Origin of the sequence: Rhodococcus sp. USK10 (assembly GCF_019378875.1) — a bacterium.
Classification (GTDB): Bacteria; Actinomycetota; Actinomycetes; order Mycobacteriales; family Mycobacteriaceae; genus Rhodococcus_F; species Rhodococcus_F pseudokoreensis.
Genome location: NZ_CP076048.1, coordinates 4266709 through 4322677, shown reverse-complemented (window position 1 = coordinate 4322677; position 55969 = coordinate 4266709). Strand labels below are relative to the sequence as shown.

At 67.0% G+C, this 55969-nt stretch carries 58 protein-coding genes and 1 pseudogene (2 of these 59 running past the window's edge); 42 read left to right on the top strand and 17 right to left on the bottom strand.

What is annotated here, in order from left to right:
- The 7 genes and pseudogenes from I1A62_RS26850 to I1A62_RS46545 all read left to right on the top strand — a co-directional run.
- On the top strand, positions 1–556 hold the 3' portion of the coding sequence (locus I1A62_RS26850) for a hypothetical protein (protein ID WP_219455323.1). Its footprint begins 149 nt before the window's first position; 556 of the gene's 705 nt are visible here — the last part of the coding sequence; the start codon falls outside the window, past its left edge; the stop codon is at positions 554–556.
- A complete protein-coding gene (locus I1A62_RS26845; RefSeq protein ID WP_219455321.1) occupies positions 557–1204 on the top strand; it encodes a hypothetical protein in 648 nt (215 codons plus the stop codon).
- Between the two features lie 51 nt (positions 1205–1255).
- Positions 1256–1780, top strand: coding sequence for a hypothetical protein (locus tag I1A62_RS26840; RefSeq protein ID WP_219455319.1), 525 nt, complete (start codon positions 1256–1258; stop codon positions 1778–1780).
- Between the two features lie 113 nt (positions 1781–1893).
- The gene (locus I1A62_RS26835) at positions 1894–2136 is read left to right on the top strand and encodes a hypothetical protein (RefSeq protein ID WP_065493725.1); all 243 of its coding nucleotides are present in this window, start codon (positions 1894–1896) and stop codon (positions 2134–2136) included.
- 239 nt (positions 2137–2375) lie between these two features.
- Entirely contained in the window at positions 2376–3518 is a 1143-nt protein-coding gene (locus I1A62_RS26830; protein WP_219455317.1) for an RNA-guided endonuclease TnpB family protein, read from the top strand.
- Positions 3519–4051: 533 nt separating this feature from the next.
- A pseudogene (locus I1A62_RS26825) lies at positions 4052–5213 on the top strand (globin domain-containing protein).
- Between the two features lie 14 nt (positions 5214–5227).
- Positions 5228–5356: a hypothetical protein gene (locus I1A62_RS46545; RefSeq protein WP_257890548.1), complete on the top strand. Its 129-nt coding sequence runs from the start codon at positions 5228–5230 to the stop codon at positions 5354–5356.
- A gap of 23 nt (positions 5357–5379) precedes the next feature.
- On the opposite strand, the gene I1A62_RS26820 is transcribed toward I1A62_RS46545, so the two are convergent.
- Entirely contained in the window at positions 5380–6183 is an 804-nt protein-coding gene (locus tag I1A62_RS26820; RefSeq protein WP_219455315.1) for a sugar phosphate isomerase/epimerase, read from the bottom strand.
- Between the two features lies 1 nt (position 6184).
- The gene (locus tag I1A62_RS26815; protein ID WP_219455313.1) at positions 6185–7342 is read right to left on the bottom strand and encodes a dihydrodipicolinate synthase family protein; all 1158 of its coding nucleotides are present in this window, start codon (positions 7340–7342) and stop codon (positions 6185–6187) included.
- Between the two features lie 167 nt (positions 7343–7509).
- Between I1A62_RS26815 and I1A62_RS26810 the strand changes: the two genes are divergently transcribed.
- From I1A62_RS26810 to I1A62_RS26795, 4 genes are all read left to right on the top strand, one after another.
- The gene (locus I1A62_RS26810) at positions 7510–8268 is read left to right on the top strand and encodes an SDR family NAD(P)-dependent oxidoreductase (protein WP_219455311.1); all 759 of its coding nucleotides are present in this window, start codon (positions 7510–7512) and stop codon (positions 8266–8268) included.
- Complete coding sequence (locus I1A62_RS26805; protein ID WP_219455309.1) at positions 8265–9098, top strand: aldo/keto reductase; 834 nt, start codon at positions 8265–8267, stop codon at positions 9096–9098. The genes I1A62_RS26810 and I1A62_RS26805 overlap by 4 nt, the downstream gene beginning before the upstream one ends.
- An 87-nt stretch (positions 9099–9185) precedes the next feature.
- Entirely contained in the window at positions 9186–9830 is a 645-nt protein-coding gene (locus I1A62_RS26800; RefSeq protein ID WP_219455307.1) for a dihydrofolate reductase family protein, read from the top strand.
- 29 nt (positions 9831–9859) lie between these two features.
- Positions 9860–10489, top strand: a complete 630-nt coding sequence (locus I1A62_RS26795) for an alpha/beta fold hydrolase (RefSeq protein ID WP_192581870.1) — start codon at positions 9860–9862, stop codon at positions 10487–10489.
- Between the two features lie 19 nt (positions 10490–10508).
- On the opposite strand, the gene I1A62_RS26790 is transcribed toward I1A62_RS26795, so the two are convergent.
- On the bottom strand, positions 10509–11471 hold the full coding sequence (locus I1A62_RS26790) for an amidohydrolase family protein (protein WP_124392410.1): 963 nt from the start codon (positions 11469–11471) through the stop codon (positions 10509–10511).
- Positions 11472–11538: 67 nt separating this feature from the next.
- Complete coding sequence (locus I1A62_RS26785; RefSeq protein ID WP_124392411.1) at positions 11539–12165, bottom strand: TetR/AcrR family transcriptional regulator; 627 nt, start codon at positions 12163–12165, stop codon at positions 11539–11541.
- A 149-nt stretch (positions 12166–12314) separates the two neighbouring features.
- On the opposite strand from I1A62_RS26785, the gene I1A62_RS26780 reads away from it, so the two are divergent.
- The 4 genes from I1A62_RS26780 to I1A62_RS26765 are packed head-to-tail and all read left to right on the top strand — an operon-like array spanning position 12315 to position 16949.
- Complete coding sequence (locus I1A62_RS26780) at positions 12315–13901, top strand: bifunctional 3-(3-hydroxy-phenyl)propionate/3-hydroxycinnamic acid hydroxylase (RefSeq protein WP_219455306.1); 1587 nt, start codon at positions 12315–12317, stop codon at positions 13899–13901.
- A 4-nt stretch (positions 13902–13905) separates the two neighbouring features.
- Complete coding sequence (locus I1A62_RS26775) at positions 13906–14760, top strand: alpha/beta fold hydrolase (RefSeq protein WP_257890547.1); 855 nt, start codon at positions 13906–13908, stop codon at positions 14758–14760.
- Between the two features lie 16 nt (positions 14761–14776).
- Positions 14777–15793, top strand: a complete 1017-nt coding sequence (locus tag I1A62_RS26770) for a VOC family protein (RefSeq protein ID WP_124392413.1) — start codon at positions 14777–14779, stop codon at positions 15791–15793.
- A 40-nt stretch (positions 15794–15833) separates the two neighbouring features.
- The gene (locus I1A62_RS26765; RefSeq protein WP_219455304.1) at positions 15834–16949 is read left to right on the top strand and encodes an amidohydrolase family protein; all 1116 of its coding nucleotides are present in this window, start codon (positions 15834–15836) and stop codon (positions 16947–16949) included.
- 13 nt (positions 16950–16962) lie between these two features.
- Here the strand turns inward: I1A62_RS26765 and I1A62_RS26760 are convergent, their stop codons facing one another.
- Positions 16963–17757, bottom strand: coding sequence for an IclR family transcriptional regulator (locus I1A62_RS26760; RefSeq protein ID WP_219455302.1), 795 nt, complete (start codon positions 17755–17757; stop codon positions 16963–16965).
- 132 nt (positions 17758–17889) lie between these two features.
- On the opposite strand from I1A62_RS26760, the gene I1A62_RS26755 reads away from it, so the two are divergent.
- From I1A62_RS26755 to dmpG, 3 genes are read left to right on the top strand one after another with little or no spacing between them, the layout of a single operon-like run.
- The gene (locus I1A62_RS26755) at positions 17890–18699 is read left to right on the top strand and encodes a 2-keto-4-pentenoate hydratase (RefSeq protein ID WP_219455300.1); all 810 of its coding nucleotides are present in this window, start codon (positions 17890–17892) and stop codon (positions 18697–18699) included.
- Between the two features lies 1 nt (position 18700).
- The gene (locus I1A62_RS26750) at positions 18701–19669 is read left to right on the top strand and encodes an acetaldehyde dehydrogenase (acetylating) (protein ID WP_219455298.1); all 969 of its coding nucleotides are present in this window, start codon (positions 18701–18703) and stop codon (positions 19667–19669) included.
- The gene (gene dmpG, locus I1A62_RS26745; protein WP_219455296.1) at positions 19666–20697 is read left to right on the top strand and encodes a 4-hydroxy-2-oxovalerate aldolase; all 1032 of its coding nucleotides are present in this window, start codon (positions 19666–19668) and stop codon (positions 20695–20697) included. The genes I1A62_RS26750 and dmpG overlap by 4 nt, the downstream gene beginning before the upstream one ends.
- Before the next feature lie 146 nt (positions 20698–20843).
- Here the strand turns inward: dmpG and I1A62_RS26740 are convergent, their stop codons facing one another.
- Positions 20844–22301: a catalase gene (locus tag I1A62_RS26740; protein WP_219455294.1), complete on the bottom strand. Its 1458-nt coding sequence runs from the start codon at positions 22299–22301 to the stop codon at positions 20844–20846.
- A gap of 426 nt (positions 22302–22727) precedes the next feature.
- On the opposite strand from I1A62_RS26740, the gene I1A62_RS26735 reads away from it, so the two are divergent.
- The 13 genes from I1A62_RS26735 to I1A62_RS26675 all read left to right on the top strand — a co-directional run bounded on the left by I1A62_RS26735 (position 22728) and on the right by I1A62_RS26675 (position 36240).
- Entirely contained in the window at positions 22728–24362 is a 1635-nt protein-coding gene (locus I1A62_RS26735) for a methane monooxygenase (protein ID WP_072942602.1), read from the top strand.
- Between the two features lie 85 nt (positions 24363–24447).
- Positions 24448–25491, top strand: coding sequence for an FAD-binding oxidoreductase (locus tag I1A62_RS26730; RefSeq protein WP_219455292.1), 1044 nt, complete (start codon positions 24448–24450; stop codon positions 25489–25491).
- Between the two features lie 51 nt (positions 25492–25542).
- The gene (locus I1A62_RS26725; RefSeq protein ID WP_072942598.1) at positions 25543–26649 is read left to right on the top strand and encodes an aromatic/alkene monooxygenase hydroxylase subunit beta; all 1107 of its coding nucleotides are present in this window, start codon (positions 25543–25545) and stop codon (positions 26647–26649) included.
- Entirely contained in the window at positions 26646–26987 is a 342-nt protein-coding gene (gene mimD / locus I1A62_RS26720; RefSeq protein ID WP_179220255.1) for a propane 2-monooxygenase effector subunit MimD, read from the top strand. Before I1A62_RS26725 ends, mimD begins: the two co-directional genes overlap by 4 nt.
- A gap of 82 nt (positions 26988–27069) precedes the next feature.
- A complete protein-coding gene (locus I1A62_RS26715) occupies positions 27070–28122 on the top strand; it encodes an amidohydrolase family protein (RefSeq protein ID WP_219455291.1) in 1053 nt (350 codons plus the stop codon).
- Positions 28119–28862: an iron-sulfur cluster assembly protein gene (locus tag I1A62_RS26710; protein ID WP_219455289.1), complete on the top strand. Its 744-nt coding sequence runs from the start codon at positions 28119–28121 to the stop codon at positions 28860–28862. Before I1A62_RS26715 ends, I1A62_RS26710 begins: the two co-directional genes overlap by 4 nt.
- Complete coding sequence (locus tag I1A62_RS26705) at positions 28859–29884, top strand: NAD(P)-dependent alcohol dehydrogenase (RefSeq protein ID WP_219455288.1); 1026 nt, start codon at positions 28859–28861, stop codon at positions 29882–29884. Before I1A62_RS26710 ends, I1A62_RS26705 begins: the two co-directional genes overlap by 4 nt.
- A 46-nt stretch (positions 29885–29930) precedes the next feature.
- Positions 29931–31580 (top strand): chaperonin GroEL, encoded by a 1650-nt coding sequence (gene groL / locus I1A62_RS26700; protein ID WP_124394280.1) that lies wholly within the window; start codon positions 29931–29933, stop codon positions 31578–31580.
- A 112-nt stretch (positions 31581–31692) separates the two neighbouring features.
- Positions 31693–32019 (top strand): putative quinol monooxygenase, encoded by a 327-nt coding sequence (locus I1A62_RS26695; RefSeq protein ID WP_219455286.1) that lies wholly within the window; start codon positions 31693–31695, stop codon positions 32017–32019.
- A gap of 47 nt (positions 32020–32066) precedes the next feature.
- A complete protein-coding gene (locus I1A62_RS26690) occupies positions 32067–33437 on the top strand; it encodes an FAD-binding oxidoreductase (RefSeq protein WP_219455285.1) in 1371 nt (456 codons plus the stop codon).
- A 282-nt stretch (positions 33438–33719) separates the two neighbouring features.
- The gene (locus I1A62_RS26685) at positions 33720–35471 is read left to right on the top strand and encodes a sigma-54-dependent Fis family transcriptional regulator (protein ID WP_124394283.1); all 1752 of its coding nucleotides are present in this window, start codon (positions 33720–33722) and stop codon (positions 35469–35471) included.
- Positions 35472–35659: 188 nt separating this feature from the next.
- Positions 35660–35881, top strand: coding sequence for a hypothetical protein (locus tag I1A62_RS26680; protein WP_257890546.1), 222 nt, complete (start codon positions 35660–35662; stop codon positions 35879–35881).
- The gene (locus I1A62_RS26675; protein ID WP_219455282.1) at positions 35878–36240 is read left to right on the top strand and encodes a hypothetical protein; all 363 of its coding nucleotides are present in this window, start codon (positions 35878–35880) and stop codon (positions 36238–36240) included. The genes I1A62_RS26680 and I1A62_RS26675 overlap by 4 nt, the downstream gene beginning before the upstream one ends.
- Before the next feature lie 16 nt (positions 36241–36256).
- Here the strand turns inward: I1A62_RS26675 and I1A62_RS26670 are convergent, their stop codons facing one another.
- The 4 genes from I1A62_RS26670 to I1A62_RS26655 form a co-directional block, all read right to left on the bottom strand.
- Positions 36257–37072, bottom strand: a complete 816-nt coding sequence (locus tag I1A62_RS26670) for a DDE-type integrase/transposase/recombinase (RefSeq protein WP_219455280.1) — start codon at positions 37070–37072, stop codon at positions 36257–36259.
- 198 nt (positions 37073–37270) lie between these two features.
- Positions 37271–37735, bottom strand: a complete 465-nt coding sequence (locus I1A62_RS26665; protein WP_307720204.1) for a hypothetical protein — start codon at positions 37733–37735, stop codon at positions 37271–37273.
- Between the two features lie 67 nt (positions 37736–37802).
- Positions 37803–38714, bottom strand: coding sequence for a DMT family transporter (locus I1A62_RS26660; protein WP_219455278.1), 912 nt, complete (start codon positions 38712–38714; stop codon positions 37803–37805).
- A 36-nt stretch (positions 38715–38750) separates the two neighbouring features.
- Positions 38751–39380 carry a TetR/AcrR family transcriptional regulator gene (locus I1A62_RS26655; protein ID WP_124394286.1) on the bottom strand — a complete coding sequence of 210 codons (630 nt, stop codon included), beginning with the start codon at positions 39378–39380 and terminating at the stop codon, positions 38751–38753.
- 254 nt (positions 39381–39634) lie between these two features.
- On the opposite strand from I1A62_RS26655, the gene I1A62_RS26650 reads away from it, so the two are divergent.
- From I1A62_RS26650 to I1A62_RS26620, 7 genes are all read left to right on the top strand, one after another.
- The gene (locus I1A62_RS26650) at positions 39635–40468 is read left to right on the top strand and encodes an SDR family NAD(P)-dependent oxidoreductase (RefSeq protein ID WP_219455277.1); all 834 of its coding nucleotides are present in this window, start codon (positions 39635–39637) and stop codon (positions 40466–40468) included.
- Positions 40465–42537: an acetate--CoA ligase family protein gene (locus I1A62_RS26645; RefSeq protein ID WP_219455275.1), complete on the top strand. Its 2073-nt coding sequence runs from the start codon at positions 40465–40467 to the stop codon at positions 42535–42537. The genes I1A62_RS26650 and I1A62_RS26645 overlap by 4 nt, the downstream gene beginning before the upstream one ends.
- 19 nt (positions 42538–42556) lie before the next feature.
- Positions 42557–43756, top strand: a complete 1200-nt coding sequence (locus I1A62_RS26640) for an acyl-CoA dehydrogenase family protein (RefSeq protein WP_012690608.1) — start codon at positions 42557–42559, stop codon at positions 43754–43756.
- 4 nt (positions 43757–43760) lie between these two features.
- Complete coding sequence (locus I1A62_RS26635) at positions 43761–44489, top strand: enoyl-CoA hydratase/isomerase family protein (RefSeq protein ID WP_219455273.1); 729 nt, start codon at positions 43761–43763, stop codon at positions 44487–44489.
- A 74-nt stretch (positions 44490–44563) separates the two neighbouring features.
- Positions 44564–45979 carry an MFS transporter gene (locus I1A62_RS26630; RefSeq protein WP_219455271.1) on the top strand — a complete coding sequence of 472 codons (1416 nt, stop codon included), beginning with the start codon at positions 44564–44566 and terminating at the stop codon, positions 45977–45979.
- 161 nt (positions 45980–46140) lie between these two features.
- Complete coding sequence (locus I1A62_RS26625; protein WP_219455270.1) at positions 46141–46515, top strand: nuclear transport factor 2 family protein; 375 nt, start codon at positions 46141–46143, stop codon at positions 46513–46515.
- A gap of 70 nt (positions 46516–46585) precedes the next feature.
- Positions 46586–47686 carry a DUF6777 domain-containing protein gene (locus tag I1A62_RS26620; protein ID WP_124394290.1) on the top strand — a complete coding sequence of 367 codons (1101 nt, stop codon included), beginning with the start codon at positions 46586–46588 and terminating at the stop codon, positions 47684–47686.
- A gap of 13 nt (positions 47687–47699) precedes the next feature.
- Here I1A62_RS26620 and I1A62_RS26615 read toward each other — a convergent pair whose 3' ends face one another.
- On the bottom strand, positions 47700–48509 hold the full coding sequence (locus tag I1A62_RS26615) for a CPBP family intramembrane glutamic endopeptidase (protein WP_219455269.1): 810 nt from the start codon (positions 48507–48509) through the stop codon (positions 47700–47702).
- 185 nt (positions 48510–48694) lie between these two features.
- Between I1A62_RS26615 and I1A62_RS26610 the strand changes: the two genes are divergently transcribed.
- On the top strand, positions 48695–49837 hold the full coding sequence (locus I1A62_RS26610) for a TIGR03364 family FAD-dependent oxidoreductase (RefSeq protein ID WP_219455267.1): 1143 nt from the start codon (positions 48695–48697) through the stop codon (positions 49835–49837).
- Positions 49838–49881: 44 nt separating this feature from the next.
- Complete coding sequence (locus I1A62_RS26605; RefSeq protein ID WP_124394293.1) at positions 49882–50583, top strand: phosphonatase-like hydrolase; 702 nt, start codon at positions 49882–49884, stop codon at positions 50581–50583.
- An 8-nt stretch (positions 50584–50591) separates the two neighbouring features.
- Here the strand turns inward: I1A62_RS26605 and I1A62_RS26600 are convergent, their stop codons facing one another.
- Positions 50592–51347 carry a GntR family transcriptional regulator gene (locus I1A62_RS26600; protein WP_124394294.1) on the bottom strand — a complete coding sequence of 252 codons (756 nt, stop codon included), beginning with the start codon at positions 51345–51347 and terminating at the stop codon, positions 50592–50594.
- A gap of 122 nt (positions 51348–51469) precedes the next feature.
- Between I1A62_RS26600 and I1A62_RS26595 the strand changes: the two genes are divergently transcribed.
- Complete coding sequence (locus I1A62_RS26595) at positions 51470–52432, top strand: alpha/beta fold hydrolase (protein WP_124394295.1); 963 nt, start codon at positions 51470–51472, stop codon at positions 52430–52432.
- Here I1A62_RS26595 and I1A62_RS26590 read toward each other — a convergent pair.
- From I1A62_RS26590 to I1A62_RS26580, 3 genes are read right to left on the bottom strand one after another with little or no spacing between them, the layout of a single operon-like run.
- Entirely contained in the window at positions 52413–52628 is a 216-nt protein-coding gene (locus I1A62_RS26590; RefSeq protein ID WP_192582012.1) for a hypothetical protein, read from the bottom strand. The genes I1A62_RS26595 and I1A62_RS26590 overlap by 20 nt on opposite strands.
- Positions 52625–53470 (bottom strand): DUF692 domain-containing protein, encoded by an 846-nt coding sequence (locus I1A62_RS26585; RefSeq protein WP_219455266.1) that lies wholly within the window; start codon positions 53468–53470, stop codon positions 52625–52627. Before I1A62_RS26585 ends, I1A62_RS26590 begins: the two co-directional genes overlap by 4 nt.
- Positions 53467–54336: a TIGR04222 domain-containing membrane protein gene (locus tag I1A62_RS26580; RefSeq protein ID WP_219455264.1), complete on the bottom strand. Its 870-nt coding sequence runs from the start codon at positions 54334–54336 to the stop codon at positions 53467–53469. Before I1A62_RS26580 ends, I1A62_RS26585 begins: the two co-directional genes overlap by 4 nt.
- Positions 54337–54486: 150 nt before the next feature.
- On the opposite strand from I1A62_RS26580, the gene I1A62_RS26575 reads away from it, so the two are divergent.
- A complete protein-coding gene (locus tag I1A62_RS26575) occupies positions 54487–55137 on the top strand; it encodes a maleylpyruvate isomerase family mycothiol-dependent enzyme (RefSeq protein ID WP_219455263.1) in 651 nt (216 codons plus the stop codon).
- A gap of 3 nt (positions 55138–55140) precedes the next feature.
- Here I1A62_RS26575 and I1A62_RS26570 read toward each other — a convergent pair whose 3' ends face one another.
- Both I1A62_RS26570 and I1A62_RS26565 read right to left on the bottom strand, forming a co-directional pair.
- Positions 55141–55482, bottom strand: coding sequence for a hypothetical protein (locus tag I1A62_RS26570; RefSeq protein WP_087558615.1), 342 nt, complete (start codon positions 55480–55482; stop codon positions 55141–55143).
- A gap of 153 nt (positions 55483–55635) precedes the next feature.
- Positions 55636–55969 carry the final stretch of an SDR family oxidoreductase gene (locus tag I1A62_RS26565; RefSeq protein ID WP_219455261.1) on the bottom strand. The gene runs 335 nt beyond the window's last position, so 334 of the gene's 669 nt are visible here — the last part of the coding sequence; its start codon lies off the right edge, out of view; the stop codon is at positions 55636–55638.

The window sequence follows — 55969 nt, the reverse complement described above, 5'->3', positions numbered from 1 at the left end:
CTCGAACGGATTCACTGTGGCCACCGAATGGATGGGCCGGTTGGCCGCGGTCCTGGCGCTGATCCTGTTCGCCTTGGTCCTCATAGCCATCCACAAAGGCCAGCTCGTTCAGGACAGTGCCCGCACCATCGTGGACAACTTCCGGACGACAAACGGCTACTTCGCCGACCGCGCCGACTTGACTGCGCCGGCAACCGCCCGCAAGCAGCTCGACGAACTCGCGGGGGTACTCGCGGATCTCAACACCGCCACCGCTACCGATGTCGACCATCTCGCGGCGCTGCTGCCGGACGCGCGGGCATTGCTTGCTGCGGGGCAGGGTGACACCGCGATCGCCGGGCAGCTCGAGGGTGTCGCCACCACTCTGCAGGGATCGGCGGCGTCCTTGCACGAGATCTCCGGGGACGCCAACACCACGGTCTCCGCTGTCAACAACGAACTCACCACGGCCATCGACCTGGTCAACCAACTCAACGGTGAACTCACCCGCACGACCAACAAGCTGGCGCTCATTCCCGCCCAAGACGCCATCATTCCTGCACCGGGAGGCAACTGAATGATCACCAAGAAGGCATGGCTCGGGGTTGTCCTCGGTCTCGGCGTGGCACCCGCGGTGTTGCTGTGCGCCGTCAACGGGTTCCTTCCCGGTCTCGACGACGTCGTCGACCCTCTTGGTCGGCCATCTCAGCTCAGTCTCGAGGTCATCGACTCCGCCGGCCAGTTCGACACCCTCACCGGCATCCTCGTTCCCAAGCACGCCCAGCTCTCCGGAGACATCCAGACCCTGGGCCCGTTGGCCGACGACCTCGAGGGTCTCACCGACAAGGCCGGTGAACTCACCGGGCAGGCGAAAACTCTCAATTCCTCCACCGGTGATGTCAGTACGATCGCCGGTCCGCTTCCGGAGCTCGTCGCGAATGTGACCGGTCGGGCCAATCAGGCCGCCCCCACTGTCGCTGGACTGTCGACCGCAGTCGGGTCGGTGACCACCCAACTCGAGGCCGTCAACGACAGTTTGACCGTGGTCGGAGGCACTCTGAGCACGCTCGGCCCGAAGGCCAGCGCCATCGCCGCGACACTGGCGAACGTGGAGGAAGAAGCACGCCACGTCCAGGAGTTGGGTCCCGTGCTCGCGGTAGTCGGGCCTCCGGTCAACTCCCTCAACCTTCCAGCACTCGGTGTCGCAACCACTCCCACCCCGTAACGCTCGCCGCGGCCACCCGGCCGCACACGAGTGAAAGGCAGAACACAGACGATGTTTCGGCTCTCCTGGGCAATTGCCGCAGCCTTCACCATCGCGCTCCTGTGTGGCATCTTGATCGTCACACGCGACCTCGCCATCACCAACGACATCTTCAAAGACGGCGTGGTACAAGCGCAAACGGTGGACAAGACCACCAACGACGCACTGGCGGGAGCGAAGGAACTTCCCCCCGCCAACGCCGCCATCAACCAGGGCCTGCCGGAGGTGGTGGGAGTCCTCGATTCCCTGACCCGCGCCGACCACACACTGGGCGATCTCGGCACCCAGCTGGCCTCCCTCGGTGACGCCCTGTCGGCCGCCGACGCTCCCCTGGTCGGCATCATCGACGCCGGCGCCGCTGCGACGGACCAGGCCAATGCTGCCGCCGTTCCGGCAGAACAGATCGTGCAGACCCTGGCCGACGCCGACGGCAAGGTACAGACTCTGAGTCCGCTGCTGGATCAGTCCCTCGCTCTCGGGCAGGAAATCGACTCGAAGCTGCGGATCGCGCTGATCCTTCCTGTCATCGGGGAGTAACCGGGGCGGTAGCGACGGAATCTCGCTCGTGCTCGTCGGAGGAGCACGAGCGAGACCGCACCTCGTGCGGAGCACCTCATGTATCAACCATCCGAAGTACGACGGAGAACGACATGGACCCCTACGACCAGGCCCTGCTCGAGCACACCCTGAGGTGGTGCAACTACGGGGGCGGCGACGAGCACATTTTTCCCGAGTTCGGTCTCACTCCCGAGATGTTCTACCGTCGTGTCCTCACCGTGGTCGACAGCCGCAGCGAACTCGAGTTCCCCGCCAAGCAGTACCTCCGGGCGTACTGCTCCGAGAAGGTCACCAGTTCCGCTCGCCGCCGCAGGACCCACCCGTTCGGACTCTGACCGCGGGGCAGCCACCCGCCCTTCCCGGCCCCGGTCGTCTGGTACGTCAACACCGAGATCGGTGCCCGCAATCTCTCACCCGGAAACCAAGAAAATGGAGGTGGAAGTAATGGAAACCCTGCAGAGGAAGATGGCTGGGCACGGCATCTTGATCCGTGAGTCTTTCGGCGCAAACCCGGTCCTTCAGGTCCGGGATAGCCGATCTGGTTCTGTCGGACCGTGTGGCTAGTGTCTGGGTCATGGCGGGGAGGGTGGTGAAGCGGGCGTTCAAGTACCGCTTCTATCCGTCTGCGGTGCAGGCGGAACAGCTTGCTCGGACGTTCGGGTGCACCCGGTATGTCTACAACCGGGCGTTGGCCGAGCGGTCGCGGGCCTGGTCGCAGGAGCAGCGAAGGGTGACCTATGCGGATACCTCGAAGATGCTCACCGGATGGAAGCGGGACGCGGAGACGGAGTGGTTGGCGGAGCCGTCGAAGGGGCCGTTGCAGGAGTCGCTGCGGCAGTTGCAGGGTGCGTTCGAGAAGTTCTGGCGCGGGCAGTCCCGCTACCCGCAGTTCAAGAAGAAGGGTCGGTCGAGGGATTCGGCGACCTACTTCTCGAACTGCTTCACCTACCGGGGCGGGCAGATCCGGTTGGCCAAGCAGTCCGAACCCCTGGATATTCGGTGGTCGAGGCCGTTGCCGGAGGGGGTGACACCGTCGCAGGTGACGGTGTCGCGCAATGCGCGTGGTCAGTACCACATCTCGATCCTCGTCGAGGACACGATTCCCGAGCTCGAGCCGGTCGAGCGGGTGGTCGGGCTCGATGCCGGGATCACCAGCCTCTATACGCTTTCGACGGGGGAGAAGATCACTAACCCGCGCCACGAGGGCAGGGACCGTGAGCGGTTGGCGAAGGCGCAGCGGACGCTGGCCAGGAAGCAGAAGGGGTCCCGGAACCGGGCCAAGGCCCGACTGAAGGTCGCGAAGATTCATGGCCGGATCGCCGATCGGCGGCGCGACTATCTGCACACACTCTCCACTCGATTGGTGCGCGAAAATCAAGTGATCGCCATCGAGGATCTGAGTGTGCGGAACATGGTGAAGAATCGGTCGTTGTCTCGGGCGATCTCGGATGCGAGTTGGTCCGAGTTCCGGTCGATGCTCGAGTACAAGGCCGACTGGTACGGGCGGCGGGTGGTGGCGGTCGATCGGTTCTTTCCGTCGTCGAAGACCTGCTCGGTGTGCGGGGAGATCGCCGGGGCGATGCCGCTGGATGTGCGGGAGTGGGCGTGCCGGTGCGGCGCGGTTCATGATCGGGATGTGAATGCGGCGAGGAATATTTTGGCCGTCGGACTGGCGGTGGCAGCCTGCGGAGACGGTGTGAGACCGCCCCGCACCTAACGTGCGGGACGGCAGCTGTCGGTGAAACAGGAACCTCGGGACGTGAGTCTTGAGGGGAATCTCGGTCGTTCACGGCCGAGAGGACGTCAAGATCTTCTCCACACTGATCGCGGGCTCGTTCTGTGGGCGAAACTCCTCGGAGGATCGGCATGATGGTCATCGCGGCCGCATCGGTCATGCCGCACACCGGTTTGCCCGCCAAGACTGCGAGAAGTCTCGGATGGATCGTCGTCGCCGACGGTTGGGCAAACGTGCTGTTCTACTTCGCCTCGAACTTCACCGAGAACCGGTCGCTGAGCTTCGGCCCGAACAAGCACGGGAAGCAGAACATCTTCTCGACCATCGGACTGCTGCCCGCATACGTCTTCGGCGTACTCGTCACCGTCGCGATGCCGATCATCGGATGGAAGGCCTTCGAGAATCACCAGACGGCGAACAAGATCCTCGAAAAGATCCGAGACGCTACATCCGCGACCAACGGGTCGCGGGATGCACGAGTTCAGCATCCAACAAAGACTAAGGAAACGATTATCGTGGATCCTCTGACGACTTCACTGGTCAAATCGAGCTTCAAATCCATTGGTGCGACTCCCGGGGGCGAAAACGCATTCGCGCAATCCTTCTATGCCATTCTGTTCGCCGCCCGCCCCGAGATCCGCCAGTACTTTCCGGCGGCCATGGACACGCAACGCGACCGCCTGATGCGCGCTGTCGGGTACGTCGTCGAGCGGCTCGACTCACCGGAGACCGTACTGCCGTTGCTCGCGCAGCTCGGACGTGACCACCGCAAGTACGACATCTCCGATGACCATTACGAAGTCGTGGGCGAAGCACTGGTCACCGCACTGGCCGGCTTGGCCGGTCCTGAACTGTGGACCGATGAGACCGAACGCGCCTGGCGTAGTGCGGTCGAACTGATCGTCACCACGATGACGGAAGCCGCGCACGGCGAGCCTGGACCGCCGACGTGGGTGGGCACGGTGCTCAACCATCGCCGCGTCCTCGATGACCTGGCGATCGTACGACTTCAACTCGACCAGCCGATGCCTTATGCTCCAGGCCAATACGTCAGCGTACAGATACACAGCCGCCCGAAGATGTGGCGCTATTTCTCATTTGCGACACCACCCAACTCGGACCGAATCGTCGAGTTCCATGTGCGACGAGTATCCGGCGGCTGGGTGAGCCCGGCGATCATCGGAGAAACCCGCGTCGGCGACACCTGGTTGCTCGGCGCCCCGCTCGGTGGCCTGGGCGTGTCGCAGAACCCCGAGCGGAGTCGACTGATGGTCGCCGAGGGAACCGGGATAGCGCCATTGCGAGCACAACTGTTGGATATGGCCCGTCTCGGTGACAATCCACGAACTCATCTGTTCGTCGGGTGGTACCTACCCCTACGACCACTACGATCTTGACGTGCTGTGGGCACTGTCTCGGACGAGTCCGTGGCTCACCGTCGTCCCCGTCGCAGAGAACCGTGACAATCCGTGGTGGTTTCCGGGAATATCCACGGTTCCGGCGGGGATGCACGACCGAGTCACCGGCCAAATCGGACGCGTCGTCGCCGAGTACGCGGACTGGGCCGACCACGACATCCAAGTCGTCGGCGCACCGTCCATGATCCGCACCACCAAGTACCGGTTGATGGCCGCGGGCATCGATTCTCGCGACATTCACCACGACCCGCTGTATTGAAATAGTCCTGACTGATGCTCAGATACCTACTCGAGGCGGTGCTGGTCCTGGCCGGCGTCTCCCGAAATGGTGGCTATATCTGCCTCGACGATGCCGCCGCCAGTGGGTCGACCTCCGAATCCTCCGCGGCTCCGATCAACTGACGTCGACACCGACGCTCGGCCCTTCAGATGCGCGCGAGGCCTTCGGCCGCGGCCTCGGTGGCTACGAGGGCGGTCTCGGCCCACCACCGGTCGCTGAGGACTTCGACCTCCACGAGTCCCCGATAGCCGGCGCGCTCGCACTCGGCGACGAATTCGGTCATGTCGATGCAGCCCTCGCCGGGCATGCCGCGGCTGCTCAACTCACCGTGGATCGGGGTCACCCAGTCGGCGAGCTGGACGGAGAACAGCTTGTCGCCGGCCCGGGCGATCTGGTCTGGCAGCGCCGCGTCCCACCACACGTGGTACGAGTCGATCCCGATCCCCACCAGGTCGGAGTCGATGGACTGGACCAGGTCGTTCGCCTCCTGCAGCGACGTGATGACGGATCGGCTCGACGCCATCATCGGGTGCATCGGTTCGACGGCGAGCCGCACCCCGGCCGCTCGCGCGTAGGGCTCGAGTTCGGCGATGCCGTCGCGGACCTGTCTGCGGGCGTCGGCGAGGTCACCGTATGCGGCGCCACACACGAGGTAGAGGCAGTCCGCGTTCAGGGCGTGCGCTTGATCCACGGCAAGCCGATTGTCGTCCATGGTCTTTCGTCGCAGCAGCTCGGTCGGTTGAGGGAACATCCCGCCGCGGCAGACGCTGCTGACCCGCAGACCCGACTGCCGCAGCCGGGTGGCCGCCGCGGTCAGGTCCAGGTCCTCGAGCACGTCCCGCCACAGGCCGACGCCGCCGAACCCCCACTTCTCGGCGAGGTCGGCGACTTCCGTGAATCCCGATCCCTTGATCGTGACGGAGTTGAGGCTGCACCGCGAGAGGTCCATGTCAGCGGATCCCGTGCACCGCGAAGTACGCCGAGGCGCGTGCAGCGGTGAAATCGGGATCGGTGAACAGGCCGATCGCGTCGGCGGCGCGGACCAGTTCGGCGAGGTGCGTCAGGCTGCGGCCGGTTTCGAAGCCGCCGATCATCCGGAAATGGTCCTGCTTGCCGCCCAGGTACGCCAGCCACGCCACGCCGACCTTGTAGTACTGCGTCGGTGCGGCGAACAGTAGCCGGCTCAGGGTTTCGGTGGGGCCGAGGATGTTCCGGAAGCCCTGCTCGTCGCCGTCGTCGAGGCGGGCGAACGCGGCGGACGCGAACGGGCCGAGCGCGGCGAACGCCCCGAGGAGCGCGTCGCTGGTGTGGGTGCCGTCGCCGGCGATCAGGTCGACGTAGTTGTAGTCGTCGCCGGTGAACACCCGCACACCGTCGGGCATCCGAGGCCGTAGGGCGATCTCGAGCGCCGGGTCGAGCAGCGACACCTTGATGCCGCGCACCCGTTCGCGGTGAGCGGTGATGATCTGCAGGACGGTGTCCATCGCCGCGGTGGGATCGGAGAATCCCCAGTAGCCGTCGAGTGCAGGATCGAATACCGAACCCAGCCAATGCAATACGACCGGCCGGGTGGCGGCCGACAGCACCGCGTCGTAGACGGAGAGGTAGTCGTCGGGGCCGCTCGCCGCCCGGGCGAGGTGCCTGCTGGCCATCAGCACCACCTCGCCGCCGGCGGATTCGATCGCCTCGATCTGCTCGAGGTAGGCGTCGCGGATCTCCTCCAGCGTGGGCGAATCCGTCTTCAGTTGATCGGTGGCGACACCGACGACGACCCGGCCGCCGACCGACTTCGCGTCGTTGAGGGTGCGGACCGCGAGTTCGCGCGCGCCGGCCCAGTCGAGCCCCATACCGCGCTGCGCGGTGTCCATCGACTCGGCCACCCCGAGTCCCAGCGACCACAGGTCGTGGCGCAGTTGCAGGGTGGCGTCCCAGTCGATCTGGTCCGCGGAGTTCTCGGCGGACGCGCGTAGCTGATCGGCGACCACGTGCGAGGCCGCGTACACCGCCCTGCTGGTCGGCGCCGTGGACCGAGTGTTCAGCCGGGCGGGCTCGCCGAACGCGAGTGTGCGGGTGGAACCGTCGGAGGTGGGAAGGGCGATCGAGGCCATACAAACTCCTGAAATCGTTTTCTTGCCGAACTGAAACCCACCATATACGCTGATGAACATCGAGGTCCAGGTTAAATATGGACCAGATTTCGGAATGAAAGCATTTTCTAACGCGTTGCAGGGCCCCATGGTCACCTCGCCGCGCGGCATCGGAAGGGAGCCACGACGTGGGCGCAACAACACAGGTCCCGGGGGTGACGACGCTGAGCGGCAAGGCCGCCATCGTCACCGGCGCGGCCGGAGGAATCGGATCCGCCATCGCCAGGGCGCTCGCGGCGCAGGGCGTCGTGGTGGTGGGCGTCGACGCCGACCCGAAGATCACCGAGGTCATGGACGGGATCGGCGGGCACGGGCTGTGCGGGGATCTCACCGATCCGGCCTTCAGTGCGTCCGCCGTCGACCTCGCTCAGCAGGTGGCCGGGAGTCTCGACATTCTGATCAACGCGGCAGGCATCCAGCTGCGGACGCCCGCGATCGACGTGGAGGAGGACGGCTGGCAGCGGCTGGTCGACGTGAACCTGTCGGCCGTGTACCGGTTGACCCGGCAGGCGATGAAATCGCTGATCGCGTCGGGCGGCAGTGTCGTCAACATCGCCTCACTGTCCGCCGACCGCGCGGTGCCAGGCATCGTGCCCTACGGTGCGACCAAGGCGGCGCTCACTCAACTCGGCAAGGGACTGGCCGTCGAACTGGGGCCGCAGGGCGTGCGCGTGAACACGATCGCGCCGGGCTACATCGAAACCCCGATGACCGCCGAAGTTCTCGGCCAGGAGGAGTTCCGCGCCCAGAAGCTGAGCCGGATTCCATTGCAGCGGTTCGCCGACGGTGACGACGTCGCCGACGTCGTACTCTTCCTCGTCTCCGACGCCGCCCGCTACGTCACCGGCGTCGTGCTGCCCGTCGACGGCGGGTACTCGATCACATGACCGAGGCAACGACGATTCCGTCGGTCACCCTGAGCAACGGGGTCGTGATGCCCGCCATCGGATTCGGGGTGTTTCAGATCCCCGACGACGCCACGGACGCGACCGTCCGGCACGCACTGGCGGCCGGGTACCGGGCCTTCGACACCGCTCCGATGTACGGCAACGAGCGCTCCCTCGGCCGCGCCCTGACCGATTCCGGTGTGCCCCGCGAGGAACTGTTCGTGACCACCAAGGTCTCCAACGAAGACCAGGGTTACCAGTCGACCCTGGACGCCGTCGAGAAGAGCGTCGCCCGCCTCGGTCTGGATTACGTGGACCTGTGCCTGATCCACTGGCCGGCCCCCGCTCGTGGCACGTACCTGGACACGTGGCGGGCACTCGAACAGCTCCACGCTGCCGGCCTGGTCCGGGCGATCGGAGTCTCGAACTTCCAGGCCGATCACCTGGACCGGCTGCTCGAGGTCGCCGCCGTGCGTCCGATGGTGAACCAGATCGAAATACATCCACTCCTTCCCCAGCAGTCGATGGTGGAACTGCATCGGAGTCTGGGCATCCACACCCAGGCGTGGGCGCCGCTCGCCCGTGGCCGGTTGCAGGAGAATCCGGTACTCACCGAACTCGCACGCCGGCACGACGTGTCCCTCGCTCAGCTCGTGCTGCGGTGGCATCTGCAACGCGGCACCGTGCCCCTGCCGAAATCGTCTTCGCCGGAACGGATGCGCGCGAACATCGACGTGTTCGATTTCGCGCTCGATGCAGACGAGGTCGCGCAGATCTCCGCACTGGACCGGAACGAGAGAACGGGGCCCCACCCCGACGACGTCAACTGAACCAGGGCCCAGCCCTCGCGCTGACGAGATTGTCCCGCCCCGGAGTCCCTTCCTCGTTACCATCGTCGAGAGCGCAGGAGGAACCGAGTGAGTCAGCTGCTGAGAGTCCAGAACTTCAACGTGTCGCGAGACGGGTTCGGTGCGGGTGACGGCCAGAGCTTCGAGAGGCCGTTCGGTCACGCCGACCCTGGTGTCCTGTTCGCGTGGGCGGGTGCCACGGCGAGTTGGCACATGCGCACCGGCCCCGGCGGGAGCCGCGGCCTCGACGACTACTTGATCCGCGACTATGACTGCAATATCGGTGCCGAGATCATGGGCCGTAACAAGTTCAGTCCGCAACGCGGGCCCTGGAAGGATCACGAGTGGCGCGGCTGGTGGGGCGACGAACCCCCGTTCCACACCCCGGTATTCGTGCTGACCCACCACGTCCGCCCGTCGTTCACGCTCTCCGACACCACGTTCCACTTCGTCGACACCGATCCGGCCACGGTCCTCGAGCAGGCGCGGGAGGCGGCGCAGGGTAAGGACGTCCGGCTCGGCGGCGGGGCCACCACCATCCGTGAGTTCCTCGACGCCGACCTCGTCGACACCCTGCACGTGGTGGTTTCGCCGATCGAACTCGGATCCGGGGCGCGACTGTGGGAATCTCCGGACGAGCTGCTCGACCGGTTCCACTGCGACGTCGTGCCCAGCCCGAGCGGCGTCACCCACCACCTGTTCTGGCGAAAGTGACCTGCGGCGCACTTCGATAAGGTTGAGGAATGAGGGCCCTACTCGTCCTGATGTCGGCGCTGCTCGCGATGGTCGTCGCGGGTTGCTCCGGCAATGACGACCCGCCGTCGACGGGTGGTGACGCCACCGGCACCAGGATCGAGGTCGGCGGCGACGACGCGCTGCAGTGGGGCGACGGCCACTACGGGGTGGTGCTGGCCCACGGTGCCGTCTTCGACGCCGCCAGTTGGGAGGATCAGGCCACGGCGATCGCCGATCAGGGCGCCACTGTCATCGCCGTGGAGAACATCTCGCCGGAGTCGATCGCGGCCGCCGTCGCGAAACTCCACGACGACGGTCATGCGGACGTCGCGCTGATGGGCGGCAGCGCGGGCGCCGACGCGATCCTGCAACTGGCGTCGCAGCAGCCCGGCCTCCCCCACCAGTTGGTGTTGCTCTCCCCCAACAAGGTCGTCGACGGCCTCGGCGACGAGCCCAAGCTGTTCATCGCCAGTGAGGACGAACCCGTCGCCGACGTGTCGCAGCAATTAGCCGACAACTCACCGGGCCAGAACAACGACGTGATCCTCCTGCCCGGCTCCGACCACGGGCAGAACATCTTCGACGGCGAAAACGCCGACGCGGCCATGGGTGCGATCCTCGAGCGGCTGGCCGGCTGAGAATCGACGATCGACCAGCTCACCCGGGTTTGCCCGCATCCACTTCGGCGCCGAGTCGAGGGAACAGCGTGTCGGCGTTGAGGTGGTTGATTTCTGCCCGGGTGGCGTCGTCGAGGGTGGCGGTGCTGTCCAGGTGGCTGTTGAAGTATGCGCCCGCGGCGGCGGGTGCGAACGGCCAGTCGCTGCCGTAGAGAACATGGCCGGGGGCAGCGAAATTTAGCAGGCTCGGAAGGGCCGCGGGGCTGGCGGACAGTGCGGTGTCGTAGTAGAAGCCCGCGAAGTCCTGCAACGCCTCGAAGGGATCGCGCGCGCCGGTTGCGACCATCGCCAGCGAGATCCGGTGTGACGCGTACGGCAGGAACCCGCCGGCGTGGGCCAGGATGAACGAGATGTTCGGAAAGCGTCGTGGCACATCGTTTTTGACGAGGTTGAACGCGGCGCGGGTTGTGTCGAGCAGAAAGTCCATCGCGAACGAGGGGATGCCGTCGACGTCGGGTCCGGGGAGTTCGCCGGGGTGGACGAAGACCACGGCGCGGTGCCGGTCGAGGTCGGCCATGAGCGGATCGAAGGCCGGATCCCCGAGGTACCGGCCCCGGGAGTTGGCGATCAGCACCACCCCGTCGGCGCCGAGCGTGGTCAGGGCGTGTTCGGCCTCGGCGATCGCCCCGTCGACGTCGGGGAGCGTGAGGGTGGCGAAGAAACCGAACCGGTCCGGGCGATCCCGGACGACCTGCGCGGTGTAGTCGTTGACCACTCGGGCCATGATGCGTGCCTCGGCGTCGTCGCCGAGATGCACCCCGGGGGTCGAGACCGACAGGATCGCCCGAGAGATTCCGAAATCACGCATCACCTCGAGCGCGGCGTCGGCGCTCCACTCGGGGAGGTCGATACCGCCGGCGACACCGATCCCCTTCTTCGTCAGCCAGGCCGCGTACTCGGGCGGCAGGACGTGCTGGTGGACGTCGATGCGCTCCTCGTTCATGCCTGGACCTCCCGGCGGTATTCATCGAGAAGTGCTGCGGCTTCGGTGATCCGGGTTTCGCGGATGGTCAAGGTGTTCCTCCGGGCGTGCTCAGGCGAATTGCCGCGTCATATACGAGATGCGCGTGCAGTTCGAACAATCGGATGAGGTCGACGCTGTCGCCGCCGATCTCCTTGGCGACGAACAATCCGTCCGCCGCCGCCATCGTGTACGTGGTCAGCAGCCCGACCTCCTCGTCCGCCAGGTTCGGGAGGTATTCGTGGATCACGTCCGCGATACGCCGCTGCGCCTCGTCGCGGACTCCGAGGAAGACGGTGCGCGCCTTGGCCTCGGTGGGTCTGCGTTCGAGTGCGAGCATCAGGCCGAGGCGGATGAAGTCCGGTGAGTCGAGCAACGCCTTCGCGACCTGCATCGACATGGCCGCGAGCCGTTCGCGGGCGGTGTCCCCGTCCGGCATCACCCATGCCGTCAGCCAAGTGCCGAAGCTGCGCTCGATGACTGCCGCGATCAGGTCGTCCTTGTCCTTGAAGTGCCAGTAGATCGAACTCGCCGGCAGTCCGCACTTTTTGCTGACCAGCGCGATGCTGGTGCCGTCGTAGCCGCGTTCGCTGGCAACTTCCACAGCCGCGTCGAGGATCTTGCGGCGCGATTCCTCACCGTTGGCTCGGCGCTTGCGGGGCTTCGGGTCGGCCACTGCTCCTCCTCGGGTTGCGGAATCGACTGTTGACTCTCACCTCGACCAACTTTACTGTAGTGATCACTACGGGAACAACCCCCACTTTCGACTCCGGCCCGACGGTCGTTGTCAGTCGAGAGCCCCCACGCATCACGAAAGGTCTCGATGTGACCGAGTACCCGACTTATGACGTCGCCGTGATCGGCTACGGACCCACCGGCGTGACCGCAGCCAATCTCCTCGGCCGGATGGGCCTGAAAGTAGCAGTCATCGAACGCGATTCGGATATCTATGCGCGAGCGCGGGCGATCTCCACCGACGAGGAGGTGCTGCGGATCTGGCAGCAGGCCGGCTTGGCGGATCGCCTGTCGGCAGACATGCTCGCCGGCAGGCCGGTTGCCTTCGTCGACGCGGGAGGTCGCTCCTTCATAGATATCAAGCCGGTCTCCCGCGGGTCGGGGCACCCGCCGCAGCAGTTCCTCTACCAGCCGGCTGTGGAAGAAGTTCTCCGCGACGGGATGGGCCGCTACCCCAATGTCGAGGTGCTGCTCGAACATGAATGTCTGCGAGTGCTGCAGAGCGGCACCGATGTCGAACTCATGCTCGCCGACCTGCGGCAGGATGTGTTCAAGCGAATCCGCGCCTCCTACGTCATCGCAGCCGACGGCGGGTCCAGCCCCACCCGGACCCAACTGGGCATCGGCTACGAGGGCAGAACCTATGCCGAGCGCTGGGTCGTCATCGACACCGAGGTGATCAACGAATGGGACGGCCACGACCGGCTGCGGTTCCATTGCGATCCCGGCCGGCCGACGGTCGACTGCCCCACCCCACTCGGCCACCACCGCTGGGAGTTCCCCGTCCGCGAGGGCGAAGACGAGAAGCAACTGGTCACCGATGCGGCGATCTGGCGAGTGTTGCAGAATCAGGGGATCTCCTCCGACGAGGTGAAGATCCTGCGTGCCGTGGTGTACAGCCACCACGTCCGTTTCGCGGACCGGTGGCGAGCCGGCCGAGTCTTTCTCGCGGGCGACGCCGCCCACGCCATGCCCCCGTGGATCGGCCAGGGGATGTCGGCGGGTGTCCGCGATGCCGCGAACCTCTGCTGGAAGCTCGGTGCCGTGCTGTCCGGTTCGCTACCGGAGTCGGTGCTCGACTCCTATCAAACGGAGCGAATGCCGCACGTGCGCGAGGTGACGAAACGGGCCGTCAAGACCGGTCGGCTCATCACCGAACGCCGACCCCCTGTCGCTGCTCTGCGTAACCACTCCTTCCGCGCGGCGGCAAAGGTTCCCGGCTTCTCGAACCGGCTGCGCGACAAGCGGTGGATCCCCGATGCACGGTATCCGCGCGGTTTCCTGGCTACCTCGGGAACCGCGGCGCTGGGATGGCAGATTCCGCAGCCCTGGGTGCTCGACGCGACGGGGAACCGGGCACGCCTCGACGACGTGATCGGTGGGCAGTGGGTGATCGTGCATCGAGGCCGTGCGCAGGCCTGGGGCGCGTGGACTGCCGCGGGTGTCCCCTGCGTTGAGGTGATCCCGGCAGGGACTGCTGCCACGTCGAACACAGTGGTCGACACCGAGGGACTCCTGCTCGCCTGGATGCGGGAGAAGGACACCACCGTTCTCGCACTTCGGCCGGACGGCTTCGTCTACGCGGCCGCCGGCGACGGCCAGGCCCTGCCACCGCCGCCCGCCGGCCTGACGATCCGCCCCCTGAGCCACATTCGCCCACCACACCGTGAGGGATAGACCCATGAGCATCGACTCGATGACACGCACCATCCACCGGGTGAGCGGCAACGACATCTTCGTCGCCGAAACCGGCACCGGACCGGCCGTCGTGCTGCTGCACGGCGGCGGCCCCGGCGCCTCGGGGGTGTCGAACTACTCCCGCAACATCGACGCGCTCGCACAGCACTACCGTGTGATCGTCCCCGACCTGCCCGGATACGGCCGCTCCACCAAGGGCGTCGACCAGACCGACCCGTTCGGATACCTTGCCGATTCGATCCGCGGCCTACTCGACGAGATGGGAATCGACACCGCACACCTCGTCGGCAACTCCTACGGCGGCGCGTGCGCCCTGCGACTGACCCTCGACACCCCCGACCGGGTCGAGAAGATGATCCTCATGGGCCCCGGTGGCATCGGCACCACCCGGGGACTGCCCACCCCCGGCCTGCAGAGCCTCCTCTCGTACTACACCGGCACCGGACCCTCCCGCGACAAACTCGCCACCTTCGTCCGCGACTATCTCGTCTTCGACGGCAGCGCCGTACCAGACGACGTCATCGACAACCGCTACCAGTCGAGCATCGACCCGGAGGTAGTCGCGAATCCACCGTTACGCCGCCCATCCGGGCCATCTGCGCTGAAGATGTTGTGGCGCATGGACTTCACCCGCGACAAGCGCCTGTCCACCCTGCAGACCCCGACCCTGGTCCTGTGGGGCGCACGCGACAAGGTGAACAAACCCGGCGGCGGTCAGATGCTCGTCGACCGCATGCCGCACTGCGACCTGATCATCACCTCCGAGACCGGGCACTGGGTGCAATGGGAACGCGCCGACCTGTTCAACGACGTCACCCGCAGCTTCCTCGAATCCTGAGCACGAGAGGTCGACCATGCGCACCCCCCTCACCCCACCCTCGGTGTTCGGCAACGTCCACCTCGGCTACATCGTCGTCGAAACCGACAAGTTCGCCGACTGGCGCCGCTTCGGCAAGGACGCGATCGGCATGCACCTCGACGATCTCACCTCCGACGTGATGCGGTTCCGGCTCGACGCAAACGAATGCCGGTTCCTGCTGCAACGCGGTCCCGCCGAGGACGTCGTCGCGCTGGGCTGGCACCTCGACGACCACGCCACCGTCGATCAGATCGTCGCGCGGGTAACCGAACACGGCGTTCCCGTCGTCGAAGGCACCTCGGAAGAAGCAGCACTGCGCGGTGTCGAGCGACTGCTCCGGTTTCCCGGCCCCAACGGGCTGACCCAGGAGATCTACACCGTGGCCAGAACCGGGCCGATGCCCCTCGACATGCACAGCGCCGGCTTCGTCACCGGCGACGCCGGCATGGGCCACGTCGCGATCACCTCGAAGAAACCACACCAACTGCGCGGGTACTACAACACCGTCTTCGACGCCCGCCTCACCGACTACATCGACGAAACCATCAGCGGCGTCAAACTCAAGATCCGATTTTTGCGTGTCAACGAACGCCACCATTCCGTGGCGATCGCCGCTGTGCGGAAACTGCCCGTCAACCCGATCCGCACCCGCGTGCAGCACCTCAACATTCAGGTCGCCGAACTCGACGACATGACCAACTCCTACCAACGCGTGCGGGAACTCGGCTTCGACATGGCCCTCGGTGTCGGGCAGCACACCAACGACCGCGAACTGTCGTACTACGCGCGAACGCCCTCCGGATTCGAATGGGAGGTCGGGTGGAACCCCATCGTTGTCGACGAAAACACCTGGGAGCCCACCACACACCACGGCATCAGCATCTGGGGTCACACGCCCGTCGGGCAGACGGTGGTCGACAAACTCGCCCAATTCGCGGTCGCGGCCAGGTCGGTGGCTCGTCGCGAGGACACCGTGCCGGCCGTCAGCGGGCGCGGGATTCCCGACAACTGATCACCAACACAGCTGTGCCTCCTCGACCCGAAGGAACCCCGTGAACAATCACGCATCGCTGTCGCTCAGCCGCCGCAGTCTTCTCGGTGGCGTCGCGGCGACCGGCGCGGCAGCTGCCCTCTCTGCCCCCACCGCAGCCGCGCGGCCGCTCGCTCGTCGGCAAGGCCCGGCACCTACCGGTCGCTACCGCATCGACATGCACGCCCACTTCCTGCCACCCGAGTACCGGGCGGCGCTGCTGACGCACGGGCACCTCACCATCGGCGGCTATCCGACACCGGACTGGTCGCCGGAATCGGCGGTCGACTTCATGGACCGGTACGGTATTCAGGCTCAGGCGCTTTCGATCTCCGACCCCGGTGTCGAGTTCCTGGCCGGGGCGGACGCAACCGATATGGCACGATACTGCAACACGTATGCCGCCGACCTCTTCCGTTCACACCCCAACCGATTCGGCGGGCTCGCGGTCCTACCTGTGCACGACATCGGCTCGGCGATCCGCGAACTCGAGCACGCGCTCGACGTGCTGCACCTCGACGGCGTCGTGCTGCTGTCCGCCTACGACGGTGTCTACCTCGGCGACCCTCGCTTCGAACCGCTCATGCTTGCACTCGACGCACGATCCGCGTACGTCTTCGTCCATCCCGCCGCCATTCCCGCAGATGCCAAACCCGAACTCCCGCTTCCCGACTTCCTCGAGGAGTTCACCTTCGACACCACGCGTGCCGCCACCCTGCTCATCGCGGGCGGCGCCCTGGCCCGCTATCCGCGGATCCGATTCCAACTCGCCCACGCCGGCGGAGCGCTCCCGTTCCTCGCTCACCGCATCGGCATCGCGTCGCAGTTACCACTCGGAGACATGTGGCCGGACGGCATTCCCCGGCCGTCGTTCCTCGACGTTGGACGGCATGTCAACGATTTCTACTACGACACGGCGCTCAGTCCCGCGCCCTCCGCCATGCGCAGCGTGCTCGCGGTAGGGCGGAAGGAGCGCATCGTCTTCGGCAGTGACTGGCCGTTCAGTGCAACGACCCTGACCGGATCCGGTGACCCGCAACCCGAACTCGGTGACACGTTCGATTCCGCAGACCGCCTACGGATCGAACGTGACAACGCGTTGCGGGAACTACCGCGACTCGCGTCCGCTCTGGCGTGATGAAGCGGTCGCATCATCGACGGATACTTCGATCCCCGATCTCGGTCAGCGCGCGCGTGATGCTCAGTGCGGTGGTGTGCACGGCGGGCCCGACGCGCCGGATGTCGACCTTGCCGATCCACCCGGACGCCGAGACGGCGGCCACCGGCGGACCGTCGCCGACGCGGACGGCGCTGGCGACACACGCGACGCCGGGCGCCGACTCCTCGTGCTCGTAGGCGATGCCGGTCGACGCGATCCGCCTCAACTGACGCACCAGCGCCCCGGGCGCGGTGATGGTGCGCGGACCCACCCGCGACAGCCCGGCCGCGACCACGGCCTCGAACGCCGCGGGCGGTGATCCCGCGAGCAGAGCCTTGCCCACCCCCGTCGCGTGTGCGGGGAGACGCCCACCCACGCCGGACGGCAGCCACGGCGCATCCCGCCCCGGGAGGATCTCGACGTACACCACCTCGGCCCCGTCGAGGATCGCCAGGTGCACCGTCTGCCGCGTCGCTTCCCGCAGGTCGGCGAGGAACGGCAGCGCCACCTCACGGACCGAACGTCGCCGCGACGCCCGCTCCCCGAGTTCGAACAGCCGCAGTCCGAGCCCTACCTTGACGCCGCTGCGCTCGAGAAACCCGACGCCTTCCATCTCCTTCACCAACCGCGACACCGTCGCCTTCGGGATCCCGGTGCGCCGGGTCAGCTCGTTGACACCCAGCGCCGTGTCGGTGGGTCCGAACGCCGCGAGCAGATCCGATATCCGCCGGACCACGGACGTCGGCTCGTCACCCGCCGAAGAAGTGTTCCGTTCTACGGGACTCATTCGTTGAGTATCCCTATTCGGCCCGGCACAGTACAAGCAACGACGGACACCACGTCACAAGAACGACAGACTCCGAACCCATGACCGACCGGCCCGATCCCGGTGCCGAAATGCCACATTGCGAGGTAACTGATGGCCGCCCCCGTAGTTGATTCCCAACCGAATTCGTCGATCCAGACCGCCGCGGAGCGGCTCACGGCCGCAACCGCACGACCGTGTGCGCCCGTGCGGGACCTGCTCGGGACCACCGACATCGGCGCGGCGTATGCGGTGCAGCAACTGCTGACCGACCGGCGTCTCGCTGCCGGGGGAACGGTCACCGGCCGCAAGATCGGGTTGACCTCCCCCGCCGTACAGCAGCAGTTGGGAGTGGACCAACCGGACTTCGGGGTGCTGTTCGCCGACATGGACGTCACCGCCCTGCCCGAGGTGCCCAGTGCCCGGTTGCTGCAGCCGAAGGCCGAGGCCGAGATCGCGTTCGTGCTCGGCGCCGACCTGATCGACGGCGACCTCGACGACGCCCAGATCCGCGCCGCTGTGGCCCGCGCCGCCGCCGCGTTGGAGATCGTCGACTCCCGGATCGCGGACTGGGACATCACCATCACCGACACCGTCGCCGACAACGGCTCCTCCGGGTTATACGTCCTCGGCGAAACCTGGCTCACCCTGGACGAATTCGAACCCCGCGACGTCGTGATGCAGCTGCACTCAGGCGACGAACTGGTCTCCGAGGGCACCGGCGCCGCCTGCCTCGGCGACCCCCTCGCAGCCCTGGCCTGGCTCGCCCGCACCGCCCGCGACTACGGGCAACCGCTCCGCGCAGGGCAGGTCATCCTCTCCGGCGCCCTCGGCCCCATGGTCCCCACCCCACCCGGCACCACCGTCCGCGCCGAACTGTCCTCCCTCGGCACCGTGACCGCCACATTCTCGAAGGAACAGTGACATGACCGAAACTAAGACCAAGGTTGCGATCATCGGCTCCGGCAACATCGGCACCGACCTGATGATCAAGGTCCTGCGCAACTCCGACATCCTCGAGGTGGGCGCGATGGTCGGCATCGACCCGAACTCCGACGGCCTCGCCCGCGCCGCCCGCCTGAACGTCCCGACCACCGCCGACGGCGTCCAGGGCCTGATCGCCCTCGACAACTTCGCCGACATCGACATCGTCTTCGACGCCACCTCCGCCGGCGCCCACCGGGCCAACGCCGCCGCCCTCGCCCCCTACGGCAAGAAGCTGGTGGACCTCACCCCGGCCGCGATCGGCCCGTACGTGGTGCCGCCGGTCAACCTCGAGCAGCACCTCGACGGGGACGTCGACAACGTCAACATGGTCACCTGCGGCGGGCAGGCCACCATCCCCATGGTCGCCGCCATCTCCGCCGTCACCCCGGTCGCCTACGCCGAGATCGTCGCGTCCATCGCGTCGAAGTCCGCCGGCCCCGGCACCCGCGCCAACATCGACGAATTCACCGAAACCACGTCGCACGCCATCGAACAGGTCGGCGGCGCGGCCCGCGGCAAGGCGATCATCGTCCTCAACCCCGCCGAACCACCCCTGCTGATGCGCGACACCGTCCTCGCCCTCATCGGCGACGCCGACCACGACGCCATCCGCGCCTCGATCACCGAGATGGCCGCCCGCGTCGCCGAGTACGTCCCCGGGTACCGGCTCAAGCAGGACGTCCAGTTCACCCCGATCCCCGACGGCGAACCCGTCCACACCCTGCTCCCCGACGGCGCCGGACCGGTCACCACCAAGGTGTCGGTGTTCCTCGAAGTCGAGGGCGCCGCCCACTACCTGCCCGCCTACGCCGGCAACCTCGACATCATGACCTCCGCCGCACTGCGCACCGCGGAATCCATCGCCCGACGCATCCAGAACACGATCCCCGCGGAGGTCGCACCATGACCAAGCTCTACATCCAGGACGTCACCCTGCGTGACGGCATGCACGCCGTCCGGCACCGCATCACCCCCACCGACGTCGGCCGGATCGTCGCCGCTCTCGACGCCGCCGGGGTCGACGCCATCGAGGTCGCGCACGGCGACGGTCTCGCCGGCGGCTCCCTCAACTACGGGCCCGGCTCGAACACCGACTGGGAGTGGATCGAGGCCGCCGCCGACAACCTCACCCACGCCACCCTGACGACCCTGCTGCTGCCCGGTATCGGCACCATCGCCGAACTCGAACAGGCCCACAAGCTCGGGGTTCGATCGATTCGGATCGCCACCCACTGCACCGAGGCCGACGTCGCCGCCCAGCACATCACCAAGGCCCGCGATCTCGGCATGGACGTCTCCGGGTTCCTGATGATGAGCCACATGACCCCAGCCGACAACCTCGCGAAGCAGGCGAAGTTGATGGAATCGTATGGGGCGCACTGCGTGTACGTCACCGACTCCGGTGGCCGGCTCACCATGAACGGGGTCCGCGACCGGGTCCGCGCCTACCGCGACATCCTCGACCCCGGCACCCAGATCGGGATCCACGCCCACGAAAACCTGTCGCTGTCCGTCGCGAACAGCGTCGTCGCCGTCGAAGAAGGCGTCACCCGCGTCGACGCCTCCCTCGCCGGGCACGGCGCCGGCGCCGGCAACTGCCCGATCGAGGCGTTCATCGCCGTCGCCAACCTCCACGACTGGCAGCACGGGTCCGACCTGTTCGCGCTGCAGGACGCCGCCGACGACCTCGTCCGGCCCCTGCAGGACCGGCCCGTGCGCGTGGACCGGGAAACCCTCACCCTCGGCTACGCCGGCGTCTACTCCAGCTTCCTCCGGCACGCCGAAACCGCCGCTCGCCAGTACGGTCTCGACGTGCGCACCATCCTCCAAGAAGTCGGCAACCGCGGCCTCGTCGGCGGGCAGGAAGACATGATCACCGACATCGCCCTCGATGTGCTTCGCACCCGTGAGCACTTGTTAACGTCGGGCGGTTAACAAGTACTCACGGGCGCGGAGCGCATGGCGTGCCGCCCACCACCTCCGCCGCGTGGTGAACGGCACGCCCGCAGGCGACGCGCGGACCCTGTTCCCAGTCCAGAGTCGTGGCAGGCGCGCCGCCGGTCTGTTGGCAGGTGCTCGATCTACAAGGCGCCGAGCGCCTCACAGGCCTTGCGCACACCTTCGCCGTAGGCGGGATCGGCCTGGGTGCAGTTGGCGATGTGGCGTTCGATGACGGCAACCGATGCCCCGGTTATGGCGCGAGCGGTGTTCTCGAACAGCACGGTCTGCTGCTCGGCGTTCATGCTGCGGAAGAGGTTGCCGGGCTGTTCGAAGTAGTTGTCGTCGTCTGCCCGATAGTCGAACCGGTCGGCGACGGCACCCACTCCGAGCGGCGGCTCGGCGTAGCTGCGCTGGTCGGCGAACCGGCCGTGGGAATTGGGTTCGATACTTGGGATGCTGCCCTGGTTGCCGTCCACTCGCATGGCACCGTCACGATGGAAGGAATTGACGTGCGTCGCGCCTCTCGGGCAGTTGACCGGGATCTGGTGGTGGTTGACGCCGAGGCGGTAGCGGGCGGCGTCGCCGTACGAGAACAGTCGGCCTTGGAGCATGCGGTCCGGGGAGAATCCGATGCCGGGAACGATGTTCGCCGGGGAGAACGCCGCCTGTTCGACGTCGGCGTGGTAGTTCTCCGGGTTGCGGTTCAGTTCGAGTTCACCGACCTCGATGAGGGGGTAGTCGTTCTTCGACCACACCTTGGTGAGGTCGAAGGGATGGTAGCGGTACGTCTGGGCGTCGGCTTCGGGCATGATCTGAACGGAGAGTGTCCACTTCGGGTAGTTGCCCTCCTCGATCGCGTTGAAGAGGTCGCGCTGCGCCGACTCGCGGTCGTCGGCGACGACGACGGCGGCTTCTTCGTCGGTGAGGTTCTTGATGCCCTGCTGGGTGCGGAAATGGAATTTCACCCAGGAGCGTTCCCCGGCGTCGTTGACGAACGAGTAGGTGTGTGAGCCGAATCCGTGCATGTGCCGGTAGCCGTCGGGGATGCCGCGGTCGGACATCACGATGGTGATCTGGTGCAGGGCCTCGGGGAGATTGGTCCAGAAGTCCCAGTTGTTCTGCGCAGAGCGAAGGTTGGACTTCGGGTCGCGCTTGACCGCGTGGTTGAGGTCGGGGAACTTGAGGGGGTCGCGGAAGAAGAAGACGGGGGTGTTGTTGCCGACGACGTCCCAGTTGCCCTGTGCGGTGTAGAAGCGGACGGCGAATCCGCGGATGTCGCGTTCGGCGTCGGCGGCGCCGCGCTCGCCCGCGACGGTGGAGAATCGCAGGAAGATTTCGGTCTGTTTGCCGACTTCGGAGAAGACGTCGGCACTGGTGTGCGCGGTGATGTCGTGGGTGACGCGGAAGGTGCCGAAGGCGGCGGACCCTTTGGCGTGCATCCGGCGTTCGGGGATGACTTCGCGGTCGAAGTGCGCGAGTTTCTCGAGGAACCAGACGTCCTGCAAGAGCATCGGACCGCGTGCGCCGGCGGTGAGACTGTTCTGGTTGTCGGGTACCGGTGCACCGGCGACGGTGGTGAGTCCGTTGGGGTTGGTCATCGATTTCTCCTGTCTGTCACCCGGGCTGGTCGGGTGAATGCGGTTCGGCGAGAGCATCCCTCAGGATCGAGCGCGATGGTGTCTCAATTTGACATCCCACGGCCGTCAAAAGTCACGTTCAACGGATCTTTCCGGACGGTCTGACCAGGTCGTGCAAACTCGTGTTACGCAACCCCTCGGATCCGGCGCTGACGCCGATCGCGGCACCGCGGTGCTGGTGCCGCAGGGAGCTGTACCGGCCCCGCCCACCCGTGAGTACTTGTTAACCACGGGCGGTTAATAAGTACTCACGGGCGCGGAGCGCACGCCTGGATGTGACAGTCGTCTCACACTGAGACGGTCGAGAGCTGGGTCACACGGTTGAATCAATCGCACAACGTCCCCCACAGCCGGCACCCGGCCGGCTCTTGATCCAGGAGGCGCACATTGAGTAGGCAAAGCCTGACAAAGGCCCACGCGAAGATCACCGAACTGTCCTGGGATCCGACATTCGCAACCCCGGCCACCCGGTTCGGCACCGACTACACCTTCGAGAAGGCTCCGAAGAAGGATCCTCTCAAGCAGATCATGCGGTCCTACTTCCCGATGGAGGAGGAGAAGGACAACCGTGTGTACGGCGCCATGGACGGTGCCATCCGCGGCAACATGTTCCGCCAGGTGCAGCAACGGTGGCTCGAATGGCAGAAGCTGTTCCTGTCGATCATTCCGTTCCCCGAGATCTCGGCCGCTCGAGCGATGCCGATGGCCATCGACGCCGTGCCCAACCCGGAGATCCACAACGGGCTCGCGGTGCAGATGATCGACGAGGTTCGTCACTCGACGATTCAGATGAACCTCAAGAAGCTGTACATGAACAACTACATCGACCCGGCCGGGTTCGACATGACGGAGAAGGCGTTCGCGAACAATTACGCGGGTACCATTGGCCGGCAGTTCGGCGAAGGATTCATCACCGGTGACGCGATCACCTCGGCCAACATCTATCTGACCGTGGTCGCCGAGACCGCGTTCACGAACACCCTGTTCGTCGCCATGCCCGACGAAGCCGCCGCCAACGGTGACTACCTGTTGCCGACCGTCTTCCACTCGGTACAGTCCGACGAGTCGCGGCACATCTCCAACGGCTACTCGATCCTGCTGATGGCCCTCGCCGACGAGCGGAATCGCCCACTGCTCGAACGCGATCTGCGGTACGCATGGTGGAACAACCACTGCGTCGTCGACGCCGCAATCGGCACGTTCATCGAATACGGCACCAAGGACCGCCGCAAGGACCGCGAGAGCTACGCCGAGATGTGGCGTCGCTGGATCTACGACGACTACTACCGCAGCTATCTCATCCCGCTCGAGAAGTACGGTCTGACGATTCCGCACGACTTGGTCGAAGAGGCGTGGAAGCGCATCACGGACAAGGGTTACGTCCACGAGGTGGCCCGGTTCTTCGCCACCGGTTGGCCGGTCAACTACTGGCGGATCGATGCCATGACCGACAAGGACTTCGAGTGGTTCGAGCACAAGTACCCGGGCTGGTACTCGAAGTACGGCAAGTGGTGGGAGGAGTACAACCGGCTCGCCTACCCCGGTCGCAACAAGCCGATCGCGTTCGAAGAGGTCGGGTACCAGTATCCGCACCGGTGCTGGACCTGCATGGTGCCCGCGCTCATCCGCGAAGACATGGTCGTCGAGAAGGTGGACAACCAGTGGCGGACCTACTGCTCGGAGACCTGCTACTGGACCGACGCCGTCGCATTCCGTGAGGAATACCAGGGTAAGCCGACCCCGAACATGGGACGACTCACCGGCTTCCGTGAATGGGAGACCCTGCATCACGGTAAGGACCTCGCGGACATCGTCTCCGATCTCGGTTACGTCCGCGACGACGGCAAGACCCTCGTCGGTCAGCCGCACCTCGATCTGGACGACCCGAAGAAGCTGTGGACCCTCGACGACGTGCGGGGCAACACCTTCCAGAGCCCGAACGTGCTCTTGAACCAGATGTCCGACGCCGAACGCGACGCTCACATCGCCGCCTATCGCGCAGGCAGCACCGTTCCTGCCTGATCCAGGCTCGGTGGGTGGCGCCGCGGCCACTTCCGGCGCCACCCACCGCTTCACCATTCACTTCACAAGCCCAGGAGAATCCCCCGTGGCCGACAAGCACCGTATCAACTTCGAGCCCGTCGACATCGAGATGGAAGTCGGCGAAGACGAGTACATCCTCGACGCCGCATTCCGGCAAGGCATCCACCTGATGCACGGCTGCCGCGAGGGGCGGTGCTCGGCCTGCAAGTCGTTCGTCCTGGACGGCGATATTCAGATGGAGAACTACTCGACATTTGCGTGCAACGAATCCGAGGTCGACGAGGGGATGGTATTGCTCTGCCGCTCAACCGCTTACAGCGACTGCACGATCGAGCTGCTCAACTTCGACGAGGACGAACTCCTCGGCGGTGTCCCCATCCAGGATGTACGCACCCAGGTGACCGGGATCGAGTCGATGACCAAGGACATCGTCTCGCTGCGATTGCAGCCCGTCGAACCCGCCGCCTACGAGTTCAGGCCCGGCCAGTACGCGGACCTGAAGATTCCGGGGACCGAGGAACATCGGTCCTTCTCGATGGCAACGACACAGTCGACACCCGGCCATATCGAATTCCTCATCAAGAAGTATCCGGGCGGAAAGTTCGCCGGGCTGCTCGACAATGCCATCTCGGTCGGCGACGAGATCAGCTTGACCGGTCCCTACGGGTCGTTCACCCTCAAGGAAGGTCATGTCCTGCCGATCGTGTTGATCGGCGGCGGAGCCGGAATGGCCCCCGTCCTCTCACTCCTGCGGCACATGAGCGAGACGGGCAGTACCCGCTCGGTGCACTTCTACTACGGTGCGCGGACGCCCGCCGACCTGTTCTACGTCGACGAGATTCTCCGGCTCGGAGAAGGACTCACGGATTTCACGTTCGTGGCCTGCCTGTCGGAATCGATGGTCCCGCAGCCGGCGGGGTCGATCGTCGTCGAAGAAGGCAATGTCACCGACGTCGTGAGCCGCCGCGAACCGGACATCGGCAGGACCGAGGTCTACCTCTGTGGACCACCACCGATGGTCGACGCGGCGCTCGCCCTGCTCGAGGCCACCGGCACCCCGAGCGATCAGATCTTCTACGACAAGTTCACCAGCCCCGCCTTCGAGTAGCCCACCACAGGAAATCACAGCCCTCTTTCACCGACAGAACTGAGAAACGAGATGACCGCAACCTCCGAGCCCAAGCAGCGGAGCTTTCCGAAGATCGAGTTCACCGACTCCGAAGCCGGTGCGCTGGAGTTCCCCAGCTCCCGCAGCCGTACGTTCAATTACTACACGCCGGCCAAGAAGCGGTCGACGATGTACGAGGACGTGACCGTCGACGTCCAACCCGACCCGGACCGCCACCTCTCCCAGGGCTGGATCTACGGATTCGGTAACGGACCGGGCGGATATCCCCAGGACTGGACCGTCGCGAAGTCGTCGAACTGGCATGCCTTCCTCGACCCGAACGAGGAGTGGGACCAGACGATCTTCCGCAACAACTCCAAGGTCGTCCACCAGGTCGAACTGTGCCTCTCCAACGCCAAACGCGCCCGCGTCTACGACGCCTGGAACACCCCCTGGTTGACGTTCATCTCCCGCAATCTCGGCGCGTGGATGCATGCCGAGAACGGTTTGGCGTTGCATGTCTTCACGTCCATCCAGCGGTCCGGGCCGACCAACATGATCAACACGGCCGTCGCGGTGAACGCCGCCCACAAGATGCGCTTCGCCCAGGACCTGGCGCTGTTCAACCTGGACCTGTCCGAGGCCACCGAGGATTTCGACGGCGACGCGCACAAGGCCGTATGGCAGTCGGCGCCCGAGTGGCAGCCCACCCGGGAGGTCGTCGAGCGGCTCACCGCCGTGCCGGATTGGTGTGAGCTGCTGTTCGGCTCCAACATCGTCTTCGAACAGCTGGTCGGTTCGCTGTTCCGCACCGAACTGGTCATGCAGATCGCCGCAGGCAACGGCGACTACATCACCCCCACGATCGTCGGCACCGGTGAGCACGACTACGACCGCGACCTCGCGTACACCCGCAACCTGTTCCGGTTGCTCACCCGCGACCCCGAGCACGGCGAGTCGAACAAGGAACTGTTCGGCACGTGGCTGGCCACCTGGGTGCCCCGCTGCCTCGATGCCGCCCGCGCGCTGCAACCGATCTGGTCGCAGCCCGCCGACAAGGCCGTCACCTTCGCCGACAGCCTCGACGCCGCCACGGCGAAGTTCCGTTCCCTGCTCGAGGAGATCGGGCTCGACATCCCGAAGGAGTTGGACCAGTGACCATGCAATTCGGATCGTCCACCGAGTTCTCCAACATGTGCGGTGTCACGTTGATGAACACCCCGATCGGCCGGGTCGTCGCGGAGGTGATGGGCGCGAAGGACGGTGTGGAGCTGACCGAGTACCCGTCGATGATCCGCGTCGACGGCCAGAAGCTGCTCGACTTCGACTACGACGAACTGACCGACGCCCTGGGGCAGGATTTCGACGGCTCGATCTTCGAGGAGATCAGCTCCACCCACTACGGGCGCATGGTCCACCTCGACGAGAAGACCCTGCTGTTCGCAAGCCCCGAGGATGCCGCCGAGTACATCGGATTCGACCTCACGGAGAACTAGCCAGCAGCTGTCCGGGGCCACCGCGATAGGTGGCCCCGGACAACCCCCAGCCCACCCGGAACCAGGACCAAGCGAGGACGCGATGTATCAGAAGGACGGTCAGAAGTATTTCATCGTCGATGGGCACGTGCACATCTGGGACGGCCGCGAGTCGAACCAGAAGAACGTGCACGGCAAGCAGTTCATCGACTGCTTCTACGACTACCACAAGAACCTCAGCCCCGAAGAGGTCGTGTGGGACTACGACACCTACACGTACTACGGCAGCGAACGCTTCGAGCGCGACCTCTTCGTGGACGGATACGTCGACCACGCGATCTTCCAGGCCACCCTGCTGAGCGACTTCTACCACAACGGATTCGGGCAGACGGACGAAGCGCTCGCCCTGGTCGCCAAGAATCCGGGCAAGCTCACCTACAACCACGCCTACGACCCGCGCCACGAGGAGGCCGGCCTCGAACAGCTCCGCAAGGACGCGGACCGGATGAACCTGCAGGGCGTCAAGCTCTACACCGCCGAATGGCACGGCGACTCCCGCGGCTACAAACTCGACGAACCGTGGTCGCGGCGCTATCTCGAAGAGTGCATCAAGCTGGGGATCAAGAACATTCACGTTCACAAGGGCCCGACGATCCGTCCCCTCGACCGCGACGCGTTCGACGTTTCCGATGTCGACAAGGTCGCCACCGACTACCTGGACCTGCAATTCGTCGTCGAGCACGTGGGTCTGCCGCGGCTCGAGGACTTCTGCTGGATCGCCACCCAGGAGTCGAACGTGTACGGCGGTCTGGCAGTGGCGTTGCCGTTCATCCACACCCGGCCCCGCTATTTCGCCCAGATCATCGGCGAACTGCTCTACTGGATCGGCGAGGACAAGATCCTGTTCGGCAGCGACTACGCGCTGTGGACACCGAAGTGGCTGATCGAGAAGTTCGTCGACTTCCAGATCCCCGAGGACATGCAGAGCGAGTACGCCCCGATCACCGTGGAGCAGAAGCAGAAGATCCTCGGCCTCAACGCGGCAGCGCTGTACGACATCGACGTTCCCGCCGACCTGCAACTGGCCGAGCCGGCCGGACAGGAAGGTGTGGAGGTCGCTGCCGGGGCGCGCGAGCCGGAATCCGTGCCGTCATGACCGCCGTCGTCGTCTGCACCGAACACGACGTCCTGATGGCCCTGTCGACGGTGACCGACCCGGAACTGGACGAACCCATCACCGATCTCGGGTTCGTCCGGTCGGTCACCCTCGACGACGACGGGGTCACCGTGCATCTCCGGCTGCCCACCGCGTTCTGCTCGCCGAACTTCGCCTACCTCATGGCTTCCGATTCCCTCGACGCACTACGCCTGATCGAGGACATCGGTGAGGTGCGGGTGCTGCTCGACGACCATCACGACAGCGACAAGATCAATGCCGGCCTCGCCGCCGACGCCGGATACGTCGGGACGTTCGGCTCCGAGGCGGAGGACAGTCTGCACGAGTTGCGTCGAACGTTCCGGTCCAAGGCGCACGCCGCCGCGATGGAACGCTGCGTCGAGGCGCACCTGAAGACCACCGACCTGGGTGTGAACGAGATCTACCGGCTCACCCTCAGCGACCTCGCCTCGGGAAAGTCCAAGGCCGCGTTGCTGCGTCGCCGGATCGGCATCGGGTTGAGCATCTGCCCGGCCAGTCGGGTGTTCGTCGACGACGACGGCAAGCGGATCCCCCCGGAGTCGGTGCCGATGCGGCTGCGCTTCGCCAAATCGGTGCGTATCTCGATGGAAGGCAACGCCCACTTCTGCCGCGGCCTGCTCGCCACCCGCTACGCCGACAGCGAATCCGTCGGCGCCACACCGCGAATCACCAACCTCAGAACCAGGAGCCCGCGATGAAGGCCGTGCAAGTGGTGGGATACCACACCAAACTGCAGCTCACCGACATTCCCGAACCCGCGGTCGAGGGCCCCCTCGACGTCGTCGTGCGCATCGGCGGCGCGGGCGTGTGCCGCACCGACCTGCACATCCTCGAGGGGCAGTGGGAGGAGAAGACCGGTGTCGCGTTGCCGTACACGATCGGCCACGAGAACGCCGGCTGGGTGCACGCCGTGGGCGATGCGGTCACCAACGTCGCGGTCGGCGACAAGGTGATCCTCCACCCCCTGATCACGTGCGGGCTGTGCCGGGCGTGCCGATTCGGTGACGACGTCCACTGCGAGAACAGCCAGTTCCCGGGCATCGACGTCAACGGCGGCTACGCCGAATATCTGCGCACCACCGCCCGCAGCGTCGTGAAGATCGACGACTCGCTCGAACCGGCCGACGTCGCCGCACTCGCCGACGCCGGCCTGACCGCGTACCACGCGGTCGCCAAGGCCGCGAAGACGACCCGCCCCGGGGACGTGTGTGTGGTGATCGGGGCAGGCGGCCTGGGCCACATCGGCATCCAGGTCCTCAAGGCCATCTCCGGCGTCACCGTGGTCGTGCTCGACCGCAACCCCGCAGCCGTCGAACTGGCCGTGAAGATCGGCGCCGACCACGGCATCGTCGCCGACGGCACCCACATCCAGCAGGTACTCGACCTGACCGGCGGACACGGCGCCGAGGCTGTCGTCGACTTCGTCGGCGAAGGCGGCGCCACCCGGGAAGGCATTGCGATGCTGCGCCGCGCCGGGAACTACTACGTCGTCGGATACGGCGAGAACATCGACGTTCCGACCATCGATGTGATCTCCACCGAGATCAACTTCATCGGAAATCTCGTCGGCTCCTACAACGATCTTCAGGAGCTCATGACCCTTGCCGCCCAGGGCAAGGTCACGTTGCACACCACCCGGTACCGGCTCGAGGACTTCCAGCAGGCCCTGGACGATCTCGATGCCGGGCAGGTCCGCGGTCGGGCGATTCTCGTCCCCTGACACGCCGCATACTCCGCACAAGAAGAGCACGAAAGGACCATCAGCCATGGCAAAAGAGCTGCGGTACAACACGGACGCCCGAGCCCGACTCGAGCAGGGCGTCAACGCCCTCGCCGACGCGGTCAAGGTGACCCTCGGCCCCAAGGGACGCAACGCGGTGCTCGAGAAACTCACCGGACCGCCGACAATCACCAACGACGGCGTGACCATCGCCCGCGAGATCCAGCTCCGCGAGCCGTTCGCGAACATGGGAGCCCAGCTGGTGAAGGAGGTGGCGATGAAGACCAACGGTGTCGTCGGCGACGGCACCACCACCGCAACCGTGCTCGCCCAGGCCATGGTCCGTGAGGGTCTGCGCTCCGTCGAGGCCGGAGCCAACCCCATGCGGGTGCGCCGCGGTATCGAACGGGCCGTGTCCGTGGTCGTCGACTCCCTCCGCGAGCAGGCCTCGCAGATCGGGGGCCAGAGCGATCTGCAACGCATCGCGACGCTCGCCGCCAGCGACGACGACGTGATCGGACACGCCATCTCGAAGGCCGTCGACTACGTCGGCAAGTCCGGAGTCGTCACCACCGAGGAGAGCGACACCCTCGGGTTGTCCGTCGACATCGTGGACGGCATCGAGTTCGACCACGGCTACACCTCGGGGTACATGGTCACAGACCCGGAGCGGATGGAAGCGGTCCACGCCGATCCGCTGATCCTGCTGACCAACAAGAAGATCACCCAGGTCCAGGAGATCATGCCGGCCGTCGAGGTCGCCAAGCGCGCCGACCGGCCGCTGGTGGTGCTCGCCGAGGAGGTCGACGGGCCGGCCCTGCAACTGCTGGTCGGCGGCAACATGCACAAGACGATGCAGTCGGTGGTCGTCCGGGCCCCCGGTTTCGGGCACCGCCGGGTCGCCGAGCTCGAAGACCTCGCGGTGGCGCTCGGTGGGCACGTGATCGCCAAGGACACCGGCATCGAACTGTCCGAGGTCAGCATGGAGCATCTCGGTTCGTGTGACCGGATCACGGTGACCGAGAACGAGACCACGATCGTCGGCGGGCACGGCGACCAGCGCCTGCTCGACGCCCGCATCGCCCAACTGGAGTCCCAGCTCGAGCGCGCGAAGATCGAGGCAGACCAGGAAAGCCTCGAACTGCGCATCGCCCGGCTCACCGGGCGGGTCGCCGTCATCCGCGTCGGCGGTGCGACCAGTGTCGAACTCAAGGAGCGGATGCTGCGCGTCGAGGACGCCCTGGCCGCCACCCGCGCGGCGGTGGAGGCGGGCATCGTCTCCGGCGGGGGCACCGCGCTGGCACAGTCACACCGGGCACTCGCCGGCCTCGACCTGTCCGGAGACGAGGCCATCGGGTGCGACGTCGTACGGCGTGCCCTCGCCGAACCGCTGCGCTGGATCGCGATCAACGCCGGATTCGACGGCGACGAAGTCGTCGAGGTGGTCGCCGGTCTCCCGCTCGGGCACGGGTTCAACGCGCTCACCGGTGAATACGGAGACATGTTCGACGACGGGGTGATCGACCCGTTCAAGGTCACCCGCGCCGCACTCGAAAGTGCGGCCTCGATCGCGGCACTGCTGATCACCACCGAAACCGCTGTGGTGGAGGAGATCATCGGCAATCCCGGCGCCATCATGGCGCCCGGCTTCGGCGATCTCGCCGAAGGCATGGTCCGCCCGTCGAACATCTACTGACGCAGTCGAGCGGGTCACCGCCACGACCGTCTGACGAGGCGGTGACCCGCTCTCCCTGCTCGCGCAAACCCACCCCCCCGGCGTCCGTATGCCTGAAAGAAAGTGAAGCATAGTGATTTTCATCGTGGTGAAGTTCAAGGTCCTCGACAAGTATCAGAACGACTGGCTGCTCGTTACCAAGGAGTTCACCGACGCGACCCGATCCGAACCGGGCAATCTGTGGTTCGAGTGGCATCGCAGCGCCGACGACCCCGCCGAGTTCGTATTGATCGAGGCTTTCCGGGACGGGCAGGCCGGTTCCGACCACGTCGCCGCCGACCACTTCCGGAAGGGACTGGACGTGATGCGTCCCGCGCTGAGTGAGACACCGCGCATCATCCACACCGACCTACCCGGCACCGACTGGTCCCGCATGGGCGAACTGGAAATCGCCTCGTAATCGATCCGGGCGGCACATCACATCAGGTCGGCAGGGAAGGACAAGGTATGACGGTCGTGTCGAGCGGCCCCGTCGCGGATCTGGTCGCGGAACTGGGCGATGCCGCGGTAATCGACAGCGACACCATGATCGCCTACACCCGCGATCAGGCGTTGCTCTGCCCGTCCGGGCGTCCGCTCGCCGTCGTCCGCGCCCGGACCGTCGATCATGTCGTCGCGACTCTGAAAACCGCGCACCGACATGGCATTCCGGTCGTGACGAGAGGTGCGGGCACCGGTCTGGCCGGCGGAGCCAACGCGATCGACGGCTGCATCGTGCTGAGTACCGAGAAACTCGACCGCATACTCGCCGTCGACGAACAGTCCCGCACCGCCACGGTCGAGGCGGGAGTGATCAACGGTGACCTCGCGACCGCGGTGGCAGCGCGCGGACTGTGGTACGTCCCCGACCCCGGCAGTCGCGCCATCTCCACGATCGGCGGGAACCTCGCAACCGACGCCGGCGGCGCCTGCTGTGCAAAGTACGGGGTCACCGGCGACCACGTCGCCCGGATCAAGGCGGTCCTCGCGGACGGCCGGATCATCCACACCGGGGCCGTCACCCGCAAGAATGTGGCCGGTTTGAACCTGACTCGACTGCTGGTCGGGTCCGAGGGCGCCCTGGCGGTGATCGTCGAGGCGACCGTGCGGCTGCGCCGGGCCCCGGCCCACACGGCCACCGTCGTCGCCGCGTTCTCCGATACCGTCCAGGCCGTCGACGCGGTGCTGGCGGTTCAGGCGGTGGCCGACCCGAGCCTGGTCGAACTCATGGACCGCACCACCATCGCGGCCGTCAACGACATGACCCACATGGGTCTCGACGAGACGGCCGGCGCGCTGCTGCTGATCCAGTGCGACGGTGACGCCGCCGAGGCCGAAGCCCAGCGCAGCGCGGACGCCTGCCGCGCCGCCGCAGCCACCGAGTTGTACGTGAGCACCGACGCTGCCGAAGGTGACGCCCTCATGCAGGCGCGCCGTGTGGCGCTGACCGCCCTGGAACGCCGCGGCAGCACCTTGCTCGACGACCTGGCCGTGCCGGTTCCCCGGCTACCGCACATGCTCGATGCCATTGCCCGGATCGCCGACCGCCACCGCCTGCTCATCGGCACGTTCGGGCACGCCGCCGACGGGAACCTCCACCCCACGATCGTCTTCGACGCGGCCGACCCCGACGCCGCCGACCGGGCCCATCGGGCCTTCGACGAGATGGTGACCCGATGTCTGGCGCTGGGCGGATCGATCACGGGCGAGCACGGCGTCGGCGGCCTCAAACGCCGCTACCTCGAACCCATGATCGGCTCGGTGGAGAGATCCCTGATGACAGGGATCAAGGCGGCGTTCGACCCGACCGGAATTCTGAACCCGGGCCGCGCGATATGACGGCGACGACCCTGCATCCGCCCCACCCTGCGACGAAAGGCCCCGACCATGACAGCGCACCCCGGACGGCGGCGCGGCCGTCCCCGCACTGAACCCGGCCCTCCTGCGGTTCCAGGCACCCTCACGCCGGCAGATCTCGCCAGCGTCCTCGAAGTACTGACCGGTATCCGGGCGACGGTCGAACACCCCCCGACGGACCGTCTCATATTGAGACGCGTCTCACATCGAGACGACGTACGCTCAGGTTCATAGACCTGTGGAGAAACGGGGCGTAAACACGGCATGACCACCAAGGACCTGCAGAAGGCGCGAGAGCTGTTTCTCGCCGACAACGATCTCGACAGCTCCGTTCGCCAACCCATCTCGTTCTCCTGGCAACGATCGAAGTCGCTCAAGGTGAGCCCTGATCAACTCGACCTCCCGTTCGTCCGGGAGCCGAATCTGGACTGTCCGCTCGTCGCGGCTGCGGAACCCGTGTTGCGACAGCTCGCGGACGGCCTGGTCGACGAACCGGTCAGCGTGATCCTGACGTCCGCTGACGGCGTGATCCTGACCAGGATCACCGCCAGCCGGCAACTCAATCGCACCCTCGACGACGTGCAGCTGATACCCGGGTACAGCTACTCGGAAGAATTCGCAGGCACCAACGGCATCGGCACGACCCTGGAAACCCGCCAGCCCACCCTCGTGACGGGCGCCGAACACTATGCCGACTGCCTCGGGCAACTGGCCTGCGCGGGTGTCCCGATCACCCATCCGATGTCCGGCACACTCGTGGGGGCACTCGATCTGACCGGCTGGGTTGAGGACGGGGGCCCGCTGCTGGCCACCCTCGCCAAATCCGCCACGGCTCAGATCGAAGGCCGTCTCCTGGCGCAGGCCAGTGCCGACCAGACGTCGTTGCTCAACGCGTATCTCAAGGCGTGTCGCCGATCGCCGCAGACCGGGGTGCTGGCGCTCGGAGACGACGTCGTCCTCGTCAACCGGCGACTGCGCGTGGCGCTGGACGCCCAGGATCAGGCAGCGTTACTCGAACACGCCGTCGACCTGAGCAGCGTCAACGCCACCCATCGGCATATCGTCGCCCTGCCCAGCGGTCAGACGGCCAGGTTGTCCTCGATCGAGGACTTCGGGCTCGGAGCCCGCAGGCCGATGGCCTTGTTCTACGTGCATCTCCACGATGTCCCCACGTCATCTCTAGCCCCTGCACCGGCGAGCACCGGCGTGTTGCCCGGCATCACCGGCACCAGCGCGTCCTGGCGCCGCACCTGTCAGCAGATCGCTCGCTGCGCACGCGAGCAGCAGTGGGTCATCGTGTCGGGCGAGCCCGGAAGTGGCCGCGGATCCGCTCTCAAAGCTGTTGCCGTCGAACATATTCCCATCCGCACCCGGATCTTCACGGCCGCCGAACTCTCCGACGACAGCACCGCGCTGCCGGCCCTCGAGCAGGAACTCGACCAGGAACGATTCAGCGTGATCCTGCGCGACATCGACCTGCTCGGCGAGTCACAGCAGCGGGTTGTCGCCGACCTGATCCAAGGGCGCGAACACGCCGGATGGATCGGCGCGACCATCGGCGGCACCGGTCACAACACCGATCTCGATGCGCTGCTCCTTCCCCACTTCAGCCACACCGTCACGATGCCGGCCCTGCGGCATCGCATCGACGATCTGCACAGTCTGGTACCGCATCTGCTACGACAACTCGGTCGCGGCGCGGAGCTGTCCCTCTCGCCTGCGGCAATGCGCCAACTCTGCAAATACAGCTGGCCCGGAAACGTCACCGAACTCCGGCAGGTCCTGCACGAGGTCGTCCAACGGCAGCGCTCCGGTGTCGTCGAAGTCGAGCAGCTACCCCCGATGTGCCGGGCCCTGAGCCGGCACACCCTCACCCAGATCGAAGCTCTCGAACGCGATGCCATCGTGCGCAGCCTGGAAGAGAACCACGGCAACAAGAAAGCCGCGGCAACAGCTCTCGGCATCTCACGGGCCACGATCTACCGCAAGATCAAGGAATTCGGCATCGACGTGTGACGCGCCCTTCGTCGTCCTTCTTTCGTGTCAGAAAATGAGACACCCGCCGCGCCGCAGTCGGCGGAACATGAGGTCAGACAGAAAATCCCACGCGAATCATCAACTCGCTGAGGAGCAATCCCTTTCGAGCACGGATCCGCGGCCGGACTGGACGAGGACGACCCATGAACACGAATCCGCTTGGCGCAATGACCCGCTCGGAAGCGCACCGCAGCAGGACCGCTCGGGTGTGGTTGGTCGCCGGGCTGGCGCACACGTCCGAACCCGTCGACCGGCCCGCCGTCCGTGACGATCTCATGCGAACCGGGGTTCCGGAGCCGGGCAGCGGTTACCGCACTCCCGACGGCCGCCGTCGCACGACGTGGGCGCAACTGCATTCCCGGTTCGATCTCGTGGAGGTGACCCCATGACAACCACCTGCGCGATCCGGCCTACCGCGCACCATCCCCACGCGACACTGAGCGGTCAACTCGCCCTGGAGGACGCCGCCGAGGACGCGCAGCGCCTGTCCCCGGACGACCGCACGACGTGTCCGCTGCACCGACGGTGGATCCACCAATGCGTCGCCTCGCCGGTCCACGTCAACGCCATCACCCGGCACCGGTGGTGCCGTCGATGCGCCCTGCCGCTCACGGTGACCGTGGACGAGGTGACACGGACGGTCACGATGGTCTGCCCGGCCTGCGGTGACGGTGGCAGCCCGGCAACCGCGCGACTGGTGGTCGCCTGTCGTGCCAGCTTGGGCTTCGCCCCCGTGAGTACTTATTAACCGCCCGCGGTAGTTGTCAACCTGTCTGAGACAGGTTCTGGTTGATGTTGATGCCTGTCGGTTGTGGCGGGTGTGGTGCCAGGGGTCGGCCGCGGAACCGTTCGGGGTGTTCGGCCCAGATCTGGTCCAGCCGGTGCTGTCGGCGGCGGTGTTCCTCGGTGTCGAGGCCGAGGAACACCGATGCGGGGGTGTGCCGGCCCAGGGCACTGTGCCGGTGTTCGAGCGCGTAGCGGGTCATGAACGTCTCGGTCCATCGCCGCGCGTGGTCGATGTCGTCGAACCGAAGCGGGCACGACAAGTCGTACTTGATGGTCTTGAACAGCGACTCGGAGAACGGGTTGTCATCGCTGACCCTCGGTCGTGAGTAGGTCCGGCACGCGCCCGCCTCGTCGAGGGCGGCGATCAGGGCATGTGAGCGCATCGACGGACCATTGTCGGCATGCACCACCTCGGGCACCCCGAACGCCTCGAACGCCTCGGCGAACATCTGCACCGCCAACTCGGGAACCTCGGCGTACTCGATCCGCCAGGCCACCGGGAACCGCGAGAACACGTCCATCACCAGGTACAGCAGATACCTGTCCTGCTTGCGGGGACCGTGCAACATCGTGATGTCCCACGACCACAACTGCCCGGCCCGACCGGCCCGGGCGACCGGTGCCCGGCGGGCCGCGGCCGTGGCCCGCCGGGTGCGGCGACGGTCCCCGGTCAAGTTCTGCGCACGCGCCACCCGGTAGAACGTCGACTCCGAACACGCGACGAACCCGGCGTCGAAAGAACGCCAATACACCTGCACCACAGACAGATCCGTGTTCTCCTCGGCCAGGATCAACTCGACGATCCGGGCGCTCGTCGTCGGACAACGCGGCGGGCTGCCGCCGCTGAACGTGCGGGACCGGCTCGGTGACCGGAACGTAGTGCCGGTAACCGCGGGTGCGCCGGTAGTAACTCGACCGCGGCACACCGAGCAGGGCGCACGCCGCGGTGACCGGCATCGCCGCGTCCCGGACCAACACCCCGACGGTGTCGATCAGGACAGCTTCTCTCGCTCGAGCCACTGCGCGTACTCGTTCGCGCTCATCAACGCCGGTGGGATCGCAGATGGGTCCTCGTTCGAGCGCTTGGTGATCCCCTGCAAGAGCTCGAACGCTTTTCCCAGGATCTCCTGGGCGGTCTCCGCCTGTTCCACCTGGGCCTTGAGCCGTGTGTTCTCCCGGCGCAGCCGCGCCAGCTCGGCCCGATCCCGACTGTCCATCCAATTCCTCGACTTCTCTGCCGCGGCGACCATCGCCTGCGTGTATTGTCCGCTCTCCCGCGCGCGAAGCCACGCAGTGACGTGGTTCTTGCTCAGGTTCAACTCACGCAGCAGGCGCGTCTTGGCGCCGTGCTCGGTGCACTCGTCCCACCGGCGCAGCACCTCGATCCGGAACGCGATCGGAAACGAACGCCTACCCGTCGGACCACGCCCGATCGGAAAGCTGTCGATGTCGGTCACAGGGAACTCCGCTCCCCACGCTGACTGCCAGGTGTCTCACGACCATGCTGACAGCCAGCGCCCGTAGTTAATAAGTACTCACGGGCGCGGAGCGCATGGCGGGCAGGGCCGCGGACGCGACGAGGACGACGGCCATCCCCGCCCACTGAGCTGGGGACAGTTGCTCGCCCAGCAGGACCTGTGCGGCGAGCACCCCGACCACCGGTTCGAGTAGTCCGAGTAGGGCGACGGACGCGGATCCGAGTGCGCGCACGGCGATGAAGGAGCAGCCGATTCCGATGGGCATCAGGAGGAGTCCCTGGACCAGGATGGACCCCCACCCGCTGGGTGCGAACGTCCAGGACTGTCCGTCGACGACGGCGATCGCGCCGGTGGCGATTCCGGCGCCGAGTGATGCGAGTGCGCCCGCGGCGACGGGGCTGACCTGGTGCACCCACCGTTCCCCGACCACCAGGTACAGCGCGTACCCGGCGGCGCTGAGGAGGGCGAGCACCGCCCCGTTCACGGCGACCGCGGAGGTACCCGCGCCCGCGACGAGGGCGATGCCGCCGGACATCGCGACGGCCAGGATCAGCTGACCGCGGTTGATCCTGTTCCGGGTGACCACCCAGACGAGTGCCATCACGAACAGCGGGTAGATGTGGACGATCACGACCGCGATCTGGGCGCCGGTGACCCGCACCGCGGCGAAGAAGCACAGCAACTGGATGCCGAACAGCGGGCCGCAGACGCAGCACAGTCCGACGGCGGACTTCCACGTCACGCCTTTCAGCCGTCCGGTGGACCAGGCGAGAAGGAACAGCAGTGCGGCACCGACGAGGCTGCGGAGGCAGACGAGGACGGCCGGTGACACGCCGCCGGCGTAGCCGATCGCGGCGAACGTGGGGGTGAGTCCGTAGGCGACCGCGGAGGCCGCGCCGCATCCCCAGGCGACCGCACTGCCGCCGCGCGTCCGCCGTTCGGTGGAGCTAGCGACCATGGGCCCGAGCGCGCCGGGCGGCCCGCGGAGGCCGGGTCACCATGTGCGCGGCGCGACGAGTTCGTCGTGGACGAACTGCACGAGTACCTCTTTCATCGCGGCGACGGTCATGTTCGGTGCGCCGGTGAGGACCTGGATGGCGGTGCCGTCGGTGAGCGCGGTCAGCCGCTGCGCGATGGTTTCCGGGTCGACGTCGGTGCGGAAGATCCCTTGCCGTTGTCCGCGCCGGACGATCTTGACGACCGTCTCGTGCCAGCGCGCGTAGTACGTGTTGTGGAACGGGCGGAGTTCGGGCCGGAGCGTGGCCTCGGCCCAGAACTGCAACCAGATGGACCACTCGTCGCGCAGCGGCCCGACTCGGGGCAACTGCATGTCGATCAGGCGGAGCAGGCGTTCGTGGGCGTTGTCGATCGCCTTGAGTTCGCGGCTCTGCCGGTCGAAGGCGTTGTCGATGGCGTGGCGGAGGGCGGCGGTCAGGACGTCGCTCTTGCCGGGGAAGTAGTAGTGCACCGCCCCGGTGCTGGTGCCGACGACCTGGGCGATGTCGGAGATGCGGACCGAGTGGTACCCGCGCTCGGCGATCAGTTGAGCCGCAGCATCGAGTATCGCCGTTCGGCGCGCGTCCTCGGTGAGTTGAGCGGTCACTGTCCCTCCTTCGATTGTCATCTGACTGATCCATCAAATCATACGCCGCAAACTGACGCATCAGTCAGACAGCTCTATCCGGCCTCCAAATTCGCCAACGGCCGATCTGAACGCGCATAACAGCAGGTAAAAGCTGGTAATCGCGCTGAATTCACATCTGATCGTCGGATCAGTTTCGACGAAACCCTTGACATCTGTGGGCTGGATCACGGTATAACTGATGCATCAGTCAGACCCGAGTGGTCGGAACGGTAGCGACGAGAGGCGAACGCTCGATGGAATGTGAGAACCCAGGTGGAGGCGCCGGGCAGGTGCTGCGCCCCGACGTCCATCGCGGGCGGGTGGCACTGATCACCGGTGGAGGCACCGGGATAGGGCGCGCGATCGCACTGGACATGGCGCGGTGTGGAGCCGACGTCGTCATCAGCGGTCGCCGACCCGAGCCCCTCGAGAAGACCGTCGCCGAGATCGAGGCACTGGGCGGACGGGCGCTCGCCGTGCCCGCGGACATTCGCGAAGAAGAGCAGGTGACCGCCCTGGTCGATCGGGCACTGGAGCGGTTCGGCCGCATCGACATCCTGGTCAACAACGCCGGCGGCCAGTTCGCGGCGCCGGCCGAGGACATCACGAGCAAGGGATGGCGCGCCGTTCACCGCCTCGCCGTCGACGCCACCTGGGCCGTCACCCGGGAGGTCGCCGTCCGCGCGATGATTCCGCAGCGGTCCGGATGCATCTTCTTCATGGCGTTCTCCCCGCGCCGGGGAATCGCATCGATGGTCCACGCGACCTCGGCCCGTGCGGCCCTCGAAAACCTCGCGTCCGGACTGTCGCTGGAGTGGAGCCGGTACGGAATCCGGTCGATCTGCATCGCCCCCGGCACCATCGCGACGGAGGGCATGGAGGAGAACTACACGGAAGAGGCCCGCGCGCAGTGGACGTCCGCGGTGCCGCTCGGACGGCTGGGCACGGCCGAGGACGTGTCCGGGGTCGTCACGTTCCTCGCTTCGCCCGCAGGCAGTTACGTCACCGGGGCCACGCTGGTGATCGACGGCGGTGCCGACGCCTGGGGCACGGGCCACCCCGCTCCGAAGGTCGAGGAGACCCGATGAGCACGATCACCGGCCGCGACCTCACGGCACTGTTCGACCCACGGTCGGTCGCCGTCCTCGGTGCGAGCAATGACGAGACCAAGTACGGCAACTGGATCAGCGTCCAGGCGCTCCGGATGACGGGCCACCGGTCCGTCCACCTCGTCAACCGGCGCGGCGAGCGCATCCTCGGTCAGCCGTCGCTCCGCAGCCTGTCGGAACTCGACGAACGGGTCGACCTCGTCGTCATCACCGTTCCCGCACAGGGTTTCGAGGAGGCCGTCGACGACGCCCTCGCAGCGGGCGCCACAGCGATCGTCGGTGTCACCGCAGGCTTCGCCGAACTCGGCGCTGCCGGCAAGGCGGTGCAGGACCGGGTCGTGGCGCGGGTGCGGGCGGCAGGAGCGGTCCTCCTCGGGCCGAACTGCCTGGGTGTGCTGGACTCGAGCACCGCGCTGACGCTGGCGTCGAACCCGCTGCCCGCCGGACGCGTCGCGCTGCTCTCCCAGAGCGGCAACATGGCACTCGAACTCAGCCAGTTCCTCGAGGCCCGCGGACACGGGTTCTCCCGGTTCGCCTCGCTGGGGAACCAGGCGGACCTCGGCGCCGCCGACCTCATCCGGTCGTGCGTCGAGCACGACGACACCGAACTCATCGCCGTGTACTGCGAGGACTTCGGTGACGGGCGGGCGTTCGTCGATGCCGCCGCTCAGGCATCCCGCGCCGGGAAACCGGTGCTGCTGCTGACGGTAGGCGGCAGCGAGGCCTCCATCCGCGGGGCGCAGTCCCACACGGGATCGCTGACGTCCGACAGCGCGGTCATCGACGCGGCCTGCCGCGCGGCCGGGGTGTACCGGGTGTCGAGTCCGCGGCAACTCGCGGACGTCGCCGCGACGCTCCTCGGGTACGGACCGGCGGAGGTGCGCCGGGTCGGTGTCGTCGCCGACGGCGGCGGGCACGCGGGTGTCGCGTCCGACGTCGTGGAGGCGGCCGGACTCACGGTTCCGGAGTTCCCCGCCGACATCAGCGGCGCACTGCGCGACCTGTTGCCGCCGTCCGCCGGAGTGACCAACCCGGTCGACCTCGCGGGTGCCGGGGAACAGGACATCACCTCGTTCGTCTCGGTCCTCGACACCATCCTGCAGAGCCCGGCGGTCGATTCCGTGCTTCTCACCGGATATTTCGGCGGCTACGGGAGTTACGGCGAGAACCTGGCGCGCAAGGAGATCGAGACCGCCCGCGCGATGGCGGAAACGGCCCGCGCCCACGGCAAGCCGGTCGTCGTGCACACGATGCATCCCGACAGCGCCGCGGCGAGGGTGCTCGCCGACAGCGGGGTCCCGGTCTTCCGCGCGGTGGAGGATGCCGCCGGGGCGCTCGGTGTCATCGCCGAAACCACTGCACCGCAACATCAGTCGAGTACGGACAGTCTGCCTTCCGCGCCGGTGACCAGCGACGCGTACTGGGATTCGCGCGAGCTGTTCCGCGGCGCCGGCGTCGAATTCCCCGCGGCACGTCTGGTGCGGAATTGCGCCGAGGCGGTGGCGGCGGCCGAGACCGTCGGATTCCCGGTGGTCCTGAAAGCGATGGGCCTGCTGCACAAGTCCGACTCCGGCGGGGTCGCCCTGGGTCTGGGATCGGCGGAACAACTCGCCGACGCGTTCACCCGCATGGACGCCTCCCTCGGAGCGTCCGCCTACTGCGTCGAGGCGATGGCCGACCTGAGTGAGGGCGTCGAACTCATCGTCGGGGTCCAGACGGACCCGCGGTTCGGTCCCGTCGCCATGGTGGGTCTCGGCGGCATCTTCACCGAGGTCCTCGCCGACGTGTCCTTCGCGCTGGCGCCGGTCGACGCGGAGACCGCCCGCGGTCTGCTCGACAACTTGCGGGCGTCCGCCCTGCTCCGAGGGGTGCGCGGCAGGCCGCCGATCGACATCGACGCCGCCGCGGACGCCATCGCCGCGATCACGGCCGTGGCCACCGCACACCCCGAGATCGCGGAACTCGAGATCAACCCCCTGCTCGTCACCCCGAAGCAAGCCCTCGGACTCGACGCGCGCATTGTCCTGAACTCATCGAGCACCAACTGACACAAGGAAGTTCTGAACCATGGAATTCGCATACAGCCCCCGCCTCGCCGACCTCAAGGAGCGCGCCCGCGCCCTGACCGACACGATCATGCAGTTCGAGGACGAGTGCGAACGCAACAACGGAATCTCCGACGAATCCCACGCCACCATCAAGGCGGCCGTCCTCGCATCGGGACTGCAGGCGATCAACACCCCCGTCGAATACGGCGGAGCGGGACTGACGGTGCTCGAGCAGGCCGTCGTGCAGGACGAACTCGGCAAGCTCACCAATGCGCTGTGGGACACGGTGTGGCGGCCGGCGAACCCGCTGACCCACGCGACCCCCGAACAGCGGGAGCGTTACCTGATCCCCGGTGCCCGCGGCGACCGCCGCGACGCCGTCGCCATCTCCGAGGCCAACGCCGGTTCGGACTTCTCCGCGGCGAGCACCACCGCGACCCCCGACGGCAACGGCGGCTACATCATCAACGGCGAGAAGTGGTTCGTCACGGTCGGTGACGTCGCCGACTACCTCATCGTGCTCGCCAACGTCGAACCCGACAACGCCGCAACGATCTTCCTGATCGACGTCGACACCCCGGGCGTGAAGATCAAGCACATCCCCCGCTACACGCACACGTTCGTCTACGAGCACCCCGAGTTCACGTTCGAGAACGTGCGCGTCGGCGCGGACGCCGTGCTCGGCGGCATCGGGCAAGGCCACGACCTCACCCGCGACTGGTTCACGGAGGAGCGGCTGATGATCGGCGCACGCACGATCGGTGCGGCGGAGCGGGCGCTGACCCTGGCCGTCGACTGGGCTCGGGAGCGGGTGCAGGGCGGCGAGCCGCTGATCAACCGTCAGCTGATCCAGGGCATGATCGCCGATTCCGTCGTGGACATCACCACCAACCGGGCGCTCACCCACCAGGTGGCGTGGGAGTTCGACCAGGCCGACCCGAACGACGCCGACCTGCGAAAGACCCTGCACGCCAAGGCCGCGACGGTGAAGCTCGCCGCATCCGAGGCGTCCAACCGGGTGGTCGACCGGGCCGTCCAGATCTTCGGCGGCCGCGGCTACATCCGCGACTACCCCGTCGAGCGGCTGTGGCGCGAACTGCGCGTCGACCGCATCTGGGAGGGCACGTCGGAGATCCAGCGCCTGGTCATCGCGAACGAGGCCAACAAGCGGGGTCTCGAGAACCTGCTGTCCTTCCGCTACGAGGCCGGGGAGAAGTAGCACGATGCCGACCGAGAACACCGGAACCGTCGACGTGCGCCGGGACGGCGACGTCGCCGTCGTCACCCTGCGGCGCGAACAGAAGCGGAACGCGCTGTCCACGCACATGGAAGCCGCACTGCTCGCCGCGCTGGGCTCACCCGAGGTGAAGTCCAGTCGGGCCGTGGTCGTCACCGGGGGCGACTCGGTGTTCTCGGCCGGCGCGGACGTCACCGAACTGCGGGAGATGACGCCGGAGGCGATCGCCGAGTACTACCGGACCTCCGGGTCGGTATACGAGGCGCTCGCGGCGCTCCCCCAGCCCACGGTGTCCGCGATCACCGGCTACTGCCTCGGCGGCGGCCTCGAACTGGCCCTCGCCACCGACATCCGGGTCGCCGATCCGGCCGCCGTCTTCGGGTTCCCGGAGATCGGCATCGGAATCCTCCCCAGCTCCGGCGGCGTCACCCGCATCACCCGCATCGCCGGGGCCGGCCGTGCCCGCGACCTCGTGCTGCGCGGTCGGCGCTTCGATCACACGGACGCCGAACGCTGGGGCGTCGTCAGCGAGATCGCCTCTCCGGCAGAGCACGTGAAGCAGGCGCTGAGCATCGCGCACGAACTCGCGGCGTATTCGCCTCTGGCGCTGAGCATCACCAAGCAGGTGCTGGACGTCAGCGCAGACGCCCCGCACCACGCGTCGCTGCTGCTCGAGCAGCTCGCCTACTCGGCGCTGAACAAGACAACCCCTTAGCGGTACCGGCCGAGTGCGGCCGACTCGACCGCCACCCCGAGGGTGACGGCACCAATCTACGTAGTGGAGACGACATGAGTTCCTTCGACGTGATGGACAGACCCGCCAAACGCGGGTTCCACACCAAGCTCCTGATCGCGTGCTGTGGCGGACCATTCCTGGACGGGTACGTCATGAGCATCATCGGCGTGGCCCTGCTCGGCGTGCACGAGCAGCTACATCCGACGACCGCCGAGGCAGGGTTGATCGGCGCGGCGTCGCTGATCGGTATCTTCTTCGGCGCCACCGTGTTCGGATTCCTCACCGACCGGGTGGGCAGGGAGAAGATGTACGCCCTCGACCTGGTGGTGCTGGTCGTCGCGTGCGTGCTGTCGGTGTTCGTCCAGTTGCCGTGGCAGCTGATCGTGCTGCGCTTCGTCATCGGCGCGGCCATCGGTGCGGACTACCCCATCGCCACCTCGCTCCTCACCGAGTTCACCCCCACCAAGAAGCGCGGCGCGATGGTCGGGATGTCCGCCGTCGCATGGTCGGCGGGCGCCGTCGCCGCCTACGTGGTCGGTGCACTCGTCGTCGGCATCTCCGGCGGCAACGACCACTGGCGCCTGCTGCTCGCGTCGAGTGCGGTCCTGGGTCTGATCGTGATCCTCGTGCGGCGCGGAATCCCGGAGTCGCCGCGGTGGCTCCTGAAGAACGGCCGGGTCGCGGACGCCGAGGCCGTGGTCGAGCAGATCTACGGCGAAAAGCTGGATCTGAGCACGGTCACCGTCGAAGACACCGCCGACAAACCGCAGGCGGACATCAGGATCTACTTCCGGGGTCAGTACCTCGCGCGGCTGATCATGTGCAGCGCCCTGTATCTGGCGGTCGTCACCCCGCTCTACGCGCTGCTGACGTTCCTGCCCACGATCCTGTCCGGATTCTCGATCTCCGGCGACGGTTCCGCGGGACTGATCGTGGAGACCGTCATCATCGGACTCATCGTCGCCGGATCCATTCCCGCGCTGTTCCTGGTCGAGAAGTGGGGCAGGCGCCCGATCGCCGTGATTCCGTTGGCGCTGATGGTGATTCCGCTGGCCGGGTTGTGGTTGTGGGCGGACGGACCGCTCTGGTTCATCGTCGCCGCGTTCTGCGCGTACGCGTTCATCTCCGGCGGTCCGAGCATCCTGGTGTGGATCTACCCCAACGAACTCTTCCCCACCGAGTTCCGGGCCACGGCCGTGGGAATCGCCACCGCCGTCAGCCGGTTCGGCGCCGCGACCGGCACGTACCTGCTGCCGCTGAGCATGTCCTCGCTGGGCACCGGCACCACGATGCTGTTCGGTGCGGTCCTGACGGCGGTCGCGTTCGTGATCTGCTTCTTCATGTCGCCCGAGACCAAGGGCAAGTCGCTGGAGGAGGTGTCGTCCGTGTCCGTGTCCGCGGCGCCGGTGACGGGGACGAGCACTCCGCGGCTGGAGAAGCTGGAGGAGGCGTCCGCGCCGCGAACCTGAGAGATCGCCTTCCTCCGCCCCTGCCGACTTTTGCTTCCGTCGGCAGGGGCGGACCCCTGTGCGACCACGTCCCGCTGCCTGGGAGAAGGGGCTCCCCACCGGCGACGTGCTGCGCTACTCTCACGGCTAGAACACGTTCTATTCGACTGAGGAGTCGCATCATGGCACCGTCCGCAGAAGATATCCGCAAGACCGTCGAGAGGTACATCGAGGCGGTGGCCACCGGGACCGCCGACGACGTCGTCGCGCTGTACGCCGAGGGCGCCACCGTAGAGGACCCGGTGGGCACCGAGCCGCGGACCTCGGCGGAATCGCTGCGGGAGTTCTACGGGGTGATCGAACCGCTGAAGCAGACCGGCGAACTCCTGACGCTGAAGATCGCCGGCAACTCGGCGGCGTTCCACTTCTCCCTCGTCACCGACCTCGGTGAGCAGAAGCTCGAGATCGCGCCGATCGACGTCATGACCTTCGACGACGACGGCAAGATCACGTCGATGCGGGCGTTCTGGTCGCAGGAGGACATGATCACCAGCTGACCGAAAGCCGGGCCGGCAACCACACCGCAATACGGCCCGGCCGATCGGCGACTGTGCCTACGATGGCGGGGTGGCCACCGACGACGCCGGGCGGGCTGCACGGCGTGCCCGACGCAGACGAGTCGTTCGTGCCGGTACGCGCCCCGGGCGCGCACCGCGTAGCTGGCTGGCGGTCGTCGGAGCCCTGACCGCGGCGGTGACCGTGGCGTGCTCCTCCGGTTCCGGGGGCCACCCGGACCCGGTCGACCTCGATCGGGCCACCGACCAGGGACAACTTCCGTGGACCGAAGTGCTTCTTCCACCGCAGACGCCGACGACGGTCCCGTTCGGCCCACCCGGAACCGACCTGCCGGGCGAGCCCCGAGCCGCCGGTATCCGGGTGGTCGGCGACCGCGCCGGACTCTACGGCGGAAGCCCCGACCGCGTGCTCTGCGACCGGCAGCGCCTCGTCGACGACCTCGAGGGGGATCCGGCGAGGTTGGACGCCTGGTCGAGTGTGTTCCAGGTCGACGACGTGCGCAATTACGTCCGGACCCTCACCCCCGTCCTCCTCCGCGCGGACACCCGCGTCACCAATCACGGCTTCGACGACGGCCACGCGACGGCATTCCAGTCGGTGCTCCAGGCCGGGACCATCGTGCTGATCGACGACCACGGCGTTCCCCGCGTCCGGTGCATGCGCGGCAGCCCGTTGCTGTCCCCGGTGGTGAACCAGGACGCCGAAGTCGAGGGCGATCCGTGGCCGACATTCCAGCAGGACCGGCTGTACGTCGTGCAGCCCTCCAACCTGGCGATGACCGAAGTGGCCGTGGTCGACCTGATGACCGGGGGGCTGTCGACGGTGCCGATCGGCTCCGGCCCACAGCAGCCCGCGGAGCGCCCGAATCCGGTAGCTCCCGTGGAAGCCCAGGCGCCGGTGCCGGTTGTCGATTCGCCGCCCGCCGTGGTGCAGCAGGCAGCTCCCCGGCCCGCGCCCGTCCCCTCCCCGGAACCCGCGCCGCCGCCTCCGCCGCCACCACCGCCCCCGCCGCCGGCACCCGTCGCCGTGCCGCCGCCCGCACCCGAGCCGCCGGTGTACAACCCGCCGCCCGCGCCGGTGCCCGCTCCGCCGCAACAGATTCAGGTGCAGATACCGGGTCTGCCGCCGATCGTCATCCCGATTCCGAACTGACGCCCGCGCTCCGTCAGAGCGCGAGAAGGGCCGCGTGCGCCACGACCGCCTGGGTGAACAGCGTCCAGTCGTTGATGATGTGTGCGCCCGTCGAGACCCACAGGTTCTTGGTGCGGATGTACGCGAGCGTGAGCACCAGCCGGGCCCCGCCGATCACGATGAACGCCTGCGCGAAGTTCCAGTCGTAGGTCGGCAGATGTGCGGCGCCGAACCACACCGCGCTGATCAGCCAGGCCAGGACGATCGCCGTCTTCCGGGACAGCTTCGCCTTGGTGACCAGGAAGTACATCAGTGCGAGGAACGGGACGATGGTGAAGACTTCCTCGCCGACCAGTTGGATCCCGGTTCCCACGTAGAACGCGACGGTGTCGAGCGCACCGCCCTGGCCCGCGCTGTCGACGGCCTTGTTGGACGCCACCCCGAACAGTGCCTGCACGACCAACGCCAGTGCGATCGTGACGGCCAGATTCAGCAGCGCGAACCCGATCATCGTCAGGACGTCGCGGCCGCGCACCCTGCGGAACAGGGCGGTCCAGTGCTCGCGCGTCACCATCGCCAGCACGGTGAGCGGGATGCCGACGAACAGGATCCGCGGAATCAGCGCCACCAGATTGCCGGGTTGCGGGATGAGGACCAGGGCCGCGAAACCGACGGCGACCGACGCCCACATCAGAATCCACTGCCGCGCCGAGAGCGCGGTGGGGGTCCCGTCGTAGAACGGGAAGTCGGCGTCGTCGCGGCGCTCGATCAGGGGTCCGAAGCGGTCGCCGGGCGACGCCGGTTCATAGATGGGAACGGCACTGGATCCGGAAGCACCACTCATCGATTCGCCCCTCTGCGGTGGGTGGACGCGGGAGGCAATTTTCGCAGCAACAGCCTGCCGGTGCCACCCGGCGCGCCAGCTGTACTCGCAACGGACGGTGAACGGACGGAAACTTATCTATACCTGTGGTGAATTCAAACAACTTGTATTGACAAGTTGCGCGTCTGAGGACCAAGGTGGAATTCATGACACATCAACGACGCTACGACGTGGTGGTGGTCGGCGCCGGAATCCTCGGTCTCGCGCACGCTTACCACGCGTTCGATCGCGGACTGTCGGTGGCGGTGATCGATCATGCCGACCGCGTCGCGGGCGCATCCGTCCAGAACTTCGGCCACCTCTGCATCACCGCCCAGTCGGGTGTCGCCCGCGACTACGCGCTGGCCGGCCGGGAGCACTGGCTCGAACTGTCACGCAAGGCGGGGTTCTGGATCTCGGAGTCCGGAACGTATTGTGTGGCAAGCCGCGACAACGAAATGGCCGTCCTGACCGAGTTCGCGGACAGGCGCGGACCTGTCGAGGTGGAACTGCTGCCGCGCGAGCGGATCCTCGCCGCGCTCCCCGTCTCCGGCAGTCGCGTCGTCGGCGGCATGTACATGGCCGGCGACCTCCAGGTGGACCCGAGGGAAGCGGCCCCCGCCGTCGCGCGGTGGCTCGAGGCGTCCGGCGTCGACTACTTCTGGCGCACCGCCGCAACCGGATTCGACACCGGAGTGGTCCACACGTCGCGGGGCGATCTTCGTGCGGGGACGGTGTTCGTCACCGTCAACCACGACATCGACCGCCTGTTCCCGGAATCGGCCGAGAGTGGAGGGCTCGTACGGTGCCGGCTGCACATGCTGCGCGCGAGGATGCCGTTGCCGGCACCGTTGCCCGCACCGCTGTTCACCGGTTGGTCACTCGTGCGGTACCGCGGTTTCGCGGATCTGCCCGCGACGGCGGCACTAGCGGCGCGGTTGCGCGAGGAGCACCCCGACTACGCCGACCTCGACCTCCACCAGATGTACACCCCGCAGCCGGACGGCTCGATCCTGCTGGGCGACACCCACATCCGTGACGTCTCGGCGGAGCCGTTCCAGTCGGAGCGGGGATTCGAGGTGCTGATCCGCGAAGCCGCCGCCCTGTTCGGCGTCCCGGACGTCACCGTCACCGAGCGCTGGCAGGGCGTCTACGGCTCGGCCCCCGACTCGGAGTTCCTGATCGAGGAGCCGGTCGACGGGGTGCACGTCGTCACCGTCACCACCGGCATCGGCATGACGACCGGCATGGGTCTGGCGAAGGACCGGATCGACCACGTCTTCGGCCGCGAGTCCGCACCAGCGATCTAGCTATCCCACAGACACATTCACCGAACACCGAGAGGAACGCGACAATGGGAACACAGCACCGGGACATCAGCCTCGTCGTCTTCGACATGGCAGGCACCACCGTCGAGGACAGCGGGCTGGTGCAGCAGTCCTTCCTCGCCGCCGACGCACACGCCGGGCTGTCGAAGACGGACGACGACCGGCGGCGGATGCTCGAGTACGTCTCCGACACCATGGGCCAGTCCAAGATCGTCGTCTTCCGCCACCTCAGCGGCGGAAACGAGGAACAGGCGCAGGCGGCGAACAAGGAATTCGAACGCTGCTACGCGCAACTCGTCGACGACGGCCGGTGCAGCGCCGTTCCCGGCGCCGAGGAACTCCTCGGCTCGCTGCGGGAGCAGGGCATCAAGACGGCGCTCACCACCGGGTTCGCGCACGAGACGCAGATGTCGATCATCCGCGCGCTCGGCTGGGAGAACGTCGCCGACGTCGTGCTCTGCCCCGGTGACGGCGTCCGCGGCCGCCCCTTCCCGGACATGCCGCTGACCGCGCTGATGCGCGCCGGCGCCCCGTCCGTGCAGTCCATGGTGGTGCTCGGCGACACCACGTCGGACATCACCACCGGCCTGCGCGCCGGAGCGCTCGCCTCCGTCGGCGTCCTCACCGGCGCCCACGACGCCACCCAACTGTCCGAGGCCGGGGCCACCCACGTCCTCGACAGCGTCGCAGACCTGCCCGCTCTGCTCGACCGACTGCGCAGCGCCTGATCCGCCGATCAGAGACCGTTGCTGTCGCCCGACGGACTCCGCGGGTCGACGGTCCGGGCGTTCACGATGCTGAAGGCGACGAGGTCGGGCCGGTACCGGTCGTCGGCGTACTCGAAGATGTCGCCGTGCTGGTCCCGCGACGTCCGGCGTTCCCGCAGCAACGGGCTGCCGGGGGCGATGCCGAGATGTTCGGCCTCGGCCTGGGCGGCGGCGACGGCGTCGAGCACGTGCTCCATCGATTCGAACCGGACGCCGCGGGAGGTGAGGTAGTCGGTGATCGACCCGGAGTCGATGTCGAACTCGAACAGCAGGGAACCGACGCGGTCGGTGAACGTGCTCCGCTCGAGCATCGTCGGTTCGCCGTCGAGCAGGCGGACGCGGAGAACCTCGACGACGAAGTCGTCCGGGGCCGCTCCCAGTGCGCGGGCGGCAGGCTCGGACACCCGGCGTCGGGCGATCTCGAGTGTGCGGCTGCCCGCGGTGCGTCCGGTGCGGTGCGCCCACTGGGTGAACGGCGTGAACGTGTCCAGGGTCTGCGTGATGTCGTGGCTGCGGACCACAGCCGGCTTGCCCTGGGACAGCTGGATGAGCCCCTCGTTCTTCAACGTCGCGAGGGCCTGGCGCACCGGGCCGCGCGACACCTCGAATTCTGCGCACAGCATGCTCTCGCTCGGCAGTGACTCGCCCACCGCGTACCGCCGCTGCATGATGCGCTTCCGGAGCTGAACCGCGACGAACTCGTGACGGGAGCGTGCTTCCACCATTGCGCATCACCCCACTTCCCCGGTCGGTCGACGGTTACCACTGCGAATCAGGTGCATTCTAGTGGCGTCGCCGTTACGGTACACTGCGAGAACGCGTTCCAGCCGGTGGAGGGATTCGGAGCATGGCGACGTCGACGGAGCGATCGGTCACGGTCGACGGATTCCGTTGGCAGATCAGCGAACTGGGTGACGGTCCGCCCGTGATCCTGTGCCACGGGTTCCCGGGCCTCGGCTACAGCTTCCGGCACCAGATGCTGGCGCTCGCGGCGTCCGGGTACCGCGCGATCGCCCCGGATATGCCCGGCTACGGCGGCACCGACGTGCCCCGCGACATTGACGACTACACCAACGAGCGGGTGTCGGACGCACTGATCGGCCTGCTCGATGCCCTCGGACTCGACCGTGCCGTGTTCGTCGGCCACGACTTCGGCGCTCCGGTGGCCTGGACCGTCGCGCTGCGTCACCGCGAACGCGTGTCCGGGCTGGTGCTGCTGTCCGTTCCCTACATGCCCGATCGGTTCCCACTGCGCCCGTCGGAACTCTATGCGTCGCTGGCGCGCAAGCACTTCCTGCACATCCACTACTTCCAGGAACCGGGTGTCGCCGACCGCGAACTCGACGGCGACCCCCGCGGCTTCCTCCAGCGGCTGTTCTACGCCTTGTCGGGCGACTACCGCTACCTGGACATCTGGCAGCACCCGTCGGAGGGCAACGGGTACCTGGACGTGCTGCCCGACGCCCCACCACTGCCGTGGTCGTGGCTGACGGAGGACGAATTCGAGCACTATGTGGAGGTCTTCTCCCGGACGGGATTCACCGGTGGCCTGAACTGGTACCGGGCGTACGACGCCAACTGGGAACGCTCCGCGAGAGTCCGGGTCGCCCAGATCGAGGTGCCGACGCTGTTCGTGGCCGGTGCACGCGATCCAGTCCTCGCGATGAGCGGTGCGCAGGCCCTCGACCGGATGCGCGACACCGTTCCCGACCTGCGCGGCATCCACCTCCTCGACGGCGCCGGCCACTTCGTCCAGCAGGAACGGGCCGAAGAGGTGAACGAGTTGTTGCTCAGCTTCGTCGCAGGCTGAGCAGGCTGAACAGCCTGAACAGACGCCGCCGCGTCGGTGCGGGCAGTGTGCCGGGCTCTCCGGCCCCACCGGACCGCTTGCGCAGCAATGCCTTCGATGCGGTGTCGAGTGCGTCGCGGTCGAATCCCTCGGGTGGCTCCCCCGACGCGACGAGGGCTCGCACCAGCGCCGCCTGCCGATCGGCCAGCCCCGTCACGGCCAGCTCCATTCGGCGCCCCGGGTGATCCGCTCGACGCCGGCCGCGTCCGCTATCGCATCCAGTTCGCCGAACAATTCCGAGGCGGGCGGGTAGTTGCCGTCGCGCTCGAGCATGATCGCGGGGGCGCCCCCGGTTACCCACTGCCGGACCAGGTCCAGCACCTCGACGGGCACCGGGTCGGTGTGGGTGTCGTGGTACGCGCCGTCACGTTCGGACCCACCGGCGACGTGGCAGTACGCCACGCGTTCGAGCGGCAGTCGACGGAGTTCCTCGGCGGCGTCGCGGCCGCGGTTGCGGGCGTTCGCGTAGACGTTCGCGACGTCCAGCAGCAGGTGGACCCCGGTGCGTTCGACCAGTTCGGCCAGGAACTCGCCCTCGGTGTACTCGTCGTCCGGCCAATCGAACAGGGCCGCGATGTTCTCGACGGCCAGGGGCACCGGCAAACTCTCCTGCGTGCGCCGGACGTTGCGCACCAACACGTCCAGGGCCTCTGCCGAGCGCGGCACCGGCAGCAGGTGTCCGGCCTCGAGACCGCCCGCCCGCACGAACGCGACGTGCTCGCTGACGAGTGGCGCACCGAGCGCGTCGGCGCACCGCGCGAGGTGGTCGATCCGGCGCTGCTCGACGGGCTCGGCACCACCCAGCGAGAGTGAAATGCCGTGCGGGACGACGGGAACCCCCAGCGACCGCAGTTCGTCGGGAACGTCGACCCCGCGTCGGCGGGCGGGCAGCGACTCCGCGATCACCTCGCAGAACTGCAGGCCGTCGAGTCGGTCGATGATCCCGCAGATCTCCGGCCGCCAGCCGATGCCGAGGCCCGGCTCGATCAGTGCGGTCATCCCCCGCACCCACCGCCGCCGCAGCCACCTCCACCGCCGCAGGAGGAGCCCCCACCGTCGCTGCTGCCACCGTCGCCGCCGCTGCTGCTGCTGTCGGAGATGCCGGCCGCGCTCGCGAACCCCGGCGAGAAAAGGGCGAGGGAACCCATCCCGAACAGCGCCGTCGACAGCGCGATCGGCGTCGGACCGTATGCGGTCGGGGACGGGCGCATCCGCGGCGACAGGTACGAGTGTTCGCGGCGCAGTCGCTGCAATTCCGCCGTCCCCTGGCGTGTCCTGCGGCCGGTCCGGCGAACCAGTTCGCGGGAGGCCGCCAGTAACACCACCGCGACGAGCAGGAATCCGATCGGCTTGCCCGCGGCGAACCCGGCGGCGAGGCGTGCGACGCCGACGGCCATGACGACGAGGATCGGGATCGTCGCCCGGCGGTTCCACGTCTTCTGCTCGGGTCCGGTGAGCAGTCCCTGCGCGACCAGGGTGGTTCGCAACTCGTCGAGTGGGGCCCGCAACCGGCCCGGGAGCCCGAGGTTGCCGAGGGCGCCGCGCCTGGAGGCGAGTTCGTCGTAGACGGCGCGCGTGAACCACCCGAGGGCGTTGTCGGGGACACCCCACGCCCGCAGGATCGTGCCGTCGTCGGAGATGATGCCGGCTCCCCGCAACAGCGTCAGGGATGCGGCGATGGCGCGATCGTCGCTGGTCAGCATGCCGGTCTGCACCGGATCGAGGCGGACGTGGGCGGTCGCGGCGGAGGGGGTGAAGCTGGAACGGAGGAACACAGCAATCCCGACCGAGAGTACGGCGGCGGCCACGTAGATCACCAGGAAGGTCTCGCTCGGTATCCCCCACGTAGCGGATTCGTTGTACATCACACACCACCTTTCAACCGCGTTGTCCGACAGTCGATCTCAGTATCAGTACGATTGTCCCACATGCACCCGCCGGAAGCCGATCGTCACCGTTCCGTTATCGGGATCCTGGGAATTCGCCGTGGGGTGGGCTGTGGGAGCATCGTTCGCATGACGTCACCGGGTGCCGCACTGTCGTATGTCGAACTGCTCGATGCTGTTGCCGAATCGCAGCGGACGGTCGAGGCGGCGCTCGCGGGCTTGACCGACGATCAGGCGCGGGGGCCGTCGCTGCTGCCGGGGTGGAGCCGGGGACACGTCGTCACGCACCTCGCGAGGAACGCCGATGCGCTCAACCGATTCGCCGTCGGGGTGCTCACCGGCGAGGCGGCGCCCGAGATGTATCCGGGCGGCCCAGCCGCGCGGGCCGCGGCGATCGAAGAGGGGGCCGGACGTCCGGCGGAACTACTGGTGGCCGATTTCCGCTTCGCGGGACGGCGGGTGATCGAGTCGCTGCGCGGGATCACCGAAGATCTGTACGAGACGCCGGTGAACTGGCGTCAGCAGGTGCCGGCGCGTCAGGTGCCGGTGCTGCGGTGGCGTGAACTCGAGATCCACCACGTGGACCTCGGCCTCGACTACACGGCGGCCGACTGGCCGGAACTTTTCGTCGAGCACACCTTGGAATCGGAGCTACCCGCGCTGGCGGCCGGGCATCCGGAGGTCCGGGCGCCGGAACTTCCGCGCACCGAACTGCTGGCCTGGGTCATCGGACGCCCCACGCGGGAGGGCCTGCCGCCCGTTGCCGCGTGGCCGTTCTGACCGTCAGGCGTATTCGACGCTCTCGAACGTGTCGGCGTCGTCGAGCGCGTCCCAGATGATCGCGTAGCGCTTGTGGGTCATCTCGTCGGCATCGACGAGGAGGGCGTCGAACAGAGCCTTCGGGTTCTCCTGCCACGACTGCACGAGAGCCGCGACCGCCTGCGGCGTGAACAGACCGGACCGGGCTGCCGCCTCGATCCACTCGTCGAAGTCGCCGCCGTGAATCCGCTCGACCGCGTCCCGATCGACCTCGCCGTCACCGAGATCGAGAGTGAACATCGTCGCGAAGACGTCGCCGTCGACCGCGACGGCGGTGTCGCTGTGCATACGCTGTTCGGTGTTCATCGTGGGGATACCTCCTGGGAGCCGGTTCGCTGGACCCGACTCGCGTTTGGGACTTCTGCTGATGAGTAGAACTGTAGGGCGACTGATTGTGAGCAGCTTAAGGCCTTTGTGTGAGATCAATCTGTGATGTATCTCACGCAGGTTTCTCCGCTGTCAGCGCACCCTCAGCACGACTTCTGTGGGGTGCGCGTCACGCGGCGTCTCCACCGCCGTACGCACGGCTTTTGCGACGGTCGACGGCTGCAGGTACTTCTCCGGCCGGTACTCGTCGCCCTCGCCGGCCACGATGGCACGCTGCATATCGGTGTCGATCCGGCCGGGGTGAACAGATGTGACGCGAAGTAACGGCTCTTCGAGCCGCAGCGCGTCCCCGAACGCCCGGAGCGCGAATTTGCTCGCCGCATACGACGCCCAGCCGGCGTTCGCGCGGATGCCGGCACCCGAGTTGATGAGCACCACGTGGCCGCCCGCGGCGCGCAGGGCGGGC

Excerpts from the sequence above, each read along its gene's own strand:
- I1A62_RS26845 (WP_219455321.1), top strand. The coding sequence starts at position 557 with ATGATCACCAAGAAGGCATGGCTCGGGGTTGTCCTCGGTCTCGGCGTG.
- I1A62_RS26840 (WP_219455319.1), top strand. The coding sequence starts at position 1,256 with ATGTTTCGGCTCTCCTGGGCAATTGCCGCAGCCTTCACCATCGCGCTC.
- I1A62_RS26835 (WP_065493725.1), top strand. The coding sequence starts at position 1,894 with ATGGACCCCTACGACCAGGCCCTGCTCGAGCACACCCTGAGGTGGTGC.
- I1A62_RS26830 (WP_219455317.1), top strand. The coding sequence starts at position 2,376 with ATGGCGGGGAGGGTGGTGAAGCGGGCGTTCAAGTACCGCTTCTATCCG.
- I1A62_RS46545 (WP_257890548.1), top strand. The coding sequence starts at position 5,228 with ATGCTCAGATACCTACTCGAGGCGGTGCTGGTCCTGGCCGGCGTCTCC.
- I1A62_RS26820 (WP_219455315.1), bottom strand. The coding sequence starts at position 6,183 with ATGGACCTCTCGCGGTGCAGCCTCAACTCCGTCACGATCAAGGGATCG.
- I1A62_RS26815 (WP_219455313.1), bottom strand. The coding sequence starts at position 7,342 with ATGGCCTCGATCGCCCTTCCCACCTCCGACGGTTCCACCCGCACACTC.
- I1A62_RS26805 (WP_219455309.1), top strand. The coding sequence starts at position 8,265 with ATGACCGAGGCAACGACGATTCCGTCGGTCACCCTGAGCAACGGGGTC.
- I1A62_RS26795 (WP_192581870.1), top strand. The coding sequence starts at position 9,860 with ATGAGGGCCCTACTCGTCCTGATGTCGGCGCTGCTCGCGATGGTCGTC.
- I1A62_RS26790 (WP_124392410.1), bottom strand. The coding sequence starts at position 11,471 with ATGAACGAGGAGCGCATCGACGTCCACCAGCACGTCCTGCCGCCCGAG.
- I1A62_RS26775 (WP_257890547.1), top strand. The coding sequence starts at position 13,906 with ATGAGCATCGACTCGATGACACGCACCATCCACCGGGTGAGCGGCAAC.
- I1A62_RS26770 (WP_124392413.1), top strand. The coding sequence starts at position 14,777 with ATGCGCACCCCCCTCACCCCACCCTCGGTGTTCGGCAACGTCCACCTC.
- I1A62_RS26760 (WP_219455302.1), bottom strand. The coding sequence starts at position 17,757 with ATGAGTCCCGTAGAACGGAACACTTCTTCGGCGGGTGACGAGCCGACG.
- I1A62_RS26755 (WP_219455300.1), top strand. The coding sequence starts at position 17,890 with ATGGCCGCCCCCGTAGTTGATTCCCAACCGAATTCGTCGATCCAGACC.
- I1A62_RS26750 (WP_219455298.1), top strand. The coding sequence starts at position 18,701 with ATGACCGAAACTAAGACCAAGGTTGCGATCATCGGCTCCGGCAACATC.
- dmpG (WP_219455296.1), top strand. The coding sequence starts at position 19,666 with ATGACCAAGCTCTACATCCAGGACGTCACCCTGCGTGACGGCATGCAC.
- I1A62_RS26740 (WP_219455294.1), bottom strand. The coding sequence starts at position 22,301 with ATGACCAACCCCAACGGACTCACCACCGTCGCCGGTGCACCGGTACCC.
- I1A62_RS26725 (WP_072942598.1), top strand. The coding sequence starts at position 25,543 with ATGACCGCAACCTCCGAGCCCAAGCAGCGGAGCTTTCCGAAGATCGAG.
- I1A62_RS26715 (WP_219455291.1), top strand. The coding sequence starts at position 27,070 with ATGTATCAGAAGGACGGTCAGAAGTATTTCATCGTCGATGGGCACGTG.
- I1A62_RS26710 (WP_219455289.1), top strand. The coding sequence starts at position 28,119 with ATGACCGCCGTCGTCGTCTGCACCGAACACGACGTCCTGATGGCCCTG.
- I1A62_RS26705 (WP_219455288.1), top strand. The coding sequence starts at position 28,859 with ATGAAGGCCGTGCAAGTGGTGGGATACCACACCAAACTGCAGCTCACC.
- groL (WP_124394280.1), top strand. The coding sequence starts at position 29,931 with ATGGCAAAAGAGCTGCGGTACAACACGGACGCCCGAGCCCGACTCGAG.
- I1A62_RS26690 (WP_219455285.1), top strand. The coding sequence starts at position 32,067 with ATGACGGTCGTGTCGAGCGGCCCCGTCGCGGATCTGGTCGCGGAACTG.
- I1A62_RS26685 (WP_124394283.1), top strand. The coding sequence starts at position 33,720 with ATGACCACCAAGGACCTGCAGAAGGCGCGAGAGCTGTTTCTCGCCGAC.
- I1A62_RS26680 (WP_257890546.1), top strand. The coding sequence starts at position 35,660 with ATGACCCGCTCGGAAGCGCACCGCAGCAGGACCGCTCGGGTGTGGTTG.
- I1A62_RS26675 (WP_219455282.1), top strand. The coding sequence starts at position 35,878 with ATGACAACCACCTGCGCGATCCGGCCTACCGCGCACCATCCCCACGCG.
- I1A62_RS26660 (WP_219455278.1), bottom strand. The coding sequence starts at position 38,714 with ATGGTCGCTAGCTCCACCGAACGGCGGACGCGCGGCGGCAGTGCGGTC.
- I1A62_RS26655 (WP_124394286.1), bottom strand. The coding sequence starts at position 39,380 with ATGACAATCGAAGGAGGGACAGTGACCGCTCAACTCACCGAGGACGCG.
- I1A62_RS26650 (WP_219455277.1), top strand. The coding sequence starts at position 39,635 with ATGGAATGTGAGAACCCAGGTGGAGGCGCCGGGCAGGTGCTGCGCCCC.
- I1A62_RS26645 (WP_219455275.1), top strand. The coding sequence starts at position 40,465 with ATGAGCACGATCACCGGCCGCGACCTCACGGCACTGTTCGACCCACGG.
- I1A62_RS26640 (WP_012690608.1), top strand. The coding sequence starts at position 42,557 with ATGGAATTCGCATACAGCCCCCGCCTCGCCGACCTCAAGGAGCGCGCC.
- I1A62_RS26635 (WP_219455273.1), top strand. The coding sequence starts at position 43,761 with ATGCCGACCGAGAACACCGGAACCGTCGACGTGCGCCGGGACGGCGAC.
- I1A62_RS26630 (WP_219455271.1), top strand. The coding sequence starts at position 44,564 with ATGAGTTCCTTCGACGTGATGGACAGACCCGCCAAACGCGGGTTCCAC.
- I1A62_RS26625 (WP_219455270.1), top strand. The coding sequence starts at position 46,141 with ATGGCACCGTCCGCAGAAGATATCCGCAAGACCGTCGAGAGGTACATC.
- I1A62_RS26615 (WP_219455269.1), bottom strand. The coding sequence starts at position 48,509 with ATGAGTGGTGCTTCCGGATCCAGTGCCGTTCCCATCTATGAACCGGCG.
- I1A62_RS26610 (WP_219455267.1), top strand. The coding sequence starts at position 48,695 with ATGACACATCAACGACGCTACGACGTGGTGGTGGTCGGCGCCGGAATC.
- I1A62_RS26605 (WP_124394293.1), top strand. The coding sequence starts at position 49,882 with ATGGGAACACAGCACCGGGACATCAGCCTCGTCGTCTTCGACATGGCA.
- I1A62_RS26600 (WP_124394294.1), bottom strand. The coding sequence starts at position 51,347 with ATGGTGGAAGCACGCTCCCGTCACGAGTTCGTCGCGGTTCAGCTCCGG.
- I1A62_RS26595 (WP_124394295.1), top strand. The coding sequence starts at position 51,470 with ATGGCGACGTCGACGGAGCGATCGGTCACGGTCGACGGATTCCGTTGG.
- I1A62_RS26585 (WP_219455266.1), bottom strand. The coding sequence starts at position 53,470 with ATGACCGCACTGATCGAGCCGGGCCTCGGCATCGGCTGGCGGCCGGAG.
- I1A62_RS26580 (WP_219455264.1), bottom strand. The coding sequence starts at position 54,336 with ATGTACAACGAATCCGCTACGTGGGGGATACCGAGCGAGACCTTCCTG.
- I1A62_RS26575 (WP_219455263.1), top strand. The coding sequence starts at position 54,487 with ATGACGTCACCGGGTGCCGCACTGTCGTATGTCGAACTGCTCGATGCT.
- I1A62_RS26570 (WP_087558615.1), bottom strand. The coding sequence starts at position 55,482 with ATGAACACCGAACAGCGTATGCACAGCGACACCGCCGTCGCGGTCGAC.